Genomic DNA, 56,428 nt, shown 5'->3' with positions numbered 1-56,428 from the left:
AACAATGTCGCCGTGCTGTTTTCCCGAATGACAGGCGTGACGTTAACCGATTTCCAGGAACACTGAATGGAACTTTTGACCCAACTACTGAACGCCCTCTGGGCTCAGGATTTCGAAACGCTGGCCAACCCGTCCATGATTGGCATGCTCTACTTTGTGTTATTTATGATCCTGTTCCTTGAGAACGGTCTGCTGCCTGCTGCCTTTTTACCGGGCGACAGCCTGCTGGTGCTGGTTGGGGTGCTCTGTGCAAAAGGAGCGATGGCTTTCCCACAAACGGTTCTGCTGTTGACCATTGCCGCCAGCCTGGGTTGCTGGGTGAGTTATATTCAGGGGCGATGGCTGGGCAACACGCGAATCGTTCAGAACTGGCTTTCGCATCTTCCGGCACATTATCACCAGCGAGCGCACCACCTTTTCCATAAGCACGGGCTCTCCGCCTTGCTGATTGGCCGCTTTATCGCATTCGTACGCACCCTGCTGCCGACCATTGCGGGCTTGTCCGGCCTGAGCAGCGCGCGCTTCCAGTTCTTTAACTGGATGAGCGGCCTGCTGTGGGTTCTGATCCTGACCACGCTCGGCTACGCGCTCGGTAAAACGCCGGTCTTTATGAAATATGAAGACCAGCTGATGTCTTGCCTGATGCTGCTGCCCGTCGTCCTGCTGGTGTTTGGCCTGGTCGGTTCACTGGTCGTACTGTGGAAAAAGAAATACGGAGCCAGGGGTTAACGATGGTTATCTCCCCGCTCGCGCTGCGCCGCTTCTCTTACGCCATCGTCGCGCTAATGATGTTCAGCGCTCTCATCCTGCTATGGTCTGCCCTACAGCACCAGGAGTCGACGCTGACTATCCGTCCTGTGAGTCAAGGAACCAGCGTGCCGGATGGTTTTTCCATCTGGCATCATCTGGATGCTAACGGGATCCGCTTTAAGAGCATCACGCCGCAAGACGATGTGCTGCTGATAAAATTTGACTCCTGTGCGCAAAGCGCCGCGGCGAAAGCGGTGCTGGACCGCACGTTGCCGCAGGGTTACATCATCGCGCAACAGGATGATGACAGCCACGTAACCTCCTGGATGTCACGGTTACGCGACACGTCGCATCGATTTGGCTAACGACTAATATTCCGAATATTTTCACCCACTTTGGTGAAACTCCCGTTTACTTACTATGCTTAAGTACGCGGAGCACCCCTCAGATGTTCTCCGCATAGTTCTGGAACACGGCTTACGCCGTAACACAATGGAAGGTTTCTATAATGAAATACCGCATCACCCTGGCTCTGGCCCTTTTTTCTTTAAGCACAGCTTCCTTCGCTATGTCTCTTTGTCAGGAGAAAGAACAGGATATTCAACGCGAAATCAGTTATGCCGAAAAGCATAACAATCAGCACCGGATCGACGGACTGAAAAAAGCGCTGAGCGAAGTGAAAGACAATTGTACGGACAGCAAGCTGCGTGCCGATCATCAGGAAAAAATCGCTGAACAGAAGGACGAGATAGCCGAGCGCCGTCAAGACCTGCAAGAAGCGAAAGAGAAAGGTGATGCGGAAAAAATTGCCAAGCGCGAGAGGAAGTTGCAAGAGGCGCAGGACGAACTGAAAGCGCTGGAAGCTCGCGATTATTGAGTTAACGGAAATCTCAACAGGAGAGAATCATGTCAAAAGATACAACTTCAGAACATCTGCGCGCTGAGCTGAAATCCCTGGCGGACACCCTGGAAGAGGTGCTGAACTCTTCTGCCGATAAATCGAAAGAAGAAGTCAGCAAACTGCGCAGCAAAGCGGAGCAGGCACTGAAAGAGAGCCGTTACCGTCTGGGTGAAACCGGTGATGCACTGGCGAAACAGACCCGCGAAGCGGCTGCGCGCGCAGACGAATATGTACGTGACAATCCATGGACAGGCGTTGGTATTGGTGCCGCAGTGGGTGTGGTGCTGGGTGTCCTGCTGACGCGTCGTTGATTATGGAAGATCCTCGTCACGCACAAGGGCCTGCTAAAAACGTCCTCGGCATCGGCCAGCGTATTCTTACGACGCTGGTCGGGATTGCCGAAACGCGCGTCCGGCTTGCGGTAGTGGAACTGGAAGAGGAGAAAGCCAATCTCTTCCAGATGCTGCTCATGCTTGGGCTTACGATGCTCTTTGCCGCGTTTGGTCTGATGAGCCTGATGGTGTTAATCATCTGGGCTATCGATCCACAGTATCGGCTGAACGCGATGATTGCGACTACCGTGGTTCTGCTGGTGGCGGCGCTGATAGGCGGTATCTGGACCCTGCATAAAGCGCGCACGTCGACCTTCCTGCGCCATACTCGCCAGGAGCTGGCCAACGACCGCGCCCTGCTGGAGGATGATAAGTCGTGAGCGACAAAGCCGAACGTCAAAAGCGGAAAGCGTATCTGCTGAGCCAGATCCAGCAGCAGCGGCTGGACCTGTCCGCCAGCCGTCGCGACTGGCTGGAGCTGACCCAGCGTTACGATCGCGGCTGGAATACTCTTCTGAGCCTGCGATCGTGGGCGCTGGTGGGTAGCAGCGTGATGGCGATCTGGACGATTCGTCATCCAAACATGCTGATTCGCTGGGCACGCCGTGGCTTTGGTGTCTGGAGCGCATGGCGTCTGGTGAAAGCAACGATTCGTCAGCAGCAGCTGCGCTAGCCTTCTCGCCGGGTGGCGCTGCGCTTACCCGGCCTACGGTAAAAAAGTAGGCCGGGTAAGGCGTAGCCGTCACCAGGCAAAATCTCTTCATGCTCCCTTACTCAATATCTTTGAAAAAGATTGACAGTTTTCCTTGCTAACAATTGCCATCCGCCCCGTTTACACTCCTCTCCATCGACAGCAAAGACGCGGTATCTACCCGAATTTGCACGCAAATAACGTTTAGCCGCTGATGTGGTTTCCTGGAGAGTAAAATGAAAAAATTAGATGATGTTGGTGTATTGGTAGCGCGTATTCTGATGCCTGTGCTGTTCATCACCGCAGGCTGGGGCAAAATTACCGGCTATGCGGGCACTCAGCAGTATATGGAAGCGATGGGCGTACCGGGTTTCCTGCTGCCACTGACCATCCTGCTTGAGTTCGGCGGCGGCCTGGCAGTGCTGTTCGGTTTCCTGACCCGCACCACGGCGCTGTTCACCGCAGGCTTTACCCTGCTGACCGCGTTCATCTTCCACAGCAACTTTGCGGAAGGCGTGAACTCCCTGATGTTCATGAAAAACCTGACCATCGCGGGTGGCTTCCTGCTGCTGGCTATCACGGGTCCGGGCGCCTACAGCATCGACCGTCTTCTGAATAAGAAGTGGTAAGCACGCTATAATGATTAAATTCAAAGCGAGGAGACATCTCCTCGCTTTTGCTATCTGACGGAGGAGTAAAAAATGGGACAACTCGTAGACGGCGTCTGGCAGGATGTCTGGTATGACACCAAATCCACCGGTGGACGCTTTAAGCGCTCTGTTTCGGCCTTCCGTAACTGGCTGACCGCCGACGGCGCACCCGGCCCGAGTGGCGAAGGGGGCTTTGCGGCGGAGAAAGATCGTTATCATCTGTATGTTTCTCTCGCCTGTCCGTGGGCGCACCGCACGCTGATTGTGCGCAAACTTAAAGGTCTCGAATCGCTAATTCCGGTTTCGGTGGTCAACCCGCTGATGCTGGAAAACGGCTGGACGTTCGACAGTGACTTCCCGGCCGCGACGGGTGATGAGCTTTATCATCACGATTTCCTGTATCAGCTCTATCTGCGCGCCGATCCGCACTACACCGGACGCGTAACGGTGCCTGTGCTGTGGGACAAGAAAAACCAGACGATCGTCAGCAATGAATCCGCTGAAATCATTCGCATGTTCAATACCGCGTTTGACGCGCACGGCGCCCGCGCCGGGGATTACTATCCGGTTGAGCTGCGCGAGAAAATTGACGAGCTGAACGGCTGGATCTACGACAACGTCAACAACGGCGTCTATAAAGCCGGTTTTGCCACCAGTCAGGAAGCGTACGACGAAGCGGTCGGCAACGTGTTTGGATCCCTGGAACGTCTGGAGCAGATCCTCGGCCAGCATCGTTATTTAACGGGCGATCGCCTCACCGAAGCAGACATCCGCCTGTGGACGACGCTGATCCGCTTCGATCCGGTGTATGTCACCCACTTCAAGTGCGACAAGCATCGCATCAGCGATTATCTGAACCTGCACGGTTTCCTGCGCGACATCTATCAGATGCCGGGTATTGCGGAGACGGTCAATTTTGACCATATTCGCACCCATTATTTCCGCAGTCATAAGACCATCAACCCAACGGGCATTATCTCCATTGGTCCGTGGCAGGATCTGGATGAACCACACGGGCGCGACGTGCGTTTCGGATAATTATTTAGGGAATCAATTGATTCCCTTTTTTAATTCACGGCATACATCTATCCTTACCTCGATCGCTTAGAAAACAAGTGATTGACTGACTAAGAGGCAAGGAAAAATGGACTGGTATTTAAAAGTACTGCGCAACTACGTTGGATTTGGTGGCCGTGCCCGCCGTAAAGAGTACTGGATGTTCGTTCTGGTGAACTTCGTCCTGATTATGGTGCTGGGTATTGTGGACAAAATCCTCGGCTGGGAACGCGAGGGGGGTGAAGGCATTCTCACCACCATTTATGGTGTGTTGGTTCTGCTGCCTTCATGGGCCGTACTGTTTCGTCGTCTCCACGACACCGATCGTTCGGCGTGGTGGCTGCTGTTGCTGTTGATCCCGCTTATCGGCTGGATCGTCATTCTGATTTTCAACTGTCAGAGCGGAACGCCGGGAGAAAACCGCTTTGGTCCGGATCCGAAGATCTGCGCATAAAAAAAGCCCGGTGGCGCTTCGCTTACCGGGCCTACAAATTACGATTTTATTTATTATATTGCGTGAAAAGCTTCGGAATTTCACGCAAACACCACGATTTGGCTTCGCCCATGCTGTCACGACGCCACGCCATAATAATATCCACTTCACTGGTGTATTCCGGGCTGACAACGCGCAGCCGTCCCTCTGCAATGTCCTTTTCGACGAACGGATACGGCATGGTCGCCACGCCCAGCCCCGCCAGCAGCGCCTGACGCTTATCTTCCAGCGACGTCACCGTCAGACGCGGCTGTTTATCCAGCAACTGCACCGTTAACACCGGGCGCTCGCGCGCGGTATCCGCCACCGCCACGCCGCGGTATTTCACGCGCGTGACCTCAGAGAGCGGTTCCGGCTCCTGATGGATCGGGTGACCCGGCGCAGCGACGTAGACGTTCATCACGCTGTACAGTTTGCGCGAGTTAATTTCTGACGATGAGCGGAAATGCATATCCGGCGCAATGACGATATCCGCCCTGCCCGTCTCAAGACGCTCCCACGCCCCGGCCAGTACCTCGGTGATGATCGACAGCTGGGTATTGGCTTTCGCGGCCAGTCTGTCCACCAGCGGGAACAGCGCCTCGGTGGGCACCAGCGCTTCGGTCACTAACGTCAGATGGGTTTCCCAGCCGCGGGCCAGCGCTTCGGCATCGGTCGTCAGTTTATCCGCCGCTTCCAGCAATACGCGGCCGCGCTCCAGCAGCATCCGCCCAACGTTGGTGAATTTTGTTCGATGACCAGAGCGATCGAAGAGCACAACATCCAGCTCCTCCTCCAGCTTTTGCATGGTATAGCTCAGCGCAGACGGAACGCGCCCCAGTTCATCTGCCGCCGCGGCAAAACTGCCGCGCCTGTCAATCGCGTCCATGACGCGAAGCGCCTCAAGCGTCAATGCTCTCTCTTTAGCCATCTCGTTCTCATTCAGGAAATTTGAACATACCGGGCAGAATATCTGGCTAACAATGCAGCGTCCATACCTTTACCATTGATTTAGTGTAAAGAGAGGTCAAGTTTATGATTACGACAAGAACAGCGAAACAGTGCGGACAAGCCGATTTCGGTTGGTTGCAGGCCCGCTACACCTTTTCCTTTGGACACTACTTTGACCCTAAACTTCTCGGTTACGCTTCACTGCGCGTATTGAACCAGGAAGTGCTCGCCCCGGGCGCGTCCTTCCAGCCGCGCACGTACCCGAAAGTCGATATCCTGAACCTGATCCTGGAAGGCGAGGCAGAATACCGCGATAGCGAGGGCAATCATGTCCAGGCGAAGGCTGGCGAGGCGCTGTTAATTTCCACGCAGCCGGGTATTAGCTATAGCGAGCATAACCTCAGCAAAGACAAAACGCTGACCCGCATGCAGCTGTGGCTGGATGCCTGTCCGGAGCGGGAAAATCCGCTGGTGCAAAAAATCGATCTGAAGGGCGATAAACAGCAGCTGATTGCCTCGCCTGATGGCAGCAAAGGCAGCCTGCAGCTGCGCCAGCAGGTGTGGCTGCATCATATCGAGCTGAAAAAAGGTGAACAGGCAAGCTTCCAGCTTCATGGTCCGCGCGCCTATCTGCAGTCCATTCACGGTACGGTGCATGCGGTGACGCACGCGGAAGAGAAAGAGGCGCTCACCTGCGGCGACGGCGCGTTTATTCGTGATGAAGCGAATATCACCCTGGTGGCGGATACGCCGCTGCGCGCGCTGCTGATTGATTTGCCGGTTTAACCCCCCCCTCACCCTAGCCCTCTCCCCAAAGGGGAGAGGGAACGATCGAGCCCCTCGCCCCTATGGGGAGAGAGGTTGGGGTGAGGGGAAATTTTTACACCTTACTCGCCATAATCTCAATAATCTGCCGGTCCGTTGCCTGCATCGAGCGGCACGCCAGCGCGCACAGGTTCGCGATCGACTGCTCCACGTCGTGCGCCACAATCCCCTCATTACCCGTCACGGCAGTATCATCCAACGCCATCATCACGGCTTTCCAGGCGCTGGTGACGCTGGTCGAGACCTTCATTGCGCAACTGTTAGACGCCCCGTCACAGATCATCCCGCTGACGTCGCCGATCATACTGCCGATCGCCATGGCAATTGTCTGGTAAGATCCGCCCATCAGCCACGCCATCCCCGCCGCTGCCCCCATTCCGGCCGTTGTCGCCGCACACAGCGCGGACAAGCGCGGAAGCTGGTAATGGATATAGATCGCCGACAGGTGCGAGAGCATCAGCGCCCGCGCCAGCCGTTCGTCATCGGCCTGAACGTGCTCAGCCACCACCACCACCGGCATGGTGGCGGTGATGCCCTGATTCCCGGAACCCGAATTGCTCATCGCCGGCAGCGTCGCGCCCCCCATGCGGGCATCCGAAGCTGCGCTGGTGCGGATAACAATGTCTGAACCCAGATCCTGCGCCATCCATCCGCGTGTGCGCTGTTTATTGAGCGTCGCACCAATATGCAGCCCCCAGTTGCCACGTAAACCTTCCCGGGAGAGCGCATCGTTCAGCCGTCCCGCATCGAGGATAAAGCGGATCGCGTCGAACGGCACCTGTTCCACAAACTCAAGGATCTGCGACAGCGTGGTGGTCGAGAGCACCTCCAGCGGATCGTCGCTGTTCTGGCTCTGATTATCGTCAAGCCTGAAGCGCGTTTCGCCCTGACACACCATCTCCACCACACGGGTGTGCCCGCCGGCGATGGTCACCATCGCCGAGGATTCACCGACGTAAACGCAGGCACGTGAATAGAGGATCTCATCGCACGGCTCCTGCAATTTTACCTGCACCAGACCCGCGTTCAGCAGTGCTTTGGCGCGCGTTAGCGCCTCGGACGACGCGTCTTTCAACACCTCCAGCCCGGCGTGTGCATTACCGCCTGTCGCCCCCAGCGCGGCCGCGATGGGTAAACCGACCATACCGGTACCGGGCACCGTTACGCCAAGCCCGTTTTTCATCAGGTTCGGCGATACCCACGCCTCGATACGCGTCACCTCACCGTCAAGCTGTCCGGCAGCCATCGCGCACGCCAGCGCCAGCGAGACGGGTTCGGTACAGCCCAGCGCAGGCTTTACCTCTTCCTGCACCGCGCGAATAAAATGGTTCCATAAAGGATTAATTTGCTCAGACATCGTTACGACCTTATTTAACCTCATGAGAAGGCGAGGAAAGGAGAAACACAAAGCAGCAGCCCGGTAATCACAATAATCACCAGCGATACGCCTTTATATTTATGAAGTGCGGGCACTTTGTAGACCAACCACGCCGGAATTAAGCAGCCCACCATCCCGAAAATAGGGCTACAGATGGAAGTGAAGCTCAGCACCGGCGCGTTTAACACAATCGCGCTCCAGGCCAGCAGGATGGCGAACAGCATAATCCCGCGCTGGACGGCATTTTCATTGATTTTCTCCGCCGGCATTTTGCGGCGCAGGATGTTCATCACAATGCCCTGCGTCGCCTCACGAAAGCCGAGATAGACGCCAAAGAACGCGGTCATCACAGCGAAAATATTGAGGATTACGCTGACGATTTTGACCCAGCCCGCGCCGTCACCGCTGATAAACTGTGCTGCGATTGCCAGGGCGGAAATATTCTGCTCGTAGGCTTTTACCGCCTCGTCGTGCCCCATCGCCAGGGTGAAGGAGACAGCGTAGAAAAAGACCGTCACAAACAGCACGCCAAAGGCGATATTCATTGCCCGCAGCGCTTTATGACGCGCCACCTCAACGGATTTTTCCCGTGAACGATAGGAAATCACCATCGGGCTTAATGTCTGAATAAACAGAATGGAGGTTAAGGTGAAAGGCAGCGTAATAATGGCGTTTTTAATCAGCAGCCCCATTGGCGGCAGCATGCCGACGTTGGCTAAATGCCAGAGGCCAATCATCGAAAGCCCCAGCGCCGCCACCACAAATAATTTGGTCAGCACCATCAGGCTGGAGACTTTAAACAGCAGCTTTTCACCGCGCGACGAAATGGCGACCAGAATGCAGATCAGGAATAAGCCGTAGAACGGATTTTCCGAGAGCAAACCGTCGGTTACGCCGAAGGTGTGTAAATAGGATGCGCTGTCGTTGGTAATGGCCGTCGAATAGACAAACATCCAGATCACCAGCATCACGAAATAAAGTGCACCCAATAAGATGCCCCAGTTTTTGCCTAAATATCCGCTAATAACGCTCGGATAGTCTTTACATTCCGGTGATTCCGCCAGCGTATTAATAAACAGGCGCTGGAACAGGTACATGGCCGGATAACCAATTATCGACGAGAGTAAAAATACCCATAGCCCCATTAATCCAACCTGCACCGGAAGAAAAACAATGCCCGCGCCGATAGCCATCCCAATACTCATGATGACCCAGCCCGTATCGGTGCTGTCGAATTTAATCGCCTCTCGCCATTCGCTTTCGCTCATTCCCGCCCGCCTTGCCGCAGGGGAATCACTCACAATCACACTGCTGTTTGTTGCCATATTCATTGGGCACTCGCTTATTTTGTAGGGTAACGATTTGTTTTTATAAGGTTCCGATCGCCAGCGATTGCGAGTCAGAGGGTGCAGGTGTGAGTTGTTGGTATGGGGAGATCATATCCGGAGCGCGGGAGAAAAAAGTCACAACTTTTATATGGATTTCCTTAGGGGAGAGGAAAATATTACTTCGGGATAGCAGAAAAGAGAGCGAGTTTTCTAAAATTGACGGTGTTCACAAAATTAAAAGCCTCCTCATCTGAGGAGGCTGAAGATGGGGCCTGTGTTAGATCGCCTGCGTAAACGTCCTCGAAATCACGTCCTGCTGCTGCTCGCGCGTCAGAGCGTTAAACCGCACCGCATAGCCTGAAACGCGGATCGTCAGGTTCGGATAGTTCTCCGGATGGGCGATGGCATCCAGCAGCATCTCCCGGTTCATCACGTTGACGTTCAGGTGCTGCCCGCCCTCAATGGTCGCTTCGTGGTGGAAGTACCCGTCCAGCAGCCCGACAAGGTTGGTTTTGCGCACCAGCTCGTCCTTGCCCAGTGCCTGCGGCACGATGGAGAAGGTGTAGGAGATCCCGTCTTTGGCATAGGTGAACGGCAGCTTGGCGACCGAGGTCAACGACGCCACCGCCCCTTTTCTGTCGCGCCCGTGCATCGGGTTGGCGCCAGGCGCAAACGGTGTACCGCCGCGACGTCCGTCCGGCGTGTTGCCGGTCTTCTGCCCGTAAACCACATTGGAGGTGATGGTCAGGATCGACTGCGTCGGCACGGCGTTGCGGTACGTCGGCAGCGCCTGGATTTTCTTCATAAAGCGCTCAACCAGATCGCAGGCGATACTGTCCACGCGATCGTCGTTGTTGCCGTATTGCGGATAGTCGCCTTCGATGACGAAATCGACCGCCAGACCGGTGTGGTCGCGCACCGGTTTTACCGTGGCGTACTTGATGGCCGACAGGGAATCCGCCGCCACCGACAGTCCGGCAATGCCACAGGCCATGGTGCGGTAAACGTCCCGGTCGTGCAGCGCCATCAGCGAGGCTTCGTAGCTGTATTTATCATGCATGTAGTGAATGAGATTCAGCGCACTGATGTACTGCACTGCCAGCCAGTCCATGAAGTGATCGAGGCTCGCCATTACGGTGTCGTAATCCAGTACCTCATCCAGCAGCGGCTCGGTTTTCGGCCCCACCTGGATCTTCAGCTTCTCATCCACCCCGCCGTTAATCGCGTACAGCAGCGTTTTCGCCAGGTTGGCGCGTGCGCCGAAGAACTGCATCTGCTTGCCGATCACCATCGGACTGACGCAGCAGGCAATGGCGTAGTCGTCGCTGTTGAAGTCGGCACGCATCAGATCGTCGTTCTCGTATTGCAGCGAGGAGGTGACGATCGAGACCTGCGCGGCGTATTTCTTGAACGCGATCGGCAGCTGTTCGGACCAGAGGATCGTCAGGTTTGGCTCCGGCGCAGGCCCCATGGTGTGCAGGGTATGCAGATAGCGGAAGCTGTTTTTGGTCACCAGCGTACGGCCATCCAGCCCCATGCCGCCAATCACTTCCGTGGCCCAGATCGGATCGCCGGAGAAGAGCGTGTCGAACTCCGGCGTGCGCAGGAAGCGCACCATGCGGATCTTCATGATGAAGTGGTCGATCAGCTCCTGGGCCTGCACCTCGTTCAGCCTTCCTGCCTGCATGTCGCGTTCAATGTAGATATCGAGGAACGAGGCCGTGCGCCCCAGCGACATCGCCCCGCCGTTCTGGGATTTCACTGCGGCAAGGTAGGCAAAGTAGACCCACTGCACCGCTTCCTGCGCATTCATCGCCGGACGTGAAATATCAAAGCCATAGTTCGCCGCCATCTGCTGGATCTGGAGCAACGCACGTTTATGCTCCGCCAGCTCCTCGCGCAGGCGGATCGTGGCCTCCAGATCGTCTCCGCGCTCCAGTTTCCCCTGGAGATCGGCGAACTGAAGTTCCCGCTCGCGCACCAGATAGCTGATGCCGTACAGCGCCACGCGGCGGTAGTCGCCGATGATGCGTCCACGCCCGTAGCCGTCCGGCAGACCGGTGAGCACGCCGGATTTTCGGCAGCGCATCATCTCCGGGGAATAAACGTCAAATACGCCCTGGTTGTGGGTTTTGCGCAGGTCGGTGAAGAGATATTCAAACTGCGGATCCATCTCGCGACCGTAGGCTTCGAATGAGCTGCGGATCATATTGATTCCGCCGTACGGATGCAGGGCCCGCTTGAGCGGCTTGTCGGTTTGCAGGCCGACGATCGTCTCCAGCTCCTGGTCAATATAGCCCGGCCCGTGCGCGGTAATGGTGGTGGCGATGTTGGTGTCAAAATCCACCGGAGCGTGGGTGGCATTCTCCTGGCGAATGCCGACCATCACCTTCTGCCACAGCGCCGTCGTTGCTGGCGTCGCCTGCGCGAGGAAAGCTTCATCGCCTTCATAAGGGGTGTAGTTATGCTGAATAAAATCGCGCACGTTAACGGCGTTTTTCCATTCTTCACCGCAAAATCCGGCCCATGCGTCGCTGTAAGGCGCGACGCCCGTATCGATTGTTACTTTCATCAGATTCTCGCTTTATCAGGCGTAAGCCGCAGCCGGGGTGACCTTCCCAAGACGGAGGGCGTCCAGCGCGATCATTTTTTCTTCATTGGTAGGGATCACCGCGCAGGCCGCGCGTGACGACTCGGTGGAGATCACGCGCTCACCCGCGCTGCCCGGCAGGGCATTTTTGGACTCGTCGAGGATGATGCCAAACACCTTCAGGTGCTCCACCACCAGCGCGCGTATGAGCACAGAGTTCTCACCGATCCCGCCGGTAAACACCACGCCATCCAGACGGTGCAGGGACGCGGCATGACCGGCGATATGCCGCGCTATGCGGTGGACAAAGGTCTTTATCGCCAGCCGCGCCCGCTCGTTGCCGTCATGCCAGGCTTTCTCCAGCACGCGCAAATCGGAGGAGATGCCGGAGAGCCCCAGCAACCCGGACTCTTTATTGACCACGCGCTCCAGATCCTCGAACGTCTGGCCGGTCTGCCGGGCAATCCACGCCATCGCGCCAAAATCTGCGTCGCCACAGCGCGTGCCCATCACCAGTCCTTCAAGCGGCGTCATCCCCATGGACGTGTCCACGCTTACGCCGTTACGCACCGCGCAAATGGACGCCCCGTTGCCGAGATGGGCAATCACCAGGCCGCTGTCTTCGGCGGAGAGCCCGAGAAGCGCGTGCGCCTGCGCCGCCACGTAGCGGTGAGAGGTGCCGTGGAAGCCGTAGCGCCGTACGCCCAGCTCTTCAAAATAGCGGTACGGCAAGCCGTACAGATACGCCTGCGGCGCCATGGTCTGGTGGAAGCTGGTATCAAATACCGCCACCTGCTGCACCCCGGGGAAGAGTCGCTCTGCGGCTTCCACGCCGCTCAGGTTAGCGTAGTTATGCAGCGGCGCCAGCGGGGAGACCTGGCGGATCTGCTCCATCACCTCTTCCGTGATCAGGGTCGACTCGCTGAAGAGATCGCCGCCGTGGGCAATGCGATGGCCAATCAAAGCCACGCTGCCCATCAGGTCGCGCTTCTCCAGCTCCAGGGCGATGGCGGCCAGCGCCCCTTCGTAGTCCTGATGAGCCAGTCTGACTGGCTCACCCCCATTCACGGAAATAAAGGCTTTTTCTGTGTTGATGCCGTCCGCAATGCCCGTCAGCAGGGCATCGCAGCCTGCGGCGTCCAGCACCGAAAACTTAACAGAGGACGATCCGCAGTTAATGACCAGTACTACCGGAAACTCAATCATGGTATGGCTCCGCTCTTCCTGAGCTTTGGTTTAAAACAGTTTGTACACGATGTTCAGAATGGTCAGCAGGCCGACCACGGTGACGAAGATGTTCTCGGTCCGGCCTTTGTATTTCGCCAGCGCCGGTGCTTTGCGGATGGCGTACATCGGCAGCAGGCACAGCAGAGAGGCGATAATTGGCGCGCCCATGGCTTCAATAAGGTCCAGAATGTTCGGGTTGGCATAGGCCACAATCCAGGTGGAGCCCATGATGAAGACCATGCTGATGGTGTTCAGCTTGCCCACGGAGACGTTCTTCTTGTCGCCCTTGTAGCCGAACTTAACGATCAGGCCGTTCAGCCCCTCCAGCGTGCCCAGGTAGTGACCGAAGAAGGATTTAAAGATAGCGACCAGCGCGATGATGGACGCGCCGTACTCCAGCACCGTGGCGAACGTGGATTTACTGCCTGACATCGACGCAAAGTGGTTCGCCAGGTAAGAGAGCACCGGAATGTTCTGCGCTTTGGCGTCCGCCATGTTCTGCGGAGAGAGCGTAAACAGGCAGCTAAAGGCGAAGAACATCACCACCGCCACCATCAGCAGGCTGGCGCGACCGATGATTTTGGAACATTTCTGCTCGGTGAATTCTTTACCAAACTCCGGCTCGTACTCTTCGCGCTTGGAGACCACAAACGAGGAGACGATAGGCGAGAAGTTGAAGGAGAAGACCATAATGGAAATCCCCAGCCACACCGTGACAAGAATGCCGTCATGACCGGTGAAGGCGATATCGCTCAGGTTAACCTGGTCGATCACCGCTGAGTTCCAGTACGGGATCAGCGAGAGAGAAATCAGCACCAGGCTGGCGATGAACGGGAACACCAGGTAGCTCATCACCTTCACCATCAGGTCTTTACCGAACCAGATCACAAAGGCCATCAGCAGCAGCAGGAACAGCGCTACCACGCCGCGGTTCAGGGCAGGCATCTGGAGCTGGTTTTCCCAGAAGGTCATAAAGGTGTTGGTAATGGTGACGCCGTAAATCCACAGCAGCGGGCAAATAGCAAAGAAGTAGAGGAAGGTGATCACCACCCCGCCGGTCTTACCAAAATGCTCCTCCACCGTTTCGGTGATGTTGCCGGAGACGTTACTGCCGGACAAACACAGACGCGCCAGCGCGCGGTGGCAGTAAAAGGCAATGGGGAACGCCAGAACCAGCATCAGCAGAATAGGGATCAGGCCACCAAAGCCTGCGCGGATGGGGAAGAACAGCACGCCAGCGCCAATGGCGGTACCAAACAGGCCGAGCGTCCAGGTGGTATCCGATTTACGCCAGGAGGACGTTTTTGTCTGGCCAACGATAATGCTTTCTGTGTTGCTCATAGGTCACCTTTATGCGTCAACGAAGCCGGTAATTTGGGAAACACGGGAGAGATCAATATTGCCACCGGAAATAATGCAGACGGTTTTACGGCCCTGAATATAGTGGTCCAGCTTGCCGCTTAATAACGCCGCGCACGCCAGCGCGCCAGCACCTTCCGTAACCACTTTATTTCGCTGAATAAGCGCGATCATGCTGTTGCGAATCTCGTCTTCGCTGACCAGCACAATGTCGTCAACCAGTTCACGAACGATTTCGAAGGTTAAATTACCCGGGCGAGACACGTCGCAGCCGTCCGCTAATGTGCCGGTAATGCGGTGGTTCGTTATTTCACCGGTCTGATACGACGCCGCCATTCCGTGCACGTTTTCAGACTGCACGCCGATAATATTGATAGTTGGGTTGATGGATTTAATTGCTGTCGCAATACCGGCAATTAAACCACCACCGCCGATGGGAACAATCACGTTATCCACGTCGTATAAATCTTCGAGGATTTCCAGGCCGATGGTGCCCTGACCGGCGATCACTTTCGGATCGTCGTAAGGCGGGATAAATATGCGCCCTTCCATCTCGACGATTTCGCTCACTTTGGCGATAGTGTCGTTAAAGTTCTCGCCGTGCAGCACCACTTCGGCGGAGTAGTCGCGCGTGGCGGCCACCTTGGATTTCGGCGCGCCCATAGGCATTACCACTTTGCCGTCGATGCCGAGCATGGCGCAGGAGAGCGACACCCCCTGCGCGTGGTTCCCTGCGGAACAGGCAACCACGCCCTTGCGTTTTTCCGCATCGGTCAGCGAGCTTAATTTATTAAACGCCCCACGTATTTTAAACGAACCGGTACGCTGCATATTTTCAAATTTCAGGAATATCTCACCCTTACACCGTTCGCTCAGATAATTTGAGCGCGGCATACCGGTTTTATAGATCTTTCCCGCCAGTCTTTTTCTGGCGTCCTGAATATCGTCAATGGTCACCGGGAGATCGTAAGTAATGTGCATAATATCCTCGTTATAATAATTCATTATTTTCAGGCAAAGTCAGGGTATCAGAGCGTTAAAAAGCGTCGCTCCGGGTTTTTTAAATCATCATTATTTCTATCGTCGTTTTTCGATATTCATCGACGAATATTGTTTTGCCAGTTCAACTAATACTGACGCCGATTTTTTAATACTGTAATTTTTTGACCACACGGCGGCATAACGCGCCACGGGTAATGCATCTTCCACCGGCAAAACAATAAACTGGTCCGAGCCGAATGGCGCAATCATGTCACGGGGGATCACCGTCAGGTAATCGGCATTGAGAACAAGGTTATAGATGGTGACGACGGAATCGGTCTGGACGATGTTTTCAATGCTGATGTGGTTATCTTGCAGGGTGGTCAGGAGTTCATTGTAGTAGCCCATATCGGTTTGCGGCATCACCCACTGCTCGTGCGTGAGCGATGCCAGTCTGGTCGGGCCGGTGCACGTTCGTGATTTACTCGCCACCAGCACAAACTCAGATTCAAAGAGTGGCTCAACGTGAAGATCCTGGAGCAACATCCCGTCGCTCAGCGTGCCGATGGCGAAATCCAGCCGGCCATCGCGAATGGCGGGCAGGAATGAAGAGAGCTGCGCTTCATACATTGAGACGCGCGCCTTCGGGAACACTTCCTTGAATTTTTTGATCATCCCGGACAGGAAGGTGAAGCCAATCAGCGACGGATAGCCGAAGGAGACGTCCATGACGGTACTGAAACTGAGGCTGTTGATCTCGCTCACCATGTTTTTCATTTCGCGGGTGATCGACTCAGCGTAGGGCAGCAGCACCTGACCGGCGGCAGTGAGTTTTACGCCGGTGTTTTTACGCACCATCACTTCCACCCCAAAGTAAGATTCGATGTCGCTGATGATTTTGCTGACGGCAGGTTGCGTCAGCCCCAGTTGTCTTGCAGCAGAACCTATAGAGCCACTTTTGATGACTTCCTGAAATACCACGAGGTGCTGTGTTTTCGGTAGAATAATAGTATTCATAATATTCTGCGCTTATTTCCCTATGACGCAGCGGATTCTACCCAATATTGTTTCAGGGGGTATGTGCTGTTACTCACAATTTGCCAGGATGCCCTTTTTACAACCACATTTAAAATCGATTTATAATCTTATTATTCAAACAGTTAGATAGCTAAAAATACGCAATTACGCTGATATTGATCAACAAAATCCGTGGTAATAAATTTATTTTATGGCAATAACCAGCATGAATTTTTTTGCCTTAACAATATTAATAAAGACTATCTTTCAGGCAATTAAAGGTTAATAAACCATCATTATTCTTTTAAAACATTTTTGTGGTTTATCAACTTTATCAGGAATATTTTCTCAGCTTCCGGTTAAAGAGTGGGATATATCACACATTCACCAGAAGAATGTTTTTAGATTCAATATTAAATTATCAAATGAATAACATTCAGCATCACTGAGTCAACATTCACAACATCTGTTCAACACTAAAATTTTCTAATTTTATAGCGTTAAATTTTGTGATTACGATCATGTGCAGCAGATGAAAGGAACGCATAATCGGTAAAGTAGTGAAATGTGCTTAGCGTCGCAAAACTGAGAATTGATGTTGTTTGGCGCTTCGCTTACCCGGCCTGCAACCTTCAGAAAACAAAAACCCCGCCGAAGCGGGGTTTCGTAAGAAGTTGAAGCTGACCGATAAGCCGGGTTCTGTCGTGGACAGTCATTCATCTAGGCCAGCAATCGCTCACTGGCTCAAGCAGCCTACCCGGGTTCAGTACGGGCCGTACCATGTGAACCCCTATTTGGCCTTGCTCCGGGTGGAGTTTACCGTGCCACGGACTGTTACCAGCCGCGCGGTGCGCTCTTACCGCACCCTTTCACCCTTACCTGATCCCGCTTACGCGGGCCATCGGCGGTTTGCTCTCTGTTGCACTGGTCGTGGGTTTCCCCCCCAGGCGTTACCTGGCACCCTGCCCTGTGGAGCCCGGACTTTCCTCCCCTCCGCCCGTCTCCCCCGAAAGGGACGACGACGAAGCGGCGACTGTCTGGTCAGCTTCGGCGCGCAGTATAGAGGGTTTGCGCGCCGCTGTCACCCCTGGCTACGCATGCCTACCTGCAATGTGGCCGCGATATTGCGCGAGGCGCGGTAAATGTTGTCGTACGCTCCCTGGAACGCCTCTTCCAGTGAACCGATGCGGGTCAATACGCTGAACACCGCGTCGATGCCGTACTGATGCACCACACCAACATCCTGCGTCAGACTTCCGGCAATCCCTATCACCGGCTTATGGTATTTTTTGGCGACGCTCGCCACGCCGACGGGCACTTTGCCATTAATGCTCTGGCTGTCGATGCGCCCTTCTCCCGTCAGCACCCACGTGCAGTCGTGAATATGTTCTTCAAGATTGAGCGCCTGAGTGACAATCTCAATGCCGCTTTTCAGCTCAGCGCCCAGGAAGGCCATCAGCGCCGCGCCCATGCCGCCCGCCGCTCCTGCCCCCGGAACCGGGTTGACGTCAATGCGCAGCGATTTTTTGATCACGTTGGCGTAGTGGCTAAGACTGGCGTCGAGTTCGAGGATCATCTCCTCCGTGGCGCCTTTTTGCGGGCCAAAGATACGCGACGCGCCGCTTTCACCGACCAGCGGATTCGTCACGTCACAGGCGACGCGGATTGCGCACCCCTGAAGACGCGGGTCAAGATCCGAAATATCAATACGGTTCAGCGCCATCAGGCTGCCGCCGCCGTAGCCGATCTCCGTCCCGTTCGCATCCGTAAACCTCGCGCCCAGCGCCTGCATCATACCCGCGCCCCCATCGTTGGTTGCGCTCCCGCCGATACCGATAATGATGTTGCGCGCGCCTTTATCCAGCGCGCGGAGGATCAGCTCCCCCGTCCCGCGCGACGTCGTGACCAGCGGGTTACGCTGCGCGGGAGGAACAAGTACCAGGCCGCTGGCGGCGGCCATCTCGATAAACGCGGTGGTACCGTCGCCCGAGATCCCCCAGCTGGCCTTCACCTTTTCCCCTAACGGGCCGGTGACGACAGCCTGCTGCCAGGTGCCCTGCGTCGCGGCGATCATCGCTTCAACCGTACCTTCTCCGCCGTCAGCAACGGGAACAGACACGTAATGAGCGTCGGGGAAAATTTCCCGAAATCCTTTTTCTATCGCCTGCGCCACCTCAGTGGCAGACAGGCTTTCTTTATAAGAGTCTGGCGCGATTACGATTTTCATAGTTGTATGCCTGAGCCGTAGGCCCGGTAAGCGTAACGCCACCGGGCGGGACGTCATTAGCGAGCAATTTCAACCTTCGCCAGCTTTTCGTAATAGCACGCTAACGCGCTGTGATCGGCGGTGCCCAGACCGTCCGCACGCAGCGCCTGCATCATCTCCATGACGGCGGCAGTCAGCGGCAACTGCGCGCCCACGCCGTGGGAGGTATCCAGCGCATTCGCCAGATCTTTAATGTGCAGATCGATGCGGAAGCCCGGCTTGAAGTTACGATCCATCACCATCGGTGCCTTGGCATCCAGCACGGTGCTGCCCGCAAGACCACCGCGAATGGCCTGATAGACCAGATCCGGATTAACGCCCGCTTTGGTGGCCAGCGTCAGTGCTTCGGACATGGCCGCGATGTTCAACGCCACAATCACCTGGTTTGCCAGCTTGGTGACGTTGCCTGCGCCAATTTCACCGGTATGCACCACGGAGCCAGCCATGGCTTTCATCAGGTCGTAGTATTTGTCGAACACGGCTTTATCGCCCCCCACCATCACCGACAGAGTACCGTCGATGGCTTTCGGTTCGCCGCCGCTGACCGGCGCATCCAGCATCTCCACGCCTTTCGCTTTCAGCGCCTCGCTAATTTCGCGGCTCGCCAGCGGTGCGATAGAACTCATGTCGATCACCACCAGGCCCGGCTTCGCGCCGTCGATAATGCCGTTCTCACCCAGCGCCACCTCTTTCACGTGCGGGGAGTTTGGCAGCATGGTGATAATGACATCGCACTGCTCGGCGATCGCTTTTGCAGTTGTCGCCGTTTCTGCGCCAGCCGCAATCACTTCTGCCACCGCGTCTGAATTACGATCTAAAACCACCAGTGAGTAACCTGCTTTGATGAGGTTTTTGCTCATTGGTTTGCCCATGATACCCAGGCCAATAAAACCCACTTTCAGCGTCATAATCTGTTTCCTCAATGATGGTTATTTTTTAAAAGCGTCTGCTAATTTCTGCGTGGCGGCGCGGAATACGCCGAGGTCGCTGCCGACGGCGACAAACGTTGCGCCCCACTCCAGGTAGCGGCGGGCATCGGCTTCCACCGGCGCCAGAATGCCGCACGGTTTACCGTGCGCTTTGGCACGGGCAAAAATGTGCTGGATTGCCCGCTGCACGTCCGGGTGGCTGGCGTTGCCCAGATGACCAAAGGCGGCCGCCAGATCGCTCGGGCCGACGAAAATACCGTCGACACCTTCGGTCGCGGCAATGGCGTCGACGTTATCGACCCCCTGCTGGCTCTCGATCTGAACCAGAATGGTGATGTTCTTGTTGGACTGGGCGAAATAGTCCGGCACGGTGCCAAACATGTTGGCGCGGTGAGAGACAGACACGCCGCGGATCCCTTCCGGCGGATAGCGGGTGGCAGCTACGGCCAGCACCGCTTCTTCTTCCGTTTCAACAAACGGGATCAGGAAGTTGTAGAAGCCGATATCCAGCAGACGCTTGATGATCACCGGCTCGTTGGTAGGTACACGCACCACCGGTGCGCTGTGGCTGCCTTTCAGCGCCATCAGCTGCGGAATAAACGTGTTGATATCGTTTGGCGCATGTTCGCCGTCCAGCACCAGCCAGTCGAATCCGGCCAGGCCCAGCACTTCGGTGCTGATGGGGTTGGCCAGCGCAGACCAGCAGCCAATCTGAATCTGATGCGCCGCAAGGGCCGCTTTAAATTTATTCGGGAAGATGTCGTTACTCATTACGTATACCTTTTTTAATTCCGCAGTTTTAGCCAGTAGCTTTTCTTATTTATTCCGACTCAGCGTCAGCGTTATATTTATTTACTGACTGAATTTTGGCGTTATAAAATCGTCATTCAGTATAATCGTCACCACCCGGCAGCACATTGTCTCAATGCTCAATTATCCAACGGGGTTAGCACGCTATTTTGAGCATTTGCCCAATGCAGTGGGCGCTGATGCACAGAATCAACGATTAGTGTGTCGGGAGCGATCGCGATCACATTCTCACTTTTCCTCTCCTGACATTCTTTATTTCCTCAATAAGAAACGATTAACCATCTGGCTATATTTAGTATCAGATATTTTGCTGGAGATGAGTGAACAATGGCCGATATTGAAATTCGACAGGCGGCGCCGACGGCGTTCTATATAAAAGTGCACGATACCGATAACGTGGCGATTATTGTCAACGACAATGGCTTAAAAGCGGGTACCCGCTTTCCGGACGGGCTGGAGCTGATTGAGCACATTCCGCAGGGGCACAAAGTCGCACTGGTCGATATCCCGGCGCAGGGCGAAATCGTGCGCTACGGCGAAGTCATCGGCTATGCGGTGCGCGCTATCCCGCAGGGTAGCTGGATTGAGGAGTCGCTGGTTGAGCTGCCCACCGCCCCGCCGCTGGAGACGTTGCCGCTGGCTACCCGCGTCCCTGAGCCGTTACCTCCGCTGGAGGGTTATACCTTCGAAGGTTACCGCAACGCGGATGGCAGCGTGGGAACCAAAAACCTGCTTGGCATCACCACCAGCGTGCATTGCGTGGCGGGTGTCGTGGATTACGTGGTGAAAATTATTGAGCGCGATCTGCTGCCGAAATACCCCAACGTTGACGGCGTGGTGGGGCTTAACCACCTGTACGGCTGCGGCGTGGCGATCAACGCGCCCGCAGCGGTCGTGCCGATCCGCACGATCCACAATATCGCCCTTAACCCGAACTTTGGCGGCGAGGTGATGGTGATTGGCCTCGGCTGTGAAAAATTGCAGCCAGAACGCCTGTTGCAGGGTACTGAGGATGTGAAAGCCATTCCGGTTGACGAGGCCAGTATTGTGCGTCTTCAGGATGAACACCATGTCGGCTTTAGATCGATGGTCGACGACATTTTACAGGTGGCAGAGCGCCATCTGGAGAAGCTGAACAAACGTCAGCGTGAAACCTGCCCGGCCTCTGAACTGGTGGTCGGGACACAGTGTGGCGGCAGCGATGCGTTTTCCGGCGTCACCGCTAACCCGGCGGTAGGTTATGCCTCCGATCTGTTCGTGCGCTGCGGCGCAACGGTGATGTTCTCTGAAGTCACCGAGGTGCGTGATGCTATCCACCTGCTCACGCCGCGCGCCGTTAACGAAGAGGTGGGCAAACGCCTGCTGGAGGAGATGGCCTGGTACGATAACTATCTCGACATGGGCAAAACCGACCGCAGCGCCAACCCGTCTCCGGGTAACAAGAAAGGCGGCCTGGCGAACGTGGTGGAAAAGGCCCTCGGGTCGATTGCCAAATCCGGCCAGAGCGCGATTGTGGAAGTGCTCTCACCTGGCCAGCGACCAACCAAACGCGGTCTGATCTACGCGGCAACGCCTGCCAGTGATTTCGTGTGCGGCACCCAGCAGGTAGCATCCGGCATTACGGTACAGGTCTTTACCACCGGACGCGGCACGCCGTACGGCCTGATGGCGGTACCGGTGATCAAAATGGCGACCCGCACCGAGCTGGCAAACCGCTGGTATGACTTAATGGATATCAACGCGGGCACCATCGCCACCGGGGAAGAGAGTATTGAAGAGGTGGGCTGGAAGCTGTTCCACTTCATTCTGGATGTGGCAAGCGGACGGAAGAAAACCTTCTCCGATCAATGGGGATTGCATAACTCGCTGGCGGTGTTTAACCCGGCACCGGTGACGTGATGGCCCCTCACCCTGCCCTCTCCCCACCGGGGAGAGGGTAAAAAAACCGCACCGAGCAGTCCCCTCTCCCCTATGGGGAGAGGGTTAGGGTGAGGGGAAAAGCCTCTTTAGACCAGCACCACATCGATCCCGCTTTTGCGTAACCCTTCCAGGCTTTCCGCCGGAATACCTTCATCAACGATAATCATGTCGATCCGCTGAGTATCAATGATTTTATGCAGGCTTGAACGGTTAAACTTGCTGGAATCAGTGACAACGATAATACGCTCCGCCACCTCGCACATTTTCCGGTTCAGACGGGCTTCATCCTCGTTGTGCGTACTCACCCCCCGATCGAGATCGATGGCATCGACGCCCAGGAACAGCAGGTCAAAATGGTAATTCTGTAAGGACTGCTCCGCCTGGTCACCATAGAAGGACTGCGACTGACGGCGCAAGTGCCCGCCGGTCATCAGCAGCTCTACGCCCTCCGCTTCCAGCAGCGCGTTTGCCACGTTCATCCCGTTGGTCATGGCAATGACATCGGTATGCTGGCGCAGCATGCGGGCAATTTCAAAGGTCGTGGTGCCGGAGTCCAGAATAATGCGGTGACCCGGCTTCACCAGTTCAGCCGCCGCCTGCGCGATGCTGCGCTTCACAGCCGTATTAAGGGAACTTTTGTCCTCAACGGACGGCTCCACGCCGGGGGCATTACCTTCGCAAATCAGCGCGCCGCCGTAAGCGCGAACGGCAATCCCCTGCTTTTCCAGAAAGGCCAGATCGTTACGGATCGTCACCGTCGACACGCCGTATAAAAGAGAAAGATCGTTAACCTGCACGCTTCCCTGCGCCCGCAACCGCTGAATGATCTGCTCTCGCCTTTCACTGGTGCCGGTGATGCGCTTCTCTGCGGATGAATCGGTGCTGCTCATACGAGCTCCTTAGTAAATAAACTTTCGTTTCATTTCGTTTTGCTTATTAACGCCTTTCTTTTGAGGGAATGCAAGCCCTGTATGGTGAGCAGACGCAAGCTTAACCGCCGCTGAAACCTTTCATTATGTTTCTTTTGTGAAACAGATCGGAAAACTATTATCTTTCGTTTTATTTTTACCCCACCATAATGCAGTATCAAATGAAACAAAACGAAAGATGAATACCAACACCATCCGAAATGGAGAGGAAAGTGAAACATCTGACAGAAATGGTGGAACAACATAAACGGGGGAATACAAACGGGATTTACGCCGTCTGTTCCGCACATCCATTGGTACTTGAAGCTGCAATTCGTTACGCCCATTCACAGCAGACGCCTCTGCTGATTGAAGCCACCTCAAACCAGGTGGATCAGTTTGGCGGCTATACCGGTATGACGCCCGCCGATTTTTATGGGTTTGTCTGCAAGCTGGCAGGATCCCTCGGTTTCCCCACCTCACAGCTGATCCTTGGCGGCGATCATTTAGGTCCTAACCGCTGGCAAAACCTGCCAGCTTTGCAGGCGATGGCGAACGCCGACGATCTGATCAGGAGCTACGTGGCGGCCGGATTTAAAAAAATTCACCTCGATTGCAGCATGTCCTGCGAAGACGATCCGGTTCCTTTAACCGATGCAATCGTTGCCGGGCGTGCCGCTCGGCTGGCTAAAATTGCCGAAACCACCTGTCTCGAGCAATTTGGCGTATCGGATCTGGTCTACGTTATCGGCACGGAAGTTCCGGTTCCCGGTGGGGCACACGAAACGCTGACCGAGCTTGAGGTCACCACACCAGAGGCGGCACGTGCCACGCTTGAGGCACACCGCCACGCATTCGAGAAGGAAGGGTTAAGCGACATCTGGCCGCGCATTATTGGCCTGGTGGTTCAGCCTGGCGTTGAGTTCGACCATGCGCACGTTTGTGACTATCAACCGCATAAAGCCGTCGCACTGAGCAAGATGGTTGAAGCCTACGACACGCTCGTATTTGAAGCACACTCTACCGATTACCAGACGCCGCAGGCGCTGCGCCAGTTGGTGAAAGATCACTTCGCCATTCTGAAAGTCGGCCCTGCGCTAACCTTCGCGCTGCGCGAAGCGCTGTTCTCACTGGCTGCAATTGAAGAAGAGCTTTTACCGGCAAAAGCCTGCTCAGGACTGCGTCACGTCCTGGAAAACGTGATGCTCGATCGCCCGGAATACTGGCAAAGCCACTATCACGGCGACGGCAATGCCCGTCGCCTGGCCCGCGGTTACAGCTATTCCGACCGCGTGCGCTATTACTGGCCAGACAGCCAGATTGACGAGGCTTTTGAGCGACTGGTACGCAACCTGGCGGATGAACCGATCCCGCTGCCGCTGATCAGCCAGTATCTGCCGTTGCAGTACAGCAAAGTTCGCGAGGGTGCTCTCAGGTCCACACCACGGGAGCTCATTCTCGACCACATTCAGGACATACTCCAGCAGTACCATGCCGCCTGCGAAGGCGTAACGACTCAACACGCATAATTAAAAAGAGGAAAACGCTATGCCAAACATTGTCTTATGCCGCATTGATGAACGCCTGATCCACGGTCAGGTGGGCGTACAGTGGGTGGGGTTTGCGGGGGCGAACCTGGTGCTGGTGGCAAATGACGAGGTTGCAGACGATCCGGTTCAGCAAAACCTGATGGAGATGGTGCTTGCGGAAGGCATCGCCGTGCGTTTCTGGTCCCTGCAAAAAGTGATCGACAACATTCATCGCGCCGCCGATCGGCAGAAAATTCTGCTGGTTTGTAAAACACCGGCTGATTTTTTAACGCTGGTCGAGGGCGGCGTGCCCATCACCCGTATCAACGTCGGAAATATGCATTACGCCAGTGGCAAACAGCAAATTGCCAAAACGGTATCTGTAGACGCGAACGATATCGCCGCGTTTAACGGCCTGAAGGCGGCCGGAGTGGAATGCTTCGTTCAGGGCGTTCCAACAGAGACTGCTTTGGATCTCTTTAAACTGCTCTGAGGGATTCACAATGGAAATCAGTCTGTTGCAGGCTTTCGCGCTGGGGCTTCTCGCCTTTATCGCGGGCCTGGATATGTTTAACGGCTTAACACACATGCACCGTCCGGTGGTGCTCGGGCCACTGGTTGGCCTGATTCTGGGCGATCTGCACACCGGAATTCTGACCGGCGGTACGTTAGAACTGGTCTGGATGGGTCTCGCGCCGCTGGCGGGTGCGCAGCCGCCAAACGTGATTATCGGCACCATCGTTGGCACCACATTTGCCATTACCACAGGCGTGAAACCGGATGTCGCGGTTGGGGTCGCCGTGCCGTTTGCCGTGGCGGTTCAGATGGGGATCACTTTCCTCTTCTCGGTGATGTCCGGCGTGATGTCCCGCTGCGATCGCATGGCGGCTAACGCAGACACCCGTGGTATTGAACGGGTCAACTATCTGGCACTGCTGGCGCTCGGCGTCTTCTACTTCCTGTGTGCGTTTCTGCCCATCTACTTCGGGGCTGAACACGCGAAAACCGCCATTGATGTCCTGCCGGAACGTCTGATCGACGGTCTGGGCGTCGCGGGCGGCATCATGCCAGCGATCGGCTTCGCCGTGCTGCTGAAGATCATGATGAAAAACGTCTACATCCCTTACTTCATTATCGGCTTTGTCGCCGCGGCCTGGCTGAAACTGCCGGTGCTGGCGATTGCCGCGGCTGCGCTGGCGATGGCGCTGATCGACCTGCTGCGCAAATCGCCTGAACCGACGGCGCCTGCGGCCCAGAAAGAGGAATTTGAAGATGGCATCTAATCCAACCACCCTGCCGGGCGTGTCTGAAAGTGAAGAGACGCTGCTGACCGGCGTGAATGAAAACGTCTACGAAGACCAGAGTATTGGCGCTGAGCTAACGAAAAAGGATATTAACCGTGTCGCCTGGCGTTCCATGCTGCTACAGGCCTCGTTCAACTACGAGCGAATGCAGGCCTCCGGCTGGCTGTATGGGCTACTGCCCGCGCTGAAAAAGATCCACACCAATAAGCGGGACCTGGCGCGCGCCATGAAAGGCCATATGGGCTTCTTTAACACCCACCCGTTCCTGGTGACCTTCGTCATCGGCATTATTCTGGCAATGGAGCGTTCCAAGCAGGATGTGAACAGCATCCAGAGCACTAAAATTGCCGTCGGTGCACCGCTCGGTGGCATTGGTGACGCCATGTTCTGGCTAACCCTGCTGCCTATTTGCGGGGGGATTGGCGCCAGCCTGGCGCTACAGGGGTCCATTCTTGGCGCCGTGGTCTTTATCGTGCTGTTTAACGTGGTGCATCTCGGCCTGCGTTTTGGTCTGGCGCACTATGCCTACCGGATGGGTGTCGCCGCGATCCCGCTGATCAAGGCCAATACCAAAAAGGTTGGTCATGCTGCGTCCATTGTCGGGATGACGGTGATTGGTGCGCTGGTGGCAACCTATGTGCGCCTGAATACCACACTTGAGATTAAAGCCGGGGATGCGGTCGTCAAACTGCAAACCGACGTGATCGACAAACTGATGCCCGCCTTTCTGCCGCTGGTCTACACCCTGACCATGTTCTGGCTGGTACGCCGTGGCTGGAGCCCGCTGCGCCTGATTGGTATCACCGTGGTGCTGGGCGTTGTCGGTAAATTCTGTCACTTCCTGTAAAAGCAAAGAGGTTGCGATGTTAGGCATTATTTTGACGGGTCATGGCGGTTTTGCCAGCGGGCTGGAACAGGCGATGAAGCAAATCCTCGGCGAACAGCCGCAGTTTATCGCCATCGATTTTCCGGAAAGCTCCACCACTGCGCGGCTGACCGCGCAGCTTGAGCAGGCAGTGAATGATTTGGATGCAGAGCACGATATCGTGTTTCTCACCGATCTTCTCGGCGGTACGCCGTTTCGTGTGGCCTCTACCCTCGCGATGCAACACCCCGGCAGCGAAGTGATCACCGGCACCAATCTCCAGCTTTTGCTGGAGATGGTTCTGGAGCGCGACGGGTTAAGCAGTGAAGCATTTCGTTTGCAGGCGCTGGAGTGCGGCCATCGCGGCCTGACCAGCCTGGTGGATGAGCTTGCACGCTGTCGCGAGGAAGCGCCCGCCGAGGAAGGGATATGAGCCAGCTGCTGCGCGCGCGTCGTCTGCTTACCGGGCAGGGCTGGCTGGATGACCATCAGCTGCGCATGGATAGAGGCGTCATCACCGCCATCGAGCCGATTCCGGCAGGGGTTAACACCCGCGAGGCAGACCTGCTTTGCCCGGCATACATTGATATCCACGTCCACGGCGGCGCGGGTGTGGATGTGATGGATGATGCCCCCGACGTACTGGACCGGTTAGCCATGCATAAAGCGCGTGAAGGCGTGGGGGCGTTTCTGCCTACCACCGTCACCGCTCCGCTGGAGGCGATCCATGGCGCGTTACGGCGCATTGCCCGACGCTGTCATGTCGGTGGCCCCGGTGCGCAGGTCCTGGGCAGCTATCTGGAAGGCCCGTACTTTACGCCGCAGAACAAAGGGGCACATCCGCAAGAACTGTTTCGCGAACTGGATCTCGCGGAACTTGATGATCTGATTGCGGTTTCGCAGAACACGCTGCGGGTAGTGGCGCTTGCTCCGGAAAAAGCGGAAGCCCTGAAGGCGATCCATCACCTCAAGCAAAACGGGATACGCGTCATGCTGGGTCACAGCGCCGCTACATACGCGCAAACCCTGGCCGCATTTGATGCAGGCGCAACCGGGCTGGTGCACTGCTACAACGGCATGACGGGGTTACACCACCGGGAGCCCGGCATGGTTGGCGCTGGCCTTACGGACCCACGCGCGTGGCTGGAGCTTATTGCCGACGGGCATCACGTTCATCCTGGAGCCATGCGGCTGTGTTGTTGCTGCGCGAAGGATCGTACGGTGCTGATTACCGATGCCATGCAGGCGGCGGGTATGCCTGATGGACGCTATACGTTGTGTGGTGGAAATGTCGAGATGCAGGGCGGCGTTGTCCGCACGGCCTCAGGCGGGCTGGCGGGCAGCACGCTCGCGCTGGATGCCGCCGTGCGAAATATGGTGGAGCATACGGGGGTCGCCCCAGAGCAAGCTATCCATATGGCTTCACTGCATCCCGCCCGTCTGCTCGGTATGGATCACCTGCTGGGATCGTTAGCGCCGGGCAAACGCGCCAATATTATTGCGCTGGATGCGGGTTTACACCTCCGGCAGATTTGGATCCAGGGTCAGGCTCTTTCCCTGTAGCCCTTTCACAGTGTGCCCTGTTGGCCTTACGGAAGACGATCGTAAGGCCTTTCTTTTCCTTTCCTTGATTTTCTCCTTTCCTTTCGCGATCACACTTTTCGTTTTATTTCTTTTACGCCATTGAACTTTCGATTTCTTTTCTATAGATTTTATTTAACTGCTAAAGTGAACAAGTGAAACGAAACGAAAGATAGCGACACGTTTGCCAGCGTCTGATGTGGAATTCACACGACTAAGGACTGAGTTATGCCACAAACCACTACCGCCACCACCGGCACCTGGACCGAAAAAGAGATCCGCCAGCAGCCAGCCAGCTGGCTTCGCTCGCTCAACAATATTGATAATCTGCGCGCGTCGATCGACAGTTTTCTGACGCCACTGTTGCGCAAGCCCGATCTGCGGATCGTTCTGACCGGCGCGGGTACGTCCGCTTTTATCGGCGACATCATTGCGCCATGGCTTGCCAGCCACACGGGGAAAAACATCACCGCGATACCTACGACCGATCTGGTCACCAACCCGATGGATTATTTCAGCCCTGCGCACCCGCTGCTTCTGGTCTCTTTCGCCCGTTCTGGCAATAGCCCGGAGAGCGTCGCCGCCGTTGAGCTGGCGAATCAGTTCGTACCGGAGTGCTACCACCTGTCGATCACCTGTAATGAAGCGGGCAGCCTGTACCAGAATGCCGTCGACAGCGATAACGCCTGCGCTCTGCTCATGCCAGCCGAAACGCACGATCGCGGGTTCGCGATGACAAGCAGCATCACCACCATGATGGCGAGCTGCCTGGCGGTATTCGCACCGGAAACGATCAACAGCAAAACGTTCCGCGACGTGTCCGATCGCTGTCAGGCGATCCTCACATCGCTTGGCGATTTCAGCCCCGGCGTCTTTGGTAACGAACCGTGGAAACGCATTGTTTATCTGGGCAGCGGTGGATTACAGGGCGCCGCACGGGAGTCTGCGCTGAAAGTGCTGGAGCTGACCGCCGGCAAGCTGGCGGCATTCTACGATTCGCCAACGGGTTTCCGTCACGGGCCTAAGTCGCTGGTGGACAACGAAACGCTGGTCGTCGTGTTTGTCTCCAGCCATCCGTACACGCGTCAGTACGATCTGGATCTGCTCGCCGAGCTGCGTCGCGATCGTCAGGCTATGCGCGTGGTAGCCATTGCAGCCGAAACGGATCCGGTCATTGAAGCTGGCCCGCATATCCTGCTGCCGCCTTCTCGTTCATTTAACGATATGGAGCAGGCGTTCTGCTTCCTGATGTACGCCCAGGTCTTCGCACTGACCCAGTCTCTGCACGTTGGCAATACGCCAGATACGCCATCCGCCAGCGGTACGGTTAACCGTGTGGTCCAGGGCGTTGTTATTCATCCGTGGCAGGCTTAAGAGGACAGGCTCATGAGTATTATTTCCACCAAATATCTTTTGCAGGACGCACAGGCAAAGGGCTATGCCGTTCCGGCCTTTAACATTCATAACGCCGAGACGATCCAGGCGATCCTCGAAGTCTGTAGCGAAATGCGATCCCCGGTGATCCTCGCGGGTACGCCGGGGACGTTTAAACATATTGCGCTGGAAGAGATCTACGCCTTGTGCAGCGCATATTCCCTTACTTATGACATGCCGCTGGCGCTACACCTCGATCACCACGAATCGCTGGATGACATTCGCCGCAAAGTCCATGCCGGCGTACGTAGCGCAATGATCGACGGTAGCCATTACCCCTTCGAACAAAACGTCAAGCTGGTGAAATCGGTCGTCGATTTCTGTCACCTCAACGACTGTAGCGTCGAGGCCGAACTGGGCCGACTGGGTGGAGTGGAAGATGACATGAGCGTCGACGCCGAAAGCGCGTTCCTGACAGACCCGCAGGAAGCAAAACGCTTTGTCGAACTGACAGGCGTGGACAGCCTCGCCGTTGCCATCGGAACCGCGCACGGCCTCTATACCAAACGCCCAAAAATCGACTTCCAGCGGCTGGCCGAGATCCGCGAGGTAGTGACAGTGCCGCTGGTACTGCACGGTGCGAGCGATGTTCCGGATGAGGATGTGCGCCGCACCATTGAGCTGGGCGTCTGCAAAGTTAACGTCGCAACAGAGCTGAAAATCGCCTTCTCTGACGCAGTCAAAGCCTGGTTTGCCGAGAACCCACAGGGCAACGATCCGCGCTTCTACATGCGCGTCGGCATGGATGCCATGAAAGAGGTGGTCAGAAGCAAAATCACCGTTTGCGGCTCGGCGAACCGGCTGCTGCTTCCGGCTGAAGCCTGAACCCATCGCGCATAACGTTAGTACCTAAAAAATAACTATAAGCCTCGCAAATATGAAGGCGCGTCCTTAAGCCGGACAGCGCCTTCCATTATCCTAAAAATCCGAGGAGTCCCTACATGACACAGGAAAAGTCGTTTAAATCGAAAGCGTGGGAGTTTTTCCAGAGCCTGGGAAAGACGTTTATGTTCCCGGTTTCGCTATTGGCCTTTATGGGGTTGTTGTTAGGTATCGGTAGTTCTGTCACCAGCCCTTCCACCATCAAAAGTTTTCCCTTTCTGGGCGGCGAGTTAACGCAGCTCACCTTTGGTTTTATCGCCATGGTCGGTGGCTTTGCTTTTACCTATCTGCCGCTGATGTTTGCCATGGCGATCCCAATGGGCCTTGCCAGGCGTAATAAAGCGGTGGGCGCTTTTGCCGGATTCGTTGGCTACATGCTGATGAACATGAGCATCAACTACTACCTGACCGCCACCCACCAGCTTGCGGATGCCGCCACCATGAGACAGGTGGGACAATCCATCGTGCTTGGCATTCAAACGCTGGAGATGGGCGTGCTCGGCGGCATTGTGGTAGGGGTGATCACCTACTTCCTGCACGAACGCTTCCAGGACACGGTGCTGCACGACGCATTTGCCTTCTTTAGCGGTATTCGTTTTGTTCCGATTGTTACCGCCCTCACCCTGTCGCTGGTCGGCCTGGTCATCCCCCTGCTGTGGGAATATGTGGCAATGGGCATTGCCGGGATTGGTCATATCATCCAGAGCACCAGCGTCTTTGGACCGTTCCTGTATGGCGTGGGCGTGCTGCTACTCAAACCTTTTGGCCTGCATCACATTCTGCTGGCGATGGTGCGCTTCACCCCGGCGGGCGGCATTGAGATGGTTAACGGCCAGGAAGTGGCCGGTGCGCTGAACATTTTCTACGCCGAGCTGAAAGCGGGTCTGCCGTTTAGCCCGCACGTTACGGCATTTTTATCGCAAGGGTTTATGCCGACCTTTATCTTCGGCCTGCCTGCCGTGGCTTACGCTATCTACCGCACCGCGCGCCCGGAAAACCGTCCGGTGATTAAAGGGCTGCTGCTTTCAGGCGTGCTGGTTTCAGTTGTCACGGGTATTTCAGAGCCGATTGAGTTCCTGTTCCTGTTTATTGCCCCTGTGCTTTACGCGTTTCATATCGTTATGTCTGGCCTGGCGCTGATGGTGATGGCGCTGCTCGGCGTCACCATCGGCAACACTGACGGCGGTATTCTGGATCTGCTGATCTTCGGCGTCATGCAGGGGATGTCGACCAAATGGTATCTGCTGTTCCCGGTGGGTATTGCCTGGTTTGCTATCTACTTCTTCGTCTTCCGCTGGTACATCCTCAAGCACGATATAAAAACGCCAGGCCGTGAGGTTGACGCGCAGGGTGCGCTCCAGGCGGTGGAAGCCAATACCCGGGCACGTGGAAAATCAAAATACGATCATGGGCTTATTCTTCGCGCGCTTGGCGGTAAAGAGAATATTGAGTCGCTCGACAACTGCATTACCCGCTTACGTCTGGTGGTGAAAGATATGGGGCTTATCGACCAGCAGGCGCTGAAGGCCGCTGGCGCCTTGTCAGTCGTGGTGCTTGATGCCCACAGCGTTCAGGTGATCATCGGCCCGCAGGTGCAGAGCGTCAAATCCGGCATTGAAGCCTTAATTTAACAGGGGGTCGTTGTGTTTGATTTCGACAGAATCATTGAGCGTAAAAGCGATAAATGCCGTAAATGGGATCATGCGTTTGTGTGTTCGCGTTTCGGTGATGTCCCGGAGGGATTTATCCCGCTGTGGATAGCAGACATGGATTTCACCTCGCCACCCGCCGTGATTGAAGGCTTTCAGCGCATCGTGGAGCATGGCACCTTCGGTTACACCTGGTGCTTCGACGAATTCTACGATGCGGTCATCGCCTTCCAGCGCACCCGTCATCAGGTTGAGGTGCATAAGTCATGGATCACCCTGACCTACGGCACCGTTTCTACGCTGCACTATACGGTTCAGGCGTTCTGCAATCCCGGCGACTGCGTGATGATGAACACCCCGGTGTATGACCCGTTTGCGATGGCGACACAGCGACAGGGCGTGCGGGTGCTTGCAAATCCGCTGAGCGTGAAGGAAAACCGCTATCAGCTGGATTTTAATCTGATTGAAGTTCAGCTCAAAACTCACCGTCCAAAACTGTGGTTCTTCTGCTCGCCGCATAACCCCTCGGGCCGCATCTGGCGCGCGGATGAGATACGCCAGGTGTCCGATCTCTGTAAGCGCTACGGCACGATTCTGGTGGTTGATGAGGTTCACGCCGAGCACATTCTGGACGGTACATTCGTCAGCTGTCTGACTTCGGGCTGTGCCGCCCAGGACAACCTGATTGTGCTGACCTCCCCCAATAAAGCCTTCAACCTTGGCGGGCTAAAAACATCCTACTCAATGATTCCAGACGATTCGCTGCGCCAGCGTTTCCGCCAGCAGTTGGAGAAGAACTCCATTACCTCGCCGAATATCTTCGGCGTGTGGGGGATTATTCTGGCCTATCAGCAAGGTCTGCCATGGCTCGACGCGCTGAATGGTTATCTGCGCGGCAATGCCCGCTACCTTGCGGGTGCCATCCAGACCCACTTCCCTGCATGGAAGATGATGAACCCGGAGTCGTCGTATCTCGCCTGGATAGACGTCAGTGCGGACGATCGCAGTGCGACGGCGCTAACCCAACATTTCGCCAAACAGTCTGGCGTGGTCATCGAAGATGGCAGCCACTACGTACAAAACGGCGAAAACTACCTGCGTATTAACTTCGGCACCCAGCGCTACTGGCTGGAACAGTCCATCAACCGAATGCTGAAGCATTACTGATAAGGATCTTACCCCGATGAAAACAAGGCTCACTCTCTCGCTGCTGGCTCTCTGTGTTTCTCATGGCGCGGCGGCAGCAAACTACGCGCTCAGTAACAACAATATTGCCCTTTCGTTTGATGATGCAAATGCAACGGTAGTAGTAACGGACAGCAAGGCTAACCATCCGCTCACGCCCCAGGAGTTGTTCTTTCTGACGCTGCCGGATGAAACAAAAATCCACACCGCTGATTTCAAAATCAAGCACGTCGAAAAGCAGGACAACGCGATAGTCATCGACTTTACGCATCCGAATTTTAACGTAACGGTGAAACTGAACCTGGTGAAGGGAAAATACGCCAGCATCGGCTACACCATCGCCGCCGTCGGGCAGCCGCGGGACGTAGCGAAAATGACCTTCTTCCCGACGAAGAAGCAGTCTCAGGCACCTTACGTTGACGGGGCGATTAACAGCTCGCCAATCGTGGCCGACTCGTTCTTCATCCTGCCAGACAAACCGATTGTGAATACTTACGCTTATGAAGCCACCACGAACCTCAACGTGGAGCTGAAAACGCCAATTCTGCCTGAGACACCGGTCAGTTTTACCACCTGGTTCGGCACTTTCCCGGAAACTAATCAGCTGCGGCGCAGCGTAAACCAGTTTATCGATGCCGTGCGCCCGCGGCCTTATAAGCCTTATCTGCACTACAACAGCTGGATGGACATCGGCTTCTTTACTCCTTACTCCGAGCAGGATGTCATTGGACGAATGGACGAATGGAATAAAGAATTTATTGCCGGACGCGGGGTGGCGCTGGACGCGTTCCTGCTGGACGATGGCTGGGACGATCGCACCGGACGCTGGCTGTTTGGCCCGGCATTCAGCAACGGTTTTGGCAAAGTCAGGGAAAAAGCCGATAGCCTGCATAGCTCGGTTGGGCTGTGGCTTTCACCGTGGGGCGGTTACAACAAGCCGCGCGATATTCGCGTCTCGCATGCAAAAGAGTATGGTTTCGAAACCGTAGACGGCAAGCTGGCGCTGTCGGGGCCGAACTACTTTAAAAACTTTAACGATCAGATCATTAAGCTGATCAAAAACGAGCACATTACCTCGTTCAAGCTCGACGGAATGGGTAACGCCAATTCGCATATCAAGGGCAGCCCATTTGCATCGGATTTTGACGCGTCCATTGCCCTGCTGCACAACATGCGCAGCGCAAACCCGAACCTGTTTATCAACCTGACCACCGGCACCGACGCGAGCCCGTCCTGGCTGTTCTATGCTGATTCAATCTGGCGTCAGGGCGATGATATCAACCTGTACGGTCCCGGCACGCCAGTGCAGCAGTGGATGACCTACCGGGATGCCGAAACTTATCGCTCCATCGTACGCAAAGGCCCGCTGTTCCCGCTGAACTCCCTGATGTACCACGGGATCGTCAGTGCAGAGAACGCTTACTATGGACTGGAGAAAGTACAAACGGACGGTGATTTTGCCGATCAGGTCTGGAGCTACTTCGCGACCGGAACTCAACTTCAGGAGCTGTACATCACGCCGTCCATGCTTAACAAGGCGAAGTGGGACACCCTGGCACAGGCGGCGAAATGGTCGCGTGAGAATGCCAGCGTGCTGGTGGATACGCACTGGATTGGCGGTGACCCAACTTCGCTTGAGGTTTACGGCTGGGCCTCATGGAGTAAAGACAAAGCGATTTTTGGTTTACGCAACCCGTCGGATAAGCCGCAACGTTACTACCTGGATTTAACCAAAGATTTTGAGATCCCGGCAGGAGAGCGCTCGCAGTTTACCCTGAAAGCCGTGTACGGCAGTTATTCAACCGTACCAGAGGAGTATAAAAACGCTGTGGTGATTACGCTGCAACCGCTGGAAACGCTGGTGTTTGAGGCGATTCCGGGAAAATAGTAAGGCTTTGACACGGTGTAGGCCGGGTAAGGCGAAGCCGCCACCCGGCAAAACAGGCGGCAGGGGCTTACTCCCCCTGCTGCTCCAGCGCATATTTATACAGCGCATTTTTCTTCACGCCGTGGATCTCCGCCGCCAGCGCCGCCGCTTTTTTCAGGGGGAGTTCAACCTGTAGCAGGGCCAGCGTACGCAGCGCATCGGCAGGCAGGGCGTCTTCCTGCGCTTTATGCCCTTCGACAATCAGCACCATTTCGCCCTTGCGGCGGTTCTCATCCTCTTTCACCCACGCCAGCAGTTCGCCAACCGGCGCACCGTGGATCGTTTCCCAGGTTTTGGTCAGCTCGCGCGCCAGCACCACGTAGCGGGATTCGCCCCAGACGGTAACCATATCGTCCAGGCTTTCCAGCAGGCGGTGGGTTGATTCGTAAAAAATCAGGGTACGCGGCTCTGCTTCCAGATCCTTTAACACGTCGCGACGGCCTTTGGATTTAGCAGGCAGGAAACCTTCGTAGCAGAAACGATCGGACGGCAGGCCCGCCGCACTTAATGCGGCAATAGCAGCACACGGCCCCGGCAGCGGCACAACGCGGATCCCTGCTTCACGGCAGGTGCGCACCAGATGGTAGCCCGGATCGTTGATAAGCGGCGTACCCGCATCGGAGACCAGCGCGATGTTCTGCCCTTCTTTCAGCTTCGCCACCAGCGTTTCGGCTTTTTGTTGCTCATTGTGATCGTGCAGGGCAAACAGACGGGCGTTAATGGCAAAGTGCTGCAGCAGTAAACCGGTATGACGGGTGTCTTCAGCAGCAATTAAATCAACAGCTTGCAATACAGTGAGTGCACGTTGGGTAATATCAGACAAATTCCCGATAGGAGTAGGTACAATATAAAGCTGGCCTTGAGAATTATCTGCCGTTTCGTGTTGTTTCATTGTTTCGTCCGTATTGCCGATTTAATATTGAGCATTGCGTAAAAAAATCACTGGATACAGTATGGTACCGTTAACGTTTCTTCGAAAAAAAGCCGCGCACAGCGTGCCCCTCCTGCTGGCAGCCCTGATCTTTACAGGCTGCGGCACTCAGGCACCCGACCAGAGCACTGCTCATATGCAGGGATCCGCTCAGGCTGATTCTGGCTTTTATCTGCAACAAATGTCGCAGAGTTCAAATGATACCAGGATCAACTGGCAATTACTCGCCATTCGTGCACTGCTGAAGGAAGGAAAAACCCAGCAGGCCGCCGAGCTGTTCAGCCAGCTGCCGCAGGATCTTAACGACGATCAGCACCATGAGCAGACGCTGCTGTCGGCAGAACTGAAGGTCGCGCTGAAAGATTTCGACGGCGCGAAGAAGATCCTCGGCACTATCGAACTGAGCGCGCTGGATAAGAATCAGCAGGCCCGTTTCTGGCAGGCCGGTATCACCGCTGAGCAGGGTCGCCCCTCCCTGACGCTTCTCCGCGCGCTGATTGCCCAGGAGCCTCTGCTCGCGGGTGCGGACAAGCAGAAAAATATTGACGCAACCTGGCAGGCACTCGCCTCCATGACCCAGGATCAGGCCAGAGCGCTGGTGATCAACGCCGATGAAAATGTCCTGCAAGGCTGGCTGGATCTGCAACAGATGTGGTTCAACAACCGCAGCGATCCGAACATGCTGAAAGCCGGCATTACCGACTGGCAAAAGCGCTACCCGCAAAACCCGGGAGCAAAAATGCTGCCAACGCAGCTGGTGAACGTGCAAAACTTTAAGCCCGCCTCCACCAGCAAAATCGCCCTGCTGCTGCCGTTAAACGGCCAGGCAGCGGTGTTTGGCCGCGCCATTCAGCAAGGTTTTGAAGCCGCGAAAAACGGCACTACCGCCGTCACCGGCAGCGCCGTTCCGGCGCAGGCAGCACAGGCGGCGAATGTGAATGACGTCGTCAGTCCGTCAGCCGCCGAAACCAGCGACCTGACCACCGCGCAAACCCCTGCCCAGGGCACCATGCAGAATCCGGTTACCGCCCCAACGACGCAACCCGCTACCTCAGCGCCTGCGGCAACACAGGCCCCGGCTGAAACCCCGGCGCCCGCGACGGCAGAACAACCTCAGCCGCAAACCGCGCAGCCGGAACAGCAGCCAGTAGCCCAGCCGCAGGCTGTGGCCACCACCAGCGCTAACCCTGGTGCAGAGTTGAAAATCTACGACACCAGCGCCCAGCCGCTTGACCAGGTGCTGGCGCAGGTTCAGCAGGACGGGGCCAGCATCGTTGTCGGCCCGCTGTTGAAAAACAACGTGGAAGCGCTGATGAAGAGCAACACCACGCTGAACGTGCTGGCGCTGAACCAGCCAGAGCAGGTTCAGAACCGCGCCAATATCTGTTACTTCGCCCTCTCTCCGGAGGATGAAGCCCGCGATGCGGCCCGTCATATCCACGAGCAGGGCAAACAGGCGCCGCTGCTGCTGATCCCACGCAGCACGCTGGGCGACCGCGTTGCCAACGCCTTTGCGCAAGAGTGGCAGACCCTTGGCGGTGGCGTGGTGTTGCAGCAGAAATTTGGCTCAGCTTCCGAACTGAGAGCGGGCGTGAACGGCGGGGCAGGTATTGCCCTCAACGGTAGCCCGGTATCCGCCAGCCTGCCGCAGCAGCAGAGCGTCACCATCGGCGGTCTGACGATCCCAGCCCCCCCTACCGACGCGCAAATCAGCGGCGGCGGTAAAGTGGATTCGGCATACATCGTCGCTACGCCGGAAGAGATCGCCTTTATCAAACCAATGATCGCCATGCGTAACGGCAGCCAGAGCGGCGCTACGCTCTACGCCAGCTCCCGCAGCGCACAGGGTACCGCAGGCCCGGATTTCCGTCTGGAAATGGAAGGACTGCAATACAGCGAGATCCCTATGCTGGCAGGCAGCAACCCGCAGTTGATGCAGCAGGCGCTGGGCGCGGTGCGCAATGATTATTCCCTGGCGCGTCTGTACGCGATGGGCGTCGATGCCTGGGCGCTGGCAAACCACTTTACCCAGATGCGCCAGGTACCGGGCTTTGAGCTTAACGGGAATACCGGCGATCTGACCGCCGATCAGGATTGTGTGATTAACAGGAAGTTATCATGGCTCAAATACCAGCAGGGGCAGATTGTCCCGGCCAGTTAAGCCGTAAACAGACCGGCGACGCGTGGGAGCTAAAAGCGCGCCGCTGGCTTGAAGGCAAAGGACTGCGCTTTGTCGCCGCCAACGTTCGCGGGCGCGGCGGCGAGATTGACCTGATTATGAAAGACGGTCAAACCATCGTGTTTGTTGAAGTACGCTACCGACAGTCGTCCCGTTTTGGCGGTGCTGCCGCCAGCGTGACGCTCGCCAAACAAAAAAAATTATTACAGACTGCCCACTTGTGGCTTGCCCGCCATAATGGGAGTTTTGATACTGTGGATTGCCGTTTCGATGTGGTAGCCTTCACCGGAAATGCGATCGACTGGCTTAAAAACGCGTTTGGCGAAGACGCATAAATAAGATTTTAAAGGGATACCGTGCTCGAACGAATAAAAGTGTGCTTCACAGAAAGCATTCAAACGCAGATTGCCGCAGCGGAAGCCCTTCCGGACGCGATCTCGCGTGCAGCGATGACGCTGGTTCAGTCGCTGCTCAACGGCAACAAAATCCTCTGTTGTGGCAATGGCACGTCCGCCGCCAACGCACAGCATTTTGCTGCCAGCATGATCAATCGCTTCGAAACCGAGCGACCGAGTTTACCAGCCATTGCACTAAACACCGATAACGTGGTCTTAACTGCGATTGCCAACGATCGTCTGCATGACGAAATTTACGCCAAGCAGGTGCGCGCCTTAGGCCATGCCGGAGACGTGCTGCTGGCGATCTCCACGCGCGGTAACAGCCGGGATATCGTTAAGGCGGTTGAAGCGGCAGTAACCCGGGACATGACGATTGTCGCCCTGACCGGTTACGACGGCGGTGAGCTGGCTGGCCTGCTGGGGCCGCAGGATGTGGAAATCCGCATTCCTTCGCACCGTAGCGCCCGCATCCAGGAGATGCATATGCTCACGGTGAACTGCTTATGCGATCTGATCGATAACACGCTTTTCCCTCACCAGGATGATTAAGGAGTTCTCATGAAGGTTTTATCGGCCCTTGCAGTCGTGATGTCTGCATTACTGCTTCAGGGGTGCATCGCTGCCGCTGTAGTCGGTACCGCAGCGGTCGGCACCAAAGCAGCGACCGATCCGCGTACCGTTGGGACGCAGGTGGATGACGGTACGCTTGAGCTGCGCGTAAACAGTGCGCTGTCGAAAGACGAACAGATCAAGAAGGAAGCACGCATTAACGTGACGGCTTATCAGGGCAAAGTTCTGCTGGCAGGCCAGGCGCCAACCCCTGAACTCGCCTCGCGCGCCAAACAGATCGCGATGGGCGTAGAAGGTACGGCGGAAGTGTTTAACGAGATCCGCCAGGGCCAGCCGATTGGTCTCGGCACCGCGTCATCTGATACCTGGATCACCACCAAAGTGCGTTCCCAGCTGCTGGGTACCGACCAGGTGAAATCCTCAAACGTGAAAGTAACCACTGAGAACGGCGAAGTGTTCCTGCTGGGCCTGGTGACAGAACGTGAAGGGAAAGCGGCGGCGGATATCGCCAGCCGGGTGAGCGGCGTGAAGCACGTCACCACCGCCTTTACTTATATCAAGTAATTCACACCTGACTGTAAGCCCGGTAAGCGCCAGCGCCACCGGGCTTTCTTTCACACCAGCGCCATACTCCCCACAATCACTCCGCTCAACGCCACCAGCCCCGCCGTCAGCCACAGCGCTTTCGCCGGGAATGACTTACGCAGCATGATCAGCGACGGCAGGCTCACCGCCGGCAGCGTGATGAGCAGCGCCAGCGCCGGTGCGGTACCCATGCCAGCCATCATCATGGTCTGAATAATCGGGATCTCCGCCGCGGTTGGGATCACAAACAGGCAACCGGCCACCGCCATCGCAATCACCCACATCAGCGTGTTGTCGATAGCGCCATCCGCATGCGGGAACAGCCAGACGCGCGCCGCCCCGAGCACCAGTACGGCCAGGATATAGACCGGGATTGTGCTCCAGAAAAGCTGCCACAGCGCTTTGCCCCAGCGAGCTAAGAAACTGCCCTGCGGATCGCTGAGGTCCAGCTCAACGGAGGCAGGCCCGGCCTCGTTGTCTTTCACCAGGTGCTGCACCAGCGTAGCGACAAGCACCACCGTCAGCAGGCCAGCCGCCAGACGGATAAACGCGAAATGCCAGCCGAGAACGAAGCCCATAAACACCAGCGTTGCCGGGTTCAGCAGGGGGTTACCCATCCAGAAGGCAAGCGCACCGCCCATCGACACGCGCTGTCGGCGCATACCCGCCGCCACCGGTGCAGCGCAGCAGGAGCACATCATGCCCGGCAGGGAGAAAATCGTTCCCAGCAGCGTGCCCTGCAAGCGCGGTTGTCCCAGGGTTTTTATCAGCCAGTTACGCGGGATAAGTACCTGAATCAGCGAGCCCAGCAATACGCCCAATACCGCCGCTTTCCAGACGGCAAGAAAATAGACCATTGCGTAATCCCACGCCGCGCGAAGCGGGCTGGAATCGGCCTGCGCGAGAATCGATTTACCGATGCTGTGGGTGTCGGCGGCGGTGAAGGCTTTACCGTAGTACGGCTGCCATTTCACATACCAGAGGCCAATGATGACCACGAGAAAGAAGAGTGCGGGCTTCCACCACTGAACAGGTGTTGCCGCCTGAGATGAAGACTGACCAGTCATACCATTCCCCGGAAGGTGTTATTTAATAAGCCGGGGAAGTTTACGCCTCGCCCTGCGCGATTTCACGCAGTTTTGCCGAAGGGATAATATTAACCCCCTCTTGCGACGGAGCCAGTGCCTCTTTCAGCATCGCCTGCGCGACATCCCGCGCCTCGATGGACTTCCAGTTACCTGGCAGGATGCGAAACAGCGGAGCGAAAAAAGACTCGTTAAAACGCCGTTCGTCGCGGTGGCCCATCAGCATGGAAGGCCGCACGATGGTCAGGCGCTCCCATTGCTGCGCGATTAACGCCTCTTCCATTTTGCCCTTCACCTGGTTGTAAAAAAACGGCGAGCCTGCGTTCGCGCCGTGCGCGCTGACCACCAGGAAATGCTTTGCACCCAGCTTTTTGGCCGTCAGGGCGGTATCTACCACCAGCGTGTAATCTGCATGGACAAAGGCTTCCTTACTGCCCGCTTCCCGTCGGGTGGTGCCAAGGCAGCAAAAGGCGATATCAATGGGATCCTGCACCTGCGCCAGCGCGTCGGTAAGCTGGGGATCGTGCGGGTTATAGACGCCGGTGATATCCAACAGCGGGCGACGCGTCGGGGCGGCGATATAGTTGATATGCCGATCCTGGATCAGCAGCCGCAGCAGATGTCCACCCACCAGCCCGGTTGCGCCGGTAATCAGTACCTGACTCATCTTGTCCCCTTTACAGAATTGTCCGTTTGCGATCTGGGCCTGCTCTACCACACTTAAAAGTCTGTTACCGGTAAGTATTTACCACAAACGGGAAAAAAACAGTCTGAAGCGAAAACAACGGAGGAAGCATGGGTAAAAAAATCGCAGTCTTGATTACCGACGAGTTTGAAGATTCAGAATTTACGTCGCCAGCAGAGGCATTCCGCAAGGCGGGCCACGAGGTGGTCACCATCGAAAAAGAAGCGGGTAAAACCGTGAAGGGCCATAAGGGTGAAGCCAGCGTGACCATTGACGAATCCATTGATAACGTCAGCCCGTCGGATTTCGACGCCCTGCTGTTACCGGGCGGCCATTCACCGGATTCCCTGCGCGGGGACGAGCGTTTCGTCACCTTTACCCGTGACTTCGTCGGCACCGGTAAACCGGTGTTTGCCATTTGCCACGGTCCGCAGCTGCTGATCAGCGCCGAGGTGGTACGCGGGCGTAAGCTCACCGCGGTGAAACCGATCGTTATCGATCTGAAAAACGCCGGTGCCGAGTTCTACGATCAGGAAGTGGTGAACGATAACGATCAGCTGATCACCAGCCGTACGCCGGACGATCTTCCAGCGTTTAACCGCGAAGCGCTACGCCTGCTCGGTGCGTAACCAGTGCAGCTTCTTGCCAAAGCCCAGGGTGTTGTCGGTAAATTTCAGCTCATCGAGGCGGATTTCCCACACCGGGGCTTTTAGCGCTGCGGCCACCGGGAAGCGGCGCGTATAGCGTTTACGCTGGGCGTCGCTTTCCTCACCTTCCAGGCGACGAATTTCGCCTTTAAACTGGACCCCGCGGATCAGCGCAACGGTTTTAGGCTGACCATTTACCGTGCCCGCCACTTTTGCCTGTTGGCCCGTCATCTGCGCATGCCGCGTTTTGTCTTCGCTCATCACGTAAAAGGCCACGCGCTCGGGATCGTAGTAATAAAAGGCATTTGCGCACCACATCTCCTCGTCTTTACAGACGCACCAGGTCACAACATGCTGCTTTGCCAGCCAGCGGTTAATGGCGGCCAGTGTTTCCATTTTCGCTCTCTCTCATGCTATGGTGCGTTCACCTTAACATACTGAATCTGTTTACCGTGTGCTGGTTTCTCTATCTTGTCCGAACCGCTGATAACGCACTCTACACCGGGATCACTACCGATGTGGCACGGCGTTTTTTACAACATCAAACGGGAAAAGGGGCGAAAGCACTGCGGGGGAAAGGTGAACTTCAGCTGGCGTTTTCAGCCGCCGTGGGCGACAGATCCCTGGCGCTCAGGCTGGAATACCGCATCAAGCAGCTGACGAAGCGCCAGAAAGAGCGTCTCGTCAACGGGGACGGCTCTTTCGAGGCGCTACGCGAAAGCCTGCTTAAAAACGATTGAAATGATCGTGGTACTCCACCAGACCGGTAACGCCGTCGAGCGAATCGTCCGCCAGAGGATGTACCAGGAAAGATGTTTCCGTGCCTGGCCAGTGGCAGCGCAGATCGTATCTGGACGCTGGCTCAAAGCCTAAACGCTCGTAGAACGCCGGATCGCCCAGAACGACGACAGCGGCATAGCCAAATTCATTCAGGGAATCCAGCCCTTCATAGACCAGCTGGCGTGCCAGGCCCTGTCCACGGTAGTTTTCATCCACCGCCAGCGGCGCCATGCCGACCCACTGCAACTCTTCGCCCTGCACAATCACCGGACTGAACGCCACGTAGCCGACCACCTGCCCCTCATCGTCGGTGGCAACCAGGCCCAGCGTAATCAGGCCATCTTCGCGAAGATCGTGAACCAGTTGAGCTTCGGCGTCGCCTGCAAAAGAGCGGCGTAACAACGCATCGATACCCGGCGCATCAATCCCAATTTCGACTCGAATCAGCATGGTTCACCTACTGAAGTGTGTTTACTGTCCGGCGGGGTTTTTAGCCCGGCCTCAACGAAATCTGCCATTTGCATCAACATCATACGCAGCGCTTTCGGCATCTGCTCCAGCTCAATGGCATCCATTAAATTTTTGACGTACAGACCGAGCTCCGTGTCGCCTTCAATCACCAGACGACGCTGGAAGAAGAGGGTGTCCGGATCCTGTTTGCGCGCGGCGATCATCAGCAGATCGCTTGCATCCGCGCTAAAGCTGACATCCGCCTCGGCGGTTTCACGGACGATAAGCCGATCGTTCTCTACGGAAGTAAACCAGCGCAACCCGATATCGCGTACTTCAATCTTTAAACAGCGGCCTTCCAGAAACTCAAGCTCACCGTCCTGTAGCGCCTGGCGGAACTGCCAGCTCAGTACCTGTTCCAGCACCTGGCGTTTAAGCGCGAACGGCGCCAGTTTTACCGGCACGCTCAGCATTGATGGACCGAATTGTACGAGACGTGAACGCAGTTTATCCAGCACGAGCTTTACTCCCTGATAGCTATAGTCCTGCTATTTTGCCATATCCCGACAAGAAGATAGCGGCGTAAATCAACAAACCGTTGTCCGGTATACCTCATTATTGGTGCCATCAATACGCCATTAGCTGCCTTAGATCAAAAATTGTCGCGTATGGGTTAATTAAAATCCCAGCTCGTTAACATTTTTTACGATCCCTGCGATCGACAACATCGGGATAAATTATGGAGCTGCTCTGCCCTGCCGGAAACCTTCCGGCGCTTAAGGCGGCCATCGAAAATGGGGCCGATGCGGTCTATATCGGGCTGAAAGATGATACCAATGCCCGCCATTTTGCGGGTCTTAACTTTACGGAGAAAAAGCTTCAGGAAGCCGTTAACTTCGTTCACCAGCACCGGCGCAAACTGCACATCGCCATCAATACCTTTGCCCATCCTGATGGCTACGCCCGCTGGCAGCGCGCCGTGGATATGGCGGCCCAGCTGGGCGCCGATGCGTTGATCCTGGCCGACCTCGCTATGCTTGAGTATGCGGCAGAACGTTATCCGCATATTGAGCGCCACGTCTCTGTTCAGGCATCGGCCACCAATGAAGAGGCCGTGCGTTTTTATCATCGACACTTTGACGTGGCTCGCGTGGTGCTGCCGCGCGTGCTCTCTATTCATCAGGTTAAGCAACTGGCGCGCGTCACGCCAGTGCCGCTGGAGGTTTTTGCCTTCGGCAGCCTGTGCATCATGGCCGAAGGCCGCTGCTATCTTTCTTCCTATCTCACCGGGGAATCGCCAAATACCGTCGGCGCCTGCTCGCCTGCCCGCTTCGTTCGCTGGCAGCAAACGCCGCAGGGACTGGAGTCGCGCCTGAATAACGTGTTAATCGACCGCTATCAGGACGGTGAAAACGCGGGCTACCCGACACTGTGCAAAGGCCGCTATCTGGTGGACGGTGAGCGCTACCACGCGCTGGAGGAGCCCACCAGCCTCAACACGCTGGAGCTGCTGCCGGAACTGCTGGCCGCCAACATTGCCTCGGTGAAAATCGAAGGCCGCCAGCGTAGCCCGGCCTACGTGAGCCAGGTGGCGAAGGTGTGGCGTCAGGCCATCGACCGCTGCATGGCGGACCCGCAAAACTACGCCCCGCAGGCGGCCTGGATGGAGACGCTCGGCGCGATGTCCGAAGGCACGCAAACCACGCTCGGCGCGTATCACCGTAAATGGCAGTGAGATAATCATGAAATATTCATTAGGGCCGGTGCTTTACTACTGGCCAAAAGAGACGCTGGAAGATTTTTACCAGCAGGCGGCTAACAGCAGCGCCGATGTGATTTACCTCGGCGAAGCGGTGTGCAGCAAGCGCCGTGCCACCAAAGTGGGCGACTGGCTGGATATGGCGAAAAGCCTGGCCGGCAGCGGCAAGCAGGTGGTGCTCTCGACGCTGGCGCTGGTGCAGGCGTCCTCTGAACTAGGCGAGCTGAAGCGCTACGTCGAAAACGGTGAGTTCCTGCTGGAGGCGAGCGACCTGGGCGTGGTGAACATGTGCGCCGAGCGTAAGCTGCCGTTTGTCGCCGGACATGCGCTGAACTGCTATAACGCGGTGACCCTGCGCCTGCTGCTCAAACAGGGGATGACACGCTGGTGCATGCCGGTTGAGCTCTCCCGCGACTGGCTGGTCAACCTGCTAAATCAGTGTGACGAGCTGGGCATTCGTAATCAGTTTGAAGTCGAAGTGCTGAGCTACGGCCATCTGCCGCTGGCCTACTCTGCCCGCTGCTTCACCGCGCGTTCCGAAGATCGCCCGAAAGACGAGTGTGAAACCTGCTGCATTAAGTACCCGAACGGACGCAGCATGCTGTCGCAGGAGAATCAGCAGGTGTTTGTCCTCAACGGCATTCAGACTATGAGCGGTTACGTCTATAACCTCGGCAACGAGCTGGCGTCAATGCATGGGCTGGTGGATATGGTGCGTCTTTCGCCGCTCGATACCGGCGTGTTCGCCATGCTGGACGCCTTCCGCACCAACGAAAACGGCGCCTCGCCGCTGCCGCTGACGGCAAACAGCGACTGCAACGGTTACTGGAAACGTCTCGCCGGGCTGGAATTGCAGGGGTAAAAAAGCTCACTTTGTTAACAACGGTTATCATTTTTTAATGCAGTATTAAAGATTGACCGTCGACAAAGTGAGCTGTTATGACTGACAAAACCATTCCGTTTTCGGTGCTGGATCTGGCACCGATTCCACAAGGCTCCTCGGCAAGAGAAGCCTTTTCGCACTCTCTGGATCTGGCTCAGCTTGCCGAAAAACGTGGCTATCACCGCTACTGGCTGGCGGAGCACCATAATATGGTGGGCATCGCCAGCGCCGCCACCTCAGTACTGATTGGCTATCTGGCGGCGAATACCACTACTTTGCACCTTGGCTCCGGTGGCGTGATGCTGCCGAACCATGCCCCGCTGGTGATTGCCGAGCAGTTTGGCACCCTGAATACACTCTACCCCGGTCGCATTGATTTGGGTCTTGGCCGCGCGCCGGGCAGCGACCAGCCGACCATGCGCGCCCTGCGTCGCCATATGAGCGGCGATATCGACAACTTCCCGCGTGATGTAGCGGAGCTGGTGGACTGGTTCGATGCGAGCGATCCTAACCCGCACGTGCGCCCAGTGCCGGGCTACGGCGAGAAAATCCCGGTGTGGCTGTTAGGCTCAAGTCTGTACAGCGCACAGCTTGCCGCACAGCTGGGGCTGCCGTTCGCGTTCGCTTCCCACTTCGCACCGGATATGCTGCATCAGGCTCTGCATCTCTACCGCACAAACTTCAAGCCTTCCGAGCGTCTTGAGAAGCCGTATGCGATGGTGTGCATCAATATCATTGCCGCCGACAGCAACCGCGACGCGGAATTCCTGTTTACCTCCATGCAGCAGGCGTTTGTGAAGCTGCGTCGCGGCGAGACGGGCCAGTTGCCACCACCGGTTGAAAATATGCATCAGCTTTGGTCGGCCTCCGAGCAGTATGGCGTGCAGCAGGCCCTGAGCATGTCGCTGGTGGGTGATAAGGCGAAGGTGCGTCACGGTCTGGAGGCAGTGCTACGAGAAACGCAGGCGGATGAAATTATGGTCAACGGCCAGATTTTCGATCATCAGGCGCGTTTGCATTCATTTGATCTGGCGATGCAGGTGAAAGAGGAGTTGGTGGGGTAGTTTTTTGCCGGATGGCGGCTTCGCCTTATCCGGCCTACGCGATCCCTGTAGGCCCGGTAAGCGTAGCGCCACCGGGCTTTCTGTTTACTGATACACAGGCAACAGATTAAAACTCGACAGCATGTGCACCACCGCATTGCCGAGACCAAATACCAGGATCAGCGCAATCATCGGTTTTCCGCCCCAGACGCGGAATTTCGGGCTGCCGAAGCGCTTACGTGATTTACGCGCCAGCAGCGCCGGTACAATCGCCGCCCAGATGGTAGCCGCCAGTCCTGCATAGCCGATGGCGTACAGGAAACCGTTCGGCCACAGCAGGCCGCCCACAATCGGCGGCAGGAAGGTTAACAGCGCCGTTTTGAAGCGCCCCATCGCAGAGTCATCAAAACCAAACAGATCTGCCAGGTAGTCAAACAGGCCCAGCGTCACGCCGAGAAATGAGCTCGCCACCGCAAAGTTAGAGAAGACCACCAGAAGCAGATCCAGACTGCGGCTGTTCAGCACGCCACTCAGCGCCTGTACCAGCACATCAATGTTACCGCCCTTCTGCGCAATGCCGATAAATTCTGGACGCGGGATGTTACCCATCGTCCCCAGCAGCCAGATCACATACAGCCCCAGCGCCAGCAGCGTGCCGTAAATCAGGCATTTCACGATGGTGCGCGGATCCTTGCCGTAGTACTTCATCAGGCTCGGTACGTTGCCGTGGTAGCCGAACGACGCCAGACAGAATGGCAACGTCATAAGCAGGTATGGCGTGTAGGAGGTGTTCACTTCCGCAACGTTAAACAGCGTGGCCGGCGTGACGTGCCCCAGCAGGCTGCCGAAGGTCAGGAAGAAGGTGATGACCTTGGCGCCCAGCACGATCGCCGTCATGCGGCTGACCGCTTTGGTACTCATCCAGACGATAAACGCCACGCCCAGCGCGAAGCAGAGACCCGCCAGACGCGCCGGAACGTTCAGCGACATCTCGGAGAAGGTGTGATGCAGAATCGACCCGCTCGCTGAAATGTACGCGTAGGTCAGGATATAGAGTACAAACGCGATGGACAACCCGTTCACCAGGTTCCAGCCTTTGCCCAGCAGATCTCGGGTGATGGTGTCGAAGCTGGAGCCAATGCGGTAGTTCAGGTTTGCTTCAAGGATCATCAGCCCGGAATGGAGCATGCAGAACCAGGTGAAAACCAGCGCCGCCAGCGACCAGAAGAACCACGCACCGGACATAACCACTGGCAGGGAGAACATCCCGGCACCAATAATGGTTCCGCCGATGATCACCACGCCGCCAAGCAGCGAAGGTGACGTTTGGGTGGTGGTTAGTGTTGCCATGCGGCCTTATCTCCAGTCAAAAATGTGGTGTGCATTTTAATGTGATGCACTGTACCAGTACAAGAGTACAAAAGGAATAAAAAAAGCCCCGATAACAACTATCGGGGCTGTATATTTTACTTTACGTCAAAAGCGAAAAGGCTTACGCGTCACCGAAACGACGACGGCTGGTGCCTTCTTCGCGGCGTGGGCCACGATTTTCACGGCGCTCGCCGGAGAAACGACGAGGTTCGCCAGTGCGACCTTCGCTACGACCGCCTTCACGACGCTCGCCACCGAAGCTGCGACCACCGCCACGGCGTTCGCCACCGCGGTCAGAGCGAGGCTGTGCATCACCCATCAGTTGCATGTTCATTGGCTTGTTCAGAATGCGGGTGCGAGTAAAGTGCTGCAGTACTTCGCCCGGCATGCCTTTTGGCAGCTCGATCGTTGAGTGTGAACCGAACAGCTTGATGTTACCGATGTAACGGCTGCTGATGTCGCCTTCATTAGCGATCGCGCCAACGATGTGACGAACTTCAACACCATCATCACGGCCCACTTCAATGCGATACAGTTCCATTTCGCCAGCGTCACGACGCTCGCGACGTGGACGGTCTTCACCACCACGCTCTGGACGGTCACCGCGTGGACCACGGTCGTTACGGTCGCCACGACGTTCGAAACGATCGTCACGGTCACGGAAGTCACGCTTAGGACGCATCGGTGCATCAGGTGGCACGATCAGGCTACGTTCGCCCTGCGCCATTTTCAGCAGTGCTGCGGCCAGGGTTTCCATGTCCAGCTCTTCGCCTTCAGCGACAGGCTGGATCTGGGACAGCAGCGCACGGTACTGATCCAGATCGCTGCTTTCCAGCTGCTGCTGTACTTTCGCGGCGAATTTTTCCAGACGGCGTTTGCCCAGCAGTTCTGCGTTTGGCAGCTCAGCTTCTGGAATGGTCAGCTTCATGGTGCGTTCAATGTTACGCAGCAGACGACGCTCGCGGTTCTCAACGAACAGCAGCGCACGGCCCGCACGACCCGCACGACCGGTACGGCCGATACGGTGAACGTAAGACTCGGAGTCCATTGGGATATCGTAGTTTACAACCAGGCTGATACGCTCAACGTCCAGACCACGTGCTGCCACGTCGGTTGCAATCAGGATATCCAGACGACCGTCTTTCAGACGCTCCAGAGTCTGCTCACGCAGCGCCTGGTTCATGTCGCCGTTCAGCGCTGCGCTGTTGTAGCCGCTACGCTCCAGCGCTTCAGCCACTTCCAGGGTCGCGTTTTTGGTACGTACGAAGATAATCGCCGCATCAAAATCTTCCGCTTCCAGGAAACGGACCAGCGCTTCGTTTTTGCGCATGCCGTATACAGACCAGTAGCTCTGGCTGATGTCCGGGCGAGTGGTCACGCTGGACTGAATACGCACTTCCTGCGGCTCTTTCATGAAGCGGCGGGTAATGCGACGGATCGCTTCTGGCATGGTTGCAGAGAACAGAGCGGTCTGATGACCTTCCGGGATCTGCGCCATGATGGTTTCAACGTCTTCGATGAAGCCCATACGCAGCATTTCATCTGCTTCATCCAGTACCAGGCCGCTCAGCTTAGAGAGGTCCAGGGTACCGCGTTTCAGGTGATCCAGCAGACGGCCCGGCGTACCGACAACAATCTGTGGGCCCTGGCGCAGGGCGCGTAACTGCACGTCATAACGCTGGCCGCCGTACAGGGCTACCACGTTTACGCCGCGCATATGTTTAGAGAATTCCGTCATTGCTTCAGCAACCTGAACAGCCAGTTCACGGGTTGGAGCCAGGACGAGGATCTGCGGCGCACGCAGGTCCGGATCAATGTTGTTCAGCAGCGGCAGCGAGAATGCTGCGGTTTTACCGCTACCGGTCTGGGCCATGCCCAGCACGTCACGACCAGAAAGCAGGTGTGGGATACACTCAGCCTGGATCGGAGATGGTTTTTCGTAACCCAGATCGTTAAGGGCTTCAAGGATAGGAGCCTTCAGGCCCAGATCTGCAAAAGTGGTTTCGAATTCAGCCATGTAGTACAAGTGCCTCGATATTAATGGCGGCCAGTCTACTTAGCTCATCGTGAAAATGATTAGCAATTTTCATTGAAAAGTGTGAACCGGCTCAAATTAGGTGTATTGACGAACAACAACGCCCTCACCAGTGAAGGTGATGGCAATCAAAAGATTACGGGCTGATGTTTATGTCGTCAGCTATTGCTGGTCCGATTCTGCCAGGTCGTCTTGCTCCTGGCCCAAGAGCGATAATTCCAACAATGCATAACGGTGCTCAACGAAGTTATGTACGTTGTTAGCAACCGCTAATTTGAACAGTGCCGTAGCGCTGTCCATATCCCCCAGACTTAGGTAGTACTTACCTAAATAGAAGTTGGTTTCACTGAGATGCTCAGCGAGCGAGGTGTTATCCGTTGCGTCCGCCTTGAGGCGTTCCATCAGCGTTGCTTCGCTAATGTTGCCCAGGTAGAACTCGACAATGTTCCATCCCCACTGTTCCTTGTCCGATTTCTCGAAGCGCTGTTTCAGTGCTTCTTTGGCCTGCTTCTCATCGAGCTTCTGCTCAACGATGTAAAGCCACAGGCTGCGGAAAGGATCATTAGGATCGTCTTGATAAAACGCCAGCAGATCATCTTGCGCTAACTTATCACGACCGCCGTAATACAAGGCGATACCGCGATTCAAGTGCGCGTAGTTGTAAGTTGGATCAAGCTCAAGTACAGAATCAAACGCTTCATAGGCAGCATCAAAATTGCCTGCCTGCGTTAAATAAATGCCTAAGTAATTGAATACTTCAGGCATATCAGGTCGAATTGCCAGCGCTTGTGAAAAATCATTTCGCGCTAATGCCCTCAGACCGAGACTATCATACAACACTCCGCGCTCATATAAAAGCTGTGCGCGTTCGTCATCGGTTAAAGCCCGACTGGCAAGTATTTGTTCCATGCGTGCCAGAATCACTTCCTGCTGCAAAGTCGGTTGCAATGGCACTGCGAGGACTTCGCTCTTACGCCAGGCAGAGTTGCTGCATCCTGCCAGCGTTAAAGCTGTCGCAACGAAACACCAGCGCAAAAAAGGCTTCATTTCCCACTCCCGAAGACAACTATTGGATGAACGTCCTGTCCCCCGGCGGCTTAACAAGGCGTCCTGCCTGATAATAAGCCCTCCGCCTGCGCGGAGGGCAAATGGCAACCTTACTCGCCTTGCTGTTCGGCAGCCGGAGCTTCCGGCGCCGCAGCAGGCTGAGACTGCTCGGTTGCTTCTTTAATGCTCAGACGGATACGGCCCTGGCGGTCAACTTCCAGAACTTTCACCGGTACTTCCTGACCCATTTGCAGGTAATCGGTCACTTTCTCAACGCGCTTGTCAGCGATCTGAGAGATATGTACCAGACCTTCTTTACCGCCACCGATGGCAACGAATGCACCAAAGTCAACGATACGGGTCACTTTACCATTGTAGATACGGCCCACTTCGATTTCTGCTGTAATCTCTTCGATACGGCGGATAGCATATTTCGCTTTCTCACCGTCGGTTGCTGCGATTTTCACAGTACCGTCATCTTCGATTTCGATGGTGGTGCCCGTTTCTTCGGTCAGTGCACGGATAACAGAACCGCCCTTACCGATAACATCTTTGATCTTGTCTGGATTGATCTTGATGGTGTGAATACGCGGAGCGAATTCAGAGATATCACCGCGTGGTGCGTTGATAGCCTGTTCCATCACGCCCAGAATGTGCAGACGCGCACCTTTAGCCTGGTTCAGAGCAACCTGCATGATCTCTTTGGTGATACCTTCAATTTTGATATCCATCTGCAGGGCAGAGATACCGTCGCGGGAACCCGCCACTTTGAAGTCCATATCACCCAGGTGATCTTCGTCACCCAGAATGTCAGACAGAACAACGAAGTTGTCGCCTTCTTTCACCAGACCCATTGCGATACCCGCAACGGCGGCTTTGATCGGCACGCCTGCATCCATCAGCGCCAGAGAGGCACCACACACGGAAGCCATGGAAGAAGAACCGTTGGATTCAGTGATTTCAGACACGACACGTACAGTGTACGGGAATTTGTCTGCTTCTGGCATTACTGCCAGCACGCCGCGCTTCGCCAGACGACCGTGACCAATTTCACGACGCTTCGGTGAGCCAACCATACCGGTCTCGCCCACAGAGTACGGAGGGAAGTTGTAGTGGAACAGGAAGCTGTCAGTGCGCTCGCCCATCAGTTCATCGATGTTCTGTGCGTCACGTGCAGTACCCAGGGTAGCGGTAACCAGCGCCTGGGTTTCACCACGGGTGAACAGCGCGGAACCGTGAGTACGTGGCAGCACGCCAGTACGCACATCCAGACCACGGATCATGTCCTTTTCACGGCCATCAATACGCGGCTCGCCTGCCAGTACGCGACTACGAACAACGTTTTTCTCGATAGCGTGCAGGATTTCGCTCAGCTCGTTAGCGTCCAGCGTTTCGTCTTCCGCGATCAGGGTTGCGATGGTTTCATCTTTGATCACGTCAACCTGAGCATAACGCTCCTGTTTGTCTGTAATGCGATATGCATCGCTCAGACGAGATTCTGCCAGTGCAGCTACGCGTGCGTTCAGGGCGTCGTTTACCGCTTCTGGCTGCCAGTCCCAACGTGGTTTACCGGCTTCTTTCACCAGGTCGTTGATGTTCTGGATAACAATCTGCTGCTGGTCGTGGCCGAAGACCACTGCGCCCAGCATCTGGTCTTCACTCAGCAGTTCTGCTTCAGATTCAACCATCAGAACTGCTGCTTCAGTACCGGCAACAACCAGGTCCAGCTTACTCTCTTTCAGCTCTTCCTGAGTTGGGTTCAGCACGTACTGGTCGTTGATGTAACCGACGCGCGCGGCACCGATTGGGCCATTGAATGGGATACCAGACAGTGACAGGGCAGCAGACGCACCGATCATCGCTACGATGTCCGGGTTAACCTGTGGGTTAACGGAAACAACGGTTGCGATAACCTGCACTTCATTGACGAAGCCTTCCGGGAACAGCGGACGAACCGGGCGGTCAATCAGACGCGCGATCAGGGTTTCGCCTTCGCTTGGACGGCCTTCACGACGGAAGAAGCCACCCGGGATTTTACCGGCAGCGTAGGTACGCTCCTGGTAGTTCACGGTCAGTGGGAAGAAGTCCTGACCTGGTTTAGCTTTTTTCTGGCCAACTACGGTAACGAATACAGCAGTGTCATCCATGCTTACCATTACGGCAGCAGTAGCCTGACGAGCCATCATGCCGGTTTCCAGCGTGACGGTATGCTGACCATACTGGAATTTACGAACGATCGGATTCAGCAAAATTCTGTCCTTTCTTAAATGTTTGAAAGCACACCTCAGGTGTGCTGACGATTTAACCCGACCTTCTTCGCATCCTCGCGACTAATGACAACCGACACCCCCATGGGTGAAGCCTCTCATTAGCCGCGCGAACCTCTGCAATGAAGATCATTTATAGCAACAATACAATAGTTTCCCCTGAATTGCTGCCGTCTGGTTGAAAAAAGGGGCCATCAGGCCCCCTTTTCTGAAACTCGCAAGAATTAGCGACGCAGACCCAGACGCTCGATCAGCGCGGTGTAGCGTGCAACATCTTTACGCTTCAGGTAGTCGAGCAGTTTACGACGCTGAGAAACCATACGCAGCAGACCACGACGGCTGTGGTGATCTTTTTTGTGCTCTGCAAAGTGACCCTGCAGGTGGTTAATCTGTGCAGTCAGCAGTGCAACCTGAACTTCGGTAGAACCGCTGTCGTTAGTACCACGACCAAACTCAGAAACGATTTTAGCTTTAGCTTCAACGCTTAGAGACATTTTCAAACTCCAAAGTATAAAGAATGTAAGGATGCCGATCTCTAATTCAGCTATCCCATGTACGCCCCGCAGATTGTTAAACAATTTACCAGGCGTTAAGCGGCGATATTCTACTCGTCTCCCCTGCTTATCGCAAGGTGAGGCGTTATCACCGTCACGCTTCGACCGGGTATTCGACGACCAGACGACGCGGGGCAACGCGCCCTTCACCGTCCATTTCGCCCATCCCGATAAACTTGCCTTCCTCCCCTTCCGTCACACGGACCAGGCCCTCAAGCGGCGCCCCCGTTGTGCGGACCGGGTTTCCGTTCTTAAAATAAACGGACGATGTTAAAGGAAGATTAACAACCGGGAAATCTGCTGCCGGACTGTCCATTGGCATCAGCAGCGGATCCAGCAGATCTGCCGGCGCAATTCCCTGCGCTTGCGCCTGTTCAGCCAGGGCGTGCAGATGCTCAAGCGTTACCATACGTTCGACCGGATACTTGCTGACCGCCAGACGACGCAGATAAATCACATGCGCGCCGCAGCCCAGCTTTTCACCGAGGTCGTCAATGATGGTGCGGATGTAGGTCCCTTTCGAGCAGTGCACTTCCAGCTCCAGCTCATCACCTTCGTGGCGAATGAACAGCAGCTCATACACGGTAATCGGACGGGCTTCACGCGGAACGTCAATGCCCTGACGCGCATATTCGTAAAGCTTCTTGCCCTGATATTTCAACGCCGAATACATCGACGGCACCTGCATTGTGTCGCCCCGGAAGCTCTCCAGCGCCGCATCAAGTTGCTCTGCGCTGAAGGTTACCGGACGCTCTTCAACGACCTGACCATCCGCATCGGAAGTGTCCGTGCGCTGGCCCAGTTTGGCAATCACGCGGTAGCGCTTATCGGAATCCAGCAGATACTGGGAAAACTTTGTCGCTTCACCCAGGCAGATCGGGAGCATCCCGGTTGCCAGCGGATCCAGCGCGCCGGTGTGCCCCGCGCGATTGGCGTTATAAATACGCTTTACTTTTTGCAGCACGTCGTTGCTGGATGCGCCCTGTGGTTTATCCAGCAACAGCACGCCATGCACGTCACGACCGCGACGACGAGGACGACTCATCAGTCCTCCTTGCTGTCGTCCGCCGGGTTAACACGACGCTCATCGTCATGTTTCACCACGCTGGTCACCAGGTTGGACATACGCATACCCTCAACCAGCGAGTTGTCGTAGAAGAAGGTCAGCTCCGGCACAATACGCAGACGCATCGCTTTGCCAAGCAGAGAGCGGATGAAACCAGAGGCTTCCTGCAGCGCTTTAATGCCGTTCTTCACGGCGTCTTCATCCTGGTCATTCAGGAATGTCACAAACACTTTGGCGTACGCCAGGTCGCGGGACATTTCCACGCCAGACACGGTGGTCATTATCCCCACGCGTGGATCTTTGATTTCACGTTGCAGAATGAGAGCGATCTCTTTCTGCATCTCCTGCGCGACGCGCTGTGGGCGACCAAATTCTTTCGCCATAATAAATTCTCCA

The 56,428-nt window shown here is 56.0% G+C and carries 57 protein-coding genes and 1 other RNA gene; 31 read left to right on the top strand and 27 right to left on the bottom strand.

Features of this window, described 5'->3' with window-relative positions; translation table 11 throughout:
* Positions 1–66 precede the first annotated feature (66 nt).
* From yqjA to ACOTZP_RS09020, 9 genes are all read left to right on the top strand, one after another.
* Positions 67–729 carry a DedA family general envelope maintenance protein YqjA gene (gene yqjA, locus ACOTZP_RS09060; protein WP_022649475.1) on the top strand — a complete coding sequence of 221 codons (663 nt, stop codon included), beginning with the start codon at positions 67–69 and terminating at the stop codon, positions 727–729.
* A gap of 2 nt (positions 730–731) precedes the next feature.
* Positions 732–1,115 (top strand): EnvZ/OmpR regulon moderator MzrA, encoded by a 384-nt coding sequence (gene mzrA / locus ACOTZP_RS09055; RefSeq protein WP_271075413.1) that lies wholly within the window; start codon positions 732–734, stop codon positions 1,113–1,115.
* Positions 1,116–1,258: 143 nt separating this feature from the next.
* Complete coding sequence (locus ACOTZP_RS09050; protein WP_017382428.1) at positions 1,259–1,627, top strand: DUF1090 domain-containing protein; 369 nt, start codon at positions 1,259–1,261, stop codon at positions 1,625–1,627.
* Positions 1,628–1,656: 29 nt separating this feature from the next.
* Positions 1,657–1,962 carry a DUF883 family protein gene (locus tag ACOTZP_RS09045; RefSeq protein WP_008503141.1) on the top strand — a complete coding sequence of 102 codons (306 nt, stop codon included), beginning with the start codon at positions 1,657–1,659 and terminating at the stop codon, positions 1,960–1,962.
* Between the two features lie 2 nt (positions 1,963–1,964).
* Positions 1,965–2,363 (top strand): phage holin family protein, encoded by a 399-nt coding sequence (locus tag ACOTZP_RS09040; RefSeq protein ID WP_003862647.1) that lies wholly within the window; start codon positions 1,965–1,967, stop codon positions 2,361–2,363.
* Positions 2,360–2,656, top strand: a complete 297-nt coding sequence (locus tag ACOTZP_RS09035; protein WP_022649477.1) for a YqjK-like family protein — start codon at positions 2,360–2,362, stop codon at positions 2,654–2,656. Before ACOTZP_RS09040 ends, ACOTZP_RS09035 begins: the two co-directional genes overlap by 4 nt.
* Before the next feature lie 254 nt (positions 2,657–2,910).
* Positions 2,911–3,303 carry a DoxX family protein gene (locus ACOTZP_RS09030; RefSeq protein WP_032626373.1) on the top strand — a complete coding sequence of 131 codons (393 nt, stop codon included), beginning with the start codon at positions 2,911–2,913 and terminating at the stop codon, positions 3,301–3,303.
* A 72-nt stretch (positions 3,304–3,375) separates the two neighbouring features.
* Positions 3,376–4,362, top strand: coding sequence for a glutathione S-transferase family protein (locus tag ACOTZP_RS09025; RefSeq protein WP_003862653.1), 987 nt, complete (start codon positions 3,376–3,378; stop codon positions 4,360–4,362).
* A 106-nt stretch (positions 4,363–4,468) separates the two neighbouring features.
* The gene (locus tag ACOTZP_RS09020) at positions 4,469–4,834 is read left to right on the top strand and encodes a DUF805 domain-containing protein (protein WP_022649479.1); all 366 of its coding nucleotides are present in this window, start codon (positions 4,469–4,471) and stop codon (positions 4,832–4,834) included.
* Positions 4,835–4,880: 46 nt separating this feature from the next.
* On the opposite strand, the gene yhaJ is transcribed toward ACOTZP_RS09020, so the two are convergent.
* Positions 4,881–5,783 carry a DNA-binding transcriptional regulator YhaJ gene (gene yhaJ, locus ACOTZP_RS09015; protein WP_022649480.1) on the bottom strand — a complete coding sequence of 301 codons (903 nt, stop codon included), beginning with the start codon at positions 5,781–5,783 and terminating at the stop codon, positions 4,881–4,883.
* Positions 5,784–5,887: 104 nt separating this feature from the next.
* Between yhaJ and ACOTZP_RS09010 the strand changes: the two genes are divergently transcribed.
* Positions 5,888–6,589 (top strand): pirin family protein, encoded by a 702-nt coding sequence (locus ACOTZP_RS09010; protein WP_022649481.1) that lies wholly within the window; start codon positions 5,888–5,890, stop codon positions 6,587–6,589.
* A 94-nt stretch (positions 6,590–6,683) separates the two neighbouring features.
* Here the strand turns inward: ACOTZP_RS09010 and ACOTZP_RS09005 are convergent, their stop codons facing one another.
* The 11 genes from ACOTZP_RS09005 to garL form a co-directional block, all read right to left on the bottom strand.
* A complete protein-coding gene (locus ACOTZP_RS09005) occupies positions 6,684–7,985 on the bottom strand; it encodes a serine dehydratase subunit alpha family protein (protein WP_058646857.1) in 1,302 nt (433 codons plus the stop codon).
* Positions 7,986–8,005: 20 nt separating this feature from the next.
* Entirely contained in the window at positions 8,006–9,337 is a 1,332-nt protein-coding gene (locus ACOTZP_RS09000; protein WP_022649483.1) for an amino acid permease, read from the bottom strand.
* Between the two features lie 274 nt (positions 9,338–9,611).
* Positions 9,612–11,906 carry a formate C-acetyltransferase gene (gene pflB, locus ACOTZP_RS08995; RefSeq protein ID WP_022649484.1) on the bottom strand — a complete coding sequence of 765 codons (2,295 nt, stop codon included), beginning with the start codon at positions 11,904–11,906 and terminating at the stop codon, positions 9,612–9,614.
* 15 nt (positions 11,907–11,921) lie between these two features.
* Complete coding sequence (tdcD, locus tag ACOTZP_RS08990; protein ID WP_271075414.1) at positions 11,922–13,130, bottom strand: propionate kinase; 1,209 nt, start codon at positions 13,128–13,130, stop codon at positions 11,922–11,924.
* Between the two features lie 30 nt (positions 13,131–13,160).
* The gene (tdcC, locus tag ACOTZP_RS08985) at positions 13,161–14,492 is read right to left on the bottom strand and encodes a threonine/serine transporter TdcC (protein ID WP_022649486.1); all 1,332 of its coding nucleotides are present in this window, start codon (positions 14,490–14,492) and stop codon (positions 13,161–13,163) included.
* A gap of 9 nt (positions 14,493–14,501) precedes the next feature.
* Positions 14,502–15,491, bottom strand: a complete 990-nt coding sequence (tdcB, locus tag ACOTZP_RS08980) for a bifunctional threonine ammonia-lyase/L-serine ammonia-lyase TdcB (protein ID WP_023298701.1) — start codon at positions 15,489–15,491, stop codon at positions 14,502–14,504.
* 96 nt (positions 15,492–15,587) lie between these two features.
* Entirely contained in the window at positions 15,588–16,508 is a 921-nt protein-coding gene (tdcA, locus tag ACOTZP_RS08975; RefSeq protein ID WP_271075415.1) for a transcriptional regulator TdcA, read from the bottom strand.
* 672 nt (positions 16,509–17,180) lie between these two features.
* Positions 17,181–17,557: RNase P RNA component class A (rnpB, locus tag ACOTZP_RS08970), an RNA gene on the bottom strand.
* A 32-nt stretch (positions 17,558–17,589) separates the two neighbouring features.
* Positions 17,590–18,735, bottom strand: coding sequence for a glycerate 2-kinase (gene garK, locus ACOTZP_RS08965; protein WP_022649489.1), 1,146 nt, complete (start codon positions 18,733–18,735; stop codon positions 17,590–17,592).
* A gap of 56 nt (positions 18,736–18,791) precedes the next feature.
* A complete protein-coding gene (gene garR / locus ACOTZP_RS08960) occupies positions 18,792–19,682 on the bottom strand; it encodes a 2-hydroxy-3-oxopropionate reductase (RefSeq protein ID WP_022649490.1) in 891 nt (296 codons plus the stop codon).
* Positions 19,683–19,703: 21 nt separating this feature from the next.
* Positions 19,704–20,474, bottom strand: coding sequence for a 2-dehydro-3-deoxyglucarate aldolase (gene garL, locus ACOTZP_RS08955; protein WP_003862676.1), 771 nt, complete (start codon positions 20,472–20,474; stop codon positions 19,704–19,706).
* A 366-nt stretch (positions 20,475–20,840) separates the two neighbouring features.
* Here garL and garD point away from each other — a divergent pair, with 366 nt between their 5' ends.
* The gene (garD, locus tag ACOTZP_RS08950) at positions 20,841–22,412 is read left to right on the top strand and encodes a galactarate dehydratase (RefSeq protein ID WP_023298704.1); all 1,572 of its coding nucleotides are present in this window, start codon (positions 20,841–20,843) and stop codon (positions 22,410–22,412) included.
* A gap of 107 nt (positions 22,413–22,519) precedes the next feature.
* Here the strand turns inward: garD and ACOTZP_RS08945 are convergent, their stop codons facing one another.
* Entirely contained in the window at positions 22,520–23,323 is an 804-nt protein-coding gene (locus ACOTZP_RS08945; protein WP_015571958.1) for a DeoR family transcriptional regulator, read from the bottom strand.
* 239 nt (positions 23,324–23,562) lie between these two features.
* Here ACOTZP_RS08945 and kbaZ point away from each other — a divergent pair, with 239 nt between their 5' ends.
* The 11 genes from kbaZ to ACOTZP_RS08890 all read left to right on the top strand — a co-directional run bounded on the left by kbaZ (position 23,563) and on the right by ACOTZP_RS08890 (position 35,658).
* Complete coding sequence (gene kbaZ, locus ACOTZP_RS08940; RefSeq protein WP_271075416.1) at positions 23,563–24,870, top strand: tagatose-bisphosphate aldolase subunit KbaZ; 1,308 nt, start codon at positions 23,563–23,565, stop codon at positions 24,868–24,870.
* A gap of 19 nt (positions 24,871–24,889) precedes the next feature.
* The gene (gene agaV / locus ACOTZP_RS08935) at positions 24,890–25,363 is read left to right on the top strand and encodes a PTS N-acetylgalactosamine transporter subunit IIB (protein ID WP_003861728.1); all 474 of its coding nucleotides are present in this window, start codon (positions 24,890–24,892) and stop codon (positions 25,361–25,363) included.
* Between the two features lie 10 nt (positions 25,364–25,373).
* A complete protein-coding gene (agaW, locus tag ACOTZP_RS08930) occupies positions 25,374–26,153 on the top strand; it encodes a PTS N-acetylgalactosamine transporter subunit IIC (RefSeq protein ID WP_003861730.1) in 780 nt (259 codons plus the stop codon).
* Entirely contained in the window at positions 26,143–27,021 is an 879-nt protein-coding gene (agaE, locus tag ACOTZP_RS08925) for a PTS N-acetylgalactosamine transporter subunit IID (protein WP_022649494.1), read from the top strand. Before agaW ends, agaE begins: the two co-directional genes overlap by 11 nt.
* A gap of 16 nt (positions 27,022–27,037) precedes the next feature.
* Complete coding sequence (agaF, locus tag ACOTZP_RS08920; RefSeq protein WP_032626392.1) at positions 27,038–27,472, top strand: PTS galactosamine/N-acetylgalactosamine transporter subunit IIA; 435 nt, start codon at positions 27,038–27,040, stop codon at positions 27,470–27,472.
* Entirely contained in the window at positions 27,469–28,602 is a 1,134-nt protein-coding gene (nagA, locus tag ACOTZP_RS08915) for an N-acetylglucosamine-6-phosphate deacetylase (protein WP_271075417.1), read from the top strand. Before agaF ends, nagA begins: the two co-directional genes overlap by 4 nt.
* A 246-nt stretch (positions 28,603–28,848) precedes the next feature.
* Positions 28,849–29,994 (top strand): SIS domain-containing protein, encoded by a 1,146-nt coding sequence (locus tag ACOTZP_RS08910; RefSeq protein WP_022649497.1) that lies wholly within the window; start codon positions 28,849–28,851, stop codon positions 29,992–29,994.
* A gap of 12 nt (positions 29,995–30,006) precedes the next feature.
* Positions 30,007–30,879 carry a tagatose-bisphosphate aldolase subunit KbaY gene (gene kbaY, locus ACOTZP_RS08905; RefSeq protein ID WP_003861740.1) on the top strand — a complete coding sequence of 291 codons (873 nt, stop codon included), beginning with the start codon at positions 30,007–30,009 and terminating at the stop codon, positions 30,877–30,879.
* 116 nt (positions 30,880–30,995) lie between these two features.
* Positions 30,996–32,567 (top strand): maltose/glucose-specific PTS transporter subunit IIBC, encoded by a 1,572-nt coding sequence (gene malX / locus ACOTZP_RS08900; RefSeq protein ID WP_022649499.1) that lies wholly within the window; start codon positions 30,996–30,998, stop codon positions 32,565–32,567.
* A 12-nt stretch (positions 32,568–32,579) separates the two neighbouring features.
* Positions 32,580–33,752 (top strand): MalY/PatB family protein, encoded by a 1,173-nt coding sequence (locus ACOTZP_RS08895; protein ID WP_421633693.1) that lies wholly within the window; start codon positions 32,580–32,582, stop codon positions 33,750–33,752.
* 16 nt (positions 33,753–33,768) lie between these two features.
* Positions 33,769–35,658 (top strand): enterotoxin, encoded by a 1,890-nt coding sequence (locus ACOTZP_RS08890; RefSeq protein WP_271075420.1) that lies wholly within the window; start codon positions 33,769–33,771, stop codon positions 35,656–35,658.
* A 67-nt stretch (positions 35,659–35,725) separates the two neighbouring features.
* Here ACOTZP_RS08890 and rsmI read toward each other — a convergent pair whose 3' ends face one another.
* Complete coding sequence (gene rsmI, locus ACOTZP_RS08885; RefSeq protein WP_271075421.1) at positions 35,726–36,589, bottom strand: 16S rRNA (cytidine(1402)-2'-O)-methyltransferase; 864 nt, start codon at positions 36,587–36,589, stop codon at positions 35,726–35,728.
* A gap of 61 nt (positions 36,590–36,650) precedes the next feature.
* On the opposite strand from rsmI, the gene ACOTZP_RS08880 reads away from it, so the two are divergent.
* Genes ACOTZP_RS08880 through dolP form a run of 4 tightly spaced genes read left to right on the top strand, consistent with a single transcriptional unit; the run spans position 36,651 to position 40,339 of the window.
* On the top strand, positions 36,651–38,789 hold the full coding sequence (locus ACOTZP_RS08880) for a penicillin-binding protein activator (protein WP_271075422.1): 2,139 nt from the start codon (positions 36,651–36,653) through the stop codon (positions 38,787–38,789).
* The gene (locus ACOTZP_RS08875) at positions 38,747–39,142 is read left to right on the top strand and encodes a YraN family protein (protein ID WP_271075423.1); all 396 of its coding nucleotides are present in this window, start codon (positions 38,747–38,749) and stop codon (positions 39,140–39,142) included. The genes ACOTZP_RS08880 and ACOTZP_RS08875 overlap by 43 nt, the downstream gene beginning before the upstream one ends.
* Before the next feature lie 21 nt (positions 39,143–39,163).
* A complete protein-coding gene (gene diaA / locus ACOTZP_RS08870) occupies positions 39,164–39,754 on the top strand; it encodes a DnaA initiator-associating protein DiaA (protein ID WP_003861754.1) in 591 nt (196 codons plus the stop codon).
* A gap of 9 nt (positions 39,755–39,763) precedes the next feature.
* Complete coding sequence (gene dolP / locus ACOTZP_RS08865; RefSeq protein ID WP_022649505.1) at positions 39,764–40,339, top strand: division/outer membrane stress-associated lipid-binding lipoprotein; 576 nt, start codon at positions 39,764–39,766, stop codon at positions 40,337–40,339.
* 50 nt (positions 40,340–40,389) lie between these two features.
* Here dolP and ACOTZP_RS08860 read toward each other — a convergent pair whose 3' ends face one another.
* Positions 40,390–41,427, bottom strand: a complete 1,038-nt coding sequence (locus tag ACOTZP_RS08860; protein ID WP_023307055.1) for a permease — start codon at positions 41,425–41,427, stop codon at positions 40,390–40,392.
* Between the two features lie 40 nt (positions 41,428–41,467).
* Entirely contained in the window at positions 41,468–42,112 is a 645-nt protein-coding gene (locus ACOTZP_RS08855; RefSeq protein ID WP_022649507.1) for an NAD(P)H-binding protein, read from the bottom strand.
* A 128-nt stretch (positions 42,113–42,240) separates the two neighbouring features.
* On the opposite strand from ACOTZP_RS08855, the gene ACOTZP_RS08850 reads away from it, so the two are divergent.
* The gene (locus tag ACOTZP_RS08850; protein ID WP_015571965.1) at positions 42,241–42,759 is read left to right on the top strand and encodes a type 1 glutamine amidotransferase domain-containing protein; all 519 of its coding nucleotides are present in this window, start codon (positions 42,241–42,243) and stop codon (positions 42,757–42,759) included.
* On the opposite strand, the gene ACOTZP_RS08845 is transcribed toward ACOTZP_RS08850, so the two are convergent.
* Positions 42,739–43,173: a YhbP family protein gene (locus tag ACOTZP_RS08845; protein WP_022649508.1), complete on the bottom strand. Its 435-nt coding sequence runs from the start codon at positions 43,171–43,173 to the stop codon at positions 42,739–42,741. The genes ACOTZP_RS08850 and ACOTZP_RS08845 overlap by 21 nt on opposite strands.
* A gap of 14 nt (positions 43,174–43,187) precedes the next feature.
* Here ACOTZP_RS08845 and ACOTZP_RS08840 point away from each other — a divergent pair, with 14 nt between their 5' ends.
* Positions 43,188–43,517 (top strand): GIY-YIG nuclease family protein, encoded by a 330-nt coding sequence (locus tag ACOTZP_RS08840; protein WP_003861768.1) that lies wholly within the window; start codon positions 43,188–43,190, stop codon positions 43,515–43,517.
* Here the strand turns inward: ACOTZP_RS08840 and ACOTZP_RS08835 are convergent.
* Positions 43,504–44,007, bottom strand: a complete 504-nt coding sequence (locus ACOTZP_RS08835; RefSeq protein WP_022649509.1) for a GNAT family N-acetyltransferase — start codon at positions 44,005–44,007, stop codon at positions 43,504–43,506. The two genes, ACOTZP_RS08840 and ACOTZP_RS08835, sit on opposite strands and share 14 nt — an antisense overlap.
* Positions 44,001–44,525, bottom strand: coding sequence for a ubiquinone anaerobic biosynthesis accessory factor UbiT (gene ubiT / locus ACOTZP_RS08830; protein WP_421633691.1), 525 nt, complete (start codon positions 44,523–44,525; stop codon positions 44,001–44,003). The genes ACOTZP_RS08835 and ubiT overlap by 7 nt, the downstream gene beginning before the upstream one ends.
* Positions 44,526–44,746: 221 nt before the next feature.
* Between ubiT and ubiU the strand changes: the two genes are divergently transcribed.
* The 3 genes from ubiU to ACOTZP_RS08815 all read left to right on the top strand — a co-directional run bounded on the left by ubiU (position 44,747) and on the right by ACOTZP_RS08815 (position 47,713).
* On the top strand, positions 44,747–45,742 hold the full coding sequence (gene ubiU, locus ACOTZP_RS08825) for a ubiquinone anaerobic biosynthesis protein UbiU (RefSeq protein ID WP_022649510.1): 996 nt from the start codon (positions 44,747–44,749) through the stop codon (positions 45,740–45,742).
* A gap of 7 nt (positions 45,743–45,749) precedes the next feature.
* Positions 45,750–46,628 (top strand): U32 family peptidase, encoded by an 879-nt coding sequence (locus ACOTZP_RS08820; protein WP_046620867.1) that lies wholly within the window; start codon positions 45,750–45,752, stop codon positions 46,626–46,628.
* Positions 46,629–46,705: 77 nt separating this feature from the next.
* Entirely contained in the window at positions 46,706–47,713 is a 1,008-nt protein-coding gene (locus tag ACOTZP_RS08815) for a luciferase-like monooxygenase (RefSeq protein ID WP_022649512.1), read from the top strand.
* An 84-nt stretch (positions 47,714–47,797) separates the two neighbouring features.
* Here ACOTZP_RS08815 and mtr read toward each other — a convergent pair whose 3' ends face one another.
* The 8 genes from mtr to rbfA form a co-directional block, all read right to left on the bottom strand.
* Positions 47,798–49,042, bottom strand: coding sequence for a tryptophan permease (gene mtr / locus ACOTZP_RS08810; RefSeq protein ID WP_038416787.1), 1,245 nt, complete (start codon positions 49,040–49,042; stop codon positions 47,798–47,800).
* A gap of 142 nt (positions 49,043–49,184) precedes the next feature.
* Positions 49,185–51,080: a DEAD/DEAH family ATP-dependent RNA helicase gene (locus tag ACOTZP_RS08805; protein WP_271075424.1), complete on the bottom strand. Its 1,896-nt coding sequence runs from the start codon at positions 51,078–51,080 to the stop codon at positions 49,185–49,187.
* Entirely contained in the window at positions 51,073–51,153 is an 81-nt protein-coding gene (gene yrbN, locus ACOTZP_RS08800) for a protein YrbN (RefSeq protein WP_097397692.1), read from the bottom strand. Before yrbN ends, ACOTZP_RS08805 begins: the two co-directional genes overlap by 8 nt.
* A 107-nt stretch (positions 51,154–51,260) precedes the next feature.
* On the bottom strand, positions 51,261–52,145 hold the full coding sequence (nlpI, locus tag ACOTZP_RS08795) for a lipoprotein NlpI (protein WP_003861782.1): 885 nt from the start codon (positions 52,143–52,145) through the stop codon (positions 51,261–51,263).
* A 110-nt stretch (positions 52,146–52,255) separates the two neighbouring features.
* Positions 52,256–54,394, bottom strand: coding sequence for a polyribonucleotide nucleotidyltransferase (gene pnp / locus ACOTZP_RS08790; protein ID WP_022649515.1), 2,139 nt, complete (start codon positions 54,392–54,394; stop codon positions 52,256–52,258).
* A gap of 242 nt (positions 54,395–54,636) precedes the next feature.
* The gene (gene rpsO / locus ACOTZP_RS08785; protein ID WP_003861789.1) at positions 54,637–54,906 is read right to left on the bottom strand and encodes a 30S ribosomal protein S15; all 270 of its coding nucleotides are present in this window, start codon (positions 54,904–54,906) and stop codon (positions 54,637–54,639) included.
* A 154-nt stretch (positions 54,907–55,060) separates the two neighbouring features.
* Complete coding sequence (gene truB / locus ACOTZP_RS08780; protein WP_023298718.1) at positions 55,061–56,011, bottom strand: tRNA pseudouridine(55) synthase TruB; 951 nt, start codon at positions 56,009–56,011, stop codon at positions 55,061–55,063.
* Positions 56,011–56,415 (bottom strand): 30S ribosome-binding factor RbfA, encoded by a 405-nt coding sequence (gene rbfA, locus ACOTZP_RS08775; protein ID WP_017382454.1) that lies wholly within the window; start codon positions 56,413–56,415, stop codon positions 56,011–56,013. The genes truB and rbfA overlap by 1 nt, the downstream gene beginning before the upstream one ends.
* Between the last annotated feature and the right edge of the window lie 13 nt (positions 56,416–56,428).

The organism is Enterobacter cloacae complex sp. SYL001 (assembly GCF_049237025.1).
Lineage (GTDB): Bacteria > Pseudomonadota > Gammaproteobacteria > Enterobacterales > Enterobacteriaceae > Enterobacter > Enterobacter intestinihominis.
The sequence above is the reverse complement of the archived record's forward strand: the minus strand, read 5'-3'. Positions and strand labels throughout refer to the sequence as shown.

Bases quoted from the DNA above. Each gene is read 5' to 3' on its own strand.
- yqjA (WP_022649475.1), top strand. From the start codon at position 67: ATGGAACTTTTGACCCAACTACTGAACGCCCTCTGGGCTCAGGATTTC.
- mzrA (WP_271075413.1), top strand. From the start codon at position 732: ATGGTTATCTCCCCGCTCGCGCTGCGCCGCTTCTCTTACGCCATCGTC.
- ACOTZP_RS09050 (WP_017382428.1), top strand. From the start codon at position 1,259: ATGAAATACCGCATCACCCTGGCTCTGGCCCTTTTTTCTTTAAGCACA.
- ACOTZP_RS09045 (WP_008503141.1), top strand. From the start codon at position 1,657: ATGTCAAAAGATACAACTTCAGAACATCTGCGCGCTGAGCTGAAATCC.
- ACOTZP_RS09040 (WP_003862647.1), top strand. From the start codon at position 1,965: ATGGAAGATCCTCGTCACGCACAAGGGCCTGCTAAAAACGTCCTCGGC.
- ACOTZP_RS09030 (WP_032626373.1), top strand. From the start codon at position 2,911: ATGAAAAAATTAGATGATGTTGGTGTATTGGTAGCGCGTATTCTGATG.
- ACOTZP_RS09025 (WP_003862653.1), top strand. From the start codon at position 3,376: ATGGGACAACTCGTAGACGGCGTCTGGCAGGATGTCTGGTATGACACC.
- ACOTZP_RS09020 (WP_022649479.1), top strand. From the start codon at position 4,469: ATGGACTGGTATTTAAAAGTACTGCGCAACTACGTTGGATTTGGTGGC.
- yhaJ (WP_022649480.1), bottom strand. From the start codon at position 5,783: ATGGCTAAAGAGAGAGCATTGACGCTTGAGGCGCTTCGCGTCATGGAC.
- ACOTZP_RS09010 (WP_022649481.1), top strand. From the start codon at position 5,888: ATGATTACGACAAGAACAGCGAAACAGTGCGGACAAGCCGATTTCGGT.
- ACOTZP_RS09005 (WP_058646857.1), bottom strand. From the start codon at position 7,985: ATGTCTGAGCAAATTAATCCTTTATGGAACCATTTTATTCGCGCGGTG.
- ACOTZP_RS09000 (WP_022649483.1), bottom strand. From the start codon at position 9,337: ATGAATATGGCAACAAACAGCAGTGTGATTGTGAGTGATTCCCCTGCG.
- pflB (WP_022649484.1), bottom strand. From the start codon at position 11,906: ATGAAAGTAACAATCGATACGGGCGTCGCGCCTTACAGCGACGCATGG.
- tdcD (WP_271075414.1), bottom strand. From the start codon at position 13,130: ATGATTGAGTTTCCGGTAGTACTGGTCATTAACTGCGGATCGTCCTCT.
- tdcC (WP_022649486.1), bottom strand. From the start codon at position 14,492: ATGAGCAACACAGAAAGCATTATCGTTGGCCAGACAAAAACGTCCTCC.
- tdcB (WP_023298701.1), bottom strand. From the start codon at position 15,491: ATGCACATTACTTACGATCTCCCGGTGACCATTGACGATATTCAGGAC.
- tdcA (WP_271075415.1), bottom strand. From the start codon at position 16,508: ATGAATACTATTATTCTACCGAAAACACAGCACCTCGTGGTATTTCAG.
- garK (WP_022649489.1), bottom strand. From the start codon at position 18,735: ATGAAAATCGTAATCGCGCCAGACTCTTATAAAGAAAGCCTGTCTGCC.
- garR (WP_022649490.1), bottom strand. From the start codon at position 19,682: ATGACGCTGAAAGTGGGTTTTATTGGCCTGGGTATCATGGGCAAACCA.
- garL (WP_003862676.1), bottom strand. From the start codon at position 20,474: ATGAGTAACGACATCTTCCCGAATAAATTTAAAGCGGCCCTTGCGGCG.
- garD (WP_023298704.1), top strand. From the start codon at position 20,841: ATGGCCGATATTGAAATTCGACAGGCGGCGCCGACGGCGTTCTATATA.
- ACOTZP_RS08945 (WP_015571958.1), bottom strand. From the start codon at position 23,323: ATGAGCAGCACCGATTCATCCGCAGAGAAGCGCATCACCGGCACCAGT.
- kbaZ (WP_271075416.1), top strand. From the start codon at position 23,563: ATGGAGAGGAAAGTGAAACATCTGACAGAAATGGTGGAACAACATAAA.
- agaV (WP_003861728.1), top strand. From the start codon at position 24,890: ATGCCAAACATTGTCTTATGCCGCATTGATGAACGCCTGATCCACGGT.
- agaW (WP_003861730.1), top strand. From the start codon at position 25,374: ATGGAAATCAGTCTGTTGCAGGCTTTCGCGCTGGGGCTTCTCGCCTTT.
- agaE (WP_022649494.1), top strand. From the start codon at position 26,143: ATGGCATCTAATCCAACCACCCTGCCGGGCGTGTCTGAAAGTGAAGAG.
- agaF (WP_032626392.1), top strand. From the start codon at position 27,038: ATGTTAGGCATTATTTTGACGGGTCATGGCGGTTTTGCCAGCGGGCTG.
- nagA (WP_271075417.1), top strand. From the start codon at position 27,469: ATGAGCCAGCTGCTGCGCGCGCGTCGTCTGCTTACCGGGCAGGGCTGG.
- ACOTZP_RS08910 (WP_022649497.1), top strand. From the start codon at position 28,849: ATGCCACAAACCACTACCGCCACCACCGGCACCTGGACCGAAAAAGAG.
- kbaY (WP_003861740.1), top strand. From the start codon at position 30,007: ATGAGTATTATTTCCACCAAATATCTTTTGCAGGACGCACAGGCAAAG.
- malX (WP_022649499.1), top strand. From the start codon at position 30,996: ATGACACAGGAAAAGTCGTTTAAATCGAAAGCGTGGGAGTTTTTCCAG.
- ACOTZP_RS08890 (WP_271075420.1), top strand. From the start codon at position 33,769: ATGAAAACAAGGCTCACTCTCTCGCTGCTGGCTCTCTGTGTTTCTCAT.
- rsmI (WP_271075421.1), bottom strand. From the start codon at position 36,589: ATGAAACAACACGAAACGGCAGATAATTCTCAAGGCCAGCTTTATATT.
- ACOTZP_RS08880 (WP_271075422.1), top strand. From the start codon at position 36,651: ATGGTACCGTTAACGTTTCTTCGAAAAAAAGCCGCGCACAGCGTGCCC.
- ACOTZP_RS08875 (WP_271075423.1), top strand. From the start codon at position 38,747: ATGGCTCAAATACCAGCAGGGGCAGATTGTCCCGGCCAGTTAAGCCGT.
- dolP (WP_022649505.1), top strand. From the start codon at position 39,764: ATGAAGGTTTTATCGGCCCTTGCAGTCGTGATGTCTGCATTACTGCTT.
- ACOTZP_RS08860 (WP_023307055.1), bottom strand. From the start codon at position 41,427: ATGACTGGTCAGTCTTCATCTCAGGCGGCAACACCTGTTCAGTGGTGG.
- ACOTZP_RS08855 (WP_022649507.1), bottom strand. From the start codon at position 42,112: ATGAGTCAGGTACTGATTACCGGCGCAACCGGGCTGGTGGGTGGACAT.
- ACOTZP_RS08850 (WP_015571965.1), top strand. From the start codon at position 42,241: ATGGGTAAAAAAATCGCAGTCTTGATTACCGACGAGTTTGAAGATTCA.
- ACOTZP_RS08845 (WP_022649508.1), bottom strand. From the start codon at position 43,173: ATGGAAACACTGGCCGCCATTAACCGCTGGCTGGCAAAGCAGCATGTT.
- ACOTZP_RS08840 (WP_003861768.1), top strand. From the start codon at position 43,188: ATGCTATGGTGCGTTCACCTTAACATACTGAATCTGTTTACCGTGTGC.
- ACOTZP_RS08835 (WP_022649509.1), bottom strand. From the start codon at position 44,007: ATGCTGATTCGAGTCGAAATTGGGATTGATGCGCCGGGTATCGATGCG.
- ubiU (WP_022649510.1), top strand. From the start codon at position 44,747: ATGGAGCTGCTCTGCCCTGCCGGAAACCTTCCGGCGCTTAAGGCGGCC.
- ACOTZP_RS08820 (WP_046620867.1), top strand. From the start codon at position 45,750: ATGAAATATTCATTAGGGCCGGTGCTTTACTACTGGCCAAAAGAGACG.
- ACOTZP_RS08815 (WP_022649512.1), top strand. From the start codon at position 46,706: ATGACTGACAAAACCATTCCGTTTTCGGTGCTGGATCTGGCACCGATT.
- mtr (WP_038416787.1), bottom strand. From the start codon at position 49,042: ATGGCAACACTAACCACCACCCAAACGTCACCTTCGCTGCTTGGCGGC.
- ACOTZP_RS08805 (WP_271075424.1), bottom strand. From the start codon at position 51,080: ATGGCTGAATTCGAAACCACTTTTGCAGATCTGGGCCTGAAGGCTCCT.
- yrbN (WP_097397692.1), bottom strand. From the start codon at position 51,153: ATGAAAATTGCTAATCATTTTCACGATGAGCTAAGTAGACTGGCCGCC.
- nlpI (WP_003861782.1), bottom strand. From the start codon at position 52,145: ATGAAGCCTTTTTTGCGCTGGTGTTTCGTTGCGACAGCTTTAACGCTG.
- rpsO (WP_003861789.1), bottom strand. From the start codon at position 54,906: ATGTCTCTAAGCGTTGAAGCTAAAGCTAAAATCGTTTCTGAGTTTGGT.
- truB (WP_023298718.1), bottom strand. From the start codon at position 56,011: ATGAGTCGTCCTCGTCGTCGCGGTCGTGACGTGCATGGCGTGCTGTTG.
- rbfA (WP_017382454.1), bottom strand. From the start codon at position 56,415: ATGGCGAAAGAATTTGGTCGCCCACAGCGCGTCGCGCAGGAGATGCAG.